This window comes from Xanthomonas hydrangeae, assembly GCF_032697525.1.
GTDB classification, from domain to species: Bacteria; Pseudomonadota; Gammaproteobacteria; order Xanthomonadales; family Xanthomonadaceae; genus Xanthomonas; species Xanthomonas hydrangeae.
Window position 1 is genome coordinate 2,934,399 of sequence record NZ_CP103836.1, and the last position, 57,671, is coordinate 2,992,069.

Genomic DNA, 57,671 nt, shown 5'->3' on the forward strand with positions numbered 1-57,671 from the left:
GCCGTATGCGCAACGCGACCGCGCCGAGCTCGAAGCCTTTGCGCGCGACGAACTTGGCCTGGACGAACTGCAGGCCTGGGACCTGGCCTACGTCAGCGAAAAGCTCAAGCAGGCGCGCTACAGCTTCTCCGAGCAGGAAGTGAAACAGTATTTCACCGAGCCGAAAGTGCTGGCCGGCCTGTTCGATGTGATCCACAGCCTGTATGGACTCACCGTCAAGCCCGATAGCGCGCCGGTCTGGCATGAGGATGTGCGTTTCTATCGGTTGCAAGATGCGCAGGGCGAGCTGGTCGGGCAGTTCTATCTGGATCTGTACGCACGCGAAGGCAAGCGCGGCGGTGCATGGATGGACGATTGCCGCAATCGCCGCGACACCGCCAACGGCGTGCAGACCCCGCTGGTGTATCTGGTGTGCAACTTCGGCCGCGGCAGTGGCGATACGCCGGCCACGTTCCGACATGGCGAAGTCACCACGCTGTTCCATGAAATGGGCCACGGCCTGCACCAGTTGCTCACGCGTATCGGCGAGCTGGGTGTGGCCGGCATCAACGGCGTGGAATGGGACGCGGTGGAACTGCCGAGTCAGTTCATGGAGAACTTCTGCTGGGAATGGGAGCGCGTGCAGGCGATGACCGCGCATGTGCGCACCGGCGAACCGCTGCCACGCAATCTGTTCGATCGGCTATTGGCCGCACGCAATTTCCAGAGCGGCATGTTCACCGTGCGGCAGCTGGAATTTGCGTTGTTCGACATGCAGCTGCATAGCAGCTTCGACCCGGTGCAGGACAGCGTGCTGCACCTGATCGAGCGCGTGCGCGACGAAGTGGCGGTCAATCGCCCGCCGGCATGGAATCGCTTCCCGCACCAGTTCAGCCATATCTTCGCCGGTGGCTACGCGGCTGGATACTACAGCTACAAATGGGCCGAAGTGCTCAGTGCAGACGCCTACGCCGCCTTCGAAGAAGCGCCCGAACAGGTCGCCGACACTGGAGCACGTTTCCGGCATGAAGTGCTGTCGCGTGGCGGCAGCCGCAGCGCGGCCGACAACTTCCGCGCCTTTCGTGGACGTGCGCCGAGCATCGATGCATTGCTGCGGCATAACGGCATGGCGGGCTGATCGCAGGCGTTTACGTTGTGTCGCCAAAGCGTCGTCAGCTGCGCACCGCATCCGGCTGCGGTGCATCGGCGCGCGCAAAAGGCTGGCGGAAACACTGCATCGGACATCGTGTGTCCTTGAGTTCGAGCGGGTCCCATCGTGCTGAAGGACCAGGCACCCGCTCGCTCAGGTGCCTTCTACATCCTCAGGATTCTGCAAGTCGCGGCACTGTGCATGGCGTTCGCCCACCTGGGCCAGTGCGCCAGGAAATCCCAGGGCATAGGCATCCAGGTCGATCCAGGCAGGGTTGAGCGTCTCCACCAACTGCCGCCGCCAGGCATGCGGCCAGGCGCGAAGTTGCGTGGCGCGGGCCTTGGCAGCTGCCAGATCGGTGCAGGCCTCGAACCACACCAGCAGCAGCGGCATCACGCGCTCCCTGGGCAAGCTGGCTTCCTGCTTCGCGATGATGCGCCGGCGGGTGTCGCTGATTGCGCCCAGACCACTTGCCACGTCGATGTAAAACGCCTCCCGCCGCGCATGCGCCAGCAGGTAAACCACCGATGGGCCATGAAACAAGCTATCCCAGTCGGCATGCTCAAGCGCCGCGAATTCCGATCTCACCGGAGAGCGCGTGTCAGCCATCTTCGCTACCTCCCTACGCTATGCGCCACCGGCCAGCCCGAGTGCGTCGATCAAGATACTGGCATGGTGTTCGCAGGTTACCAAAGAGAACGCGATCATGTGACGAGTGCAGTTTGTAGGTAGGGACACGATCGATGTGCCGGTCGCTTGTGATCAAACCACGTCGAACTGGTGGCCGCCACGGGCAGGGCAAGCTGGCGGCCACTCATCGGAGGCCATGCCGCGCGACAAGCGTCAATCAGTAGCGACACACCGTTCGCTGCGCTCGAATGCCGATGCCGAACAGGTCACGCCATCCTGTTCTGCATCCGCCACGCCATCAATCGTCACACCCGGCCGAACACCAATGCGCCATTGGTGCCGCCAAAACCGAAGCTATTGGACATCACGGTGTTCAATGTGGCCTCCTGGGTCTGTCGCAGGATCGGAAAGCCTTCCGCGCGCGGGTCGAGCTCGTCGATATGCGCCGAGCCGGCCATGAAACCATCGCGCAGCATCAGCAGGCTGTAGATCGCCTCGTGCACGCTGGCCGCGCCCAACGAATGGCCGGACAGCGCCTTGGTCGAGGACAGCGGTGGCACGTTGTCGCCGAACACCTCGCGCACCGCGCCCAGTTCGGTGACATCGCCCAGTGGGGTGGAGGTGCCGTGGGTGTTGAGATAATCGATCGGCTGGCTGAGGCCTTGCATGGCCATGTGCATGCAGCGCACCGCGCCTTCGCCGCTGGGTGCGACCATGTCCGCGCCATCGGAGGTCACGCCATAACCGAGCAGTTCGGCATGGATGCGTGCGCCGCGTGCGATGGCGTGGTCGTAGTCTTCCAGCACCAGCATGCCGCCGCCGCTACCGATGACGAAGCCATCGCGCTGCGCATCGTACGGGCGCGAGGCGACCGCAGGGCGATCGTTGAAGCCGGTCGACAACGCGCCCATCGCATCGAACATCACGCTCATGGTCCAGTGCAATTCTTCGCCGCCGCCGGCGAACATTACATCCTGCGCGCCATGCCGGATCAGATCCGCAGCCGCGCCGATGCAATGCGCCGAGGTCGCACACGCGGCAGACAGCGAGTAGCTCAGGCCGCGAATCTTGAACGCGGTGGCCAACGATGCAGACACTGCGGAACACATCGTGCGCGGCACCATGTACGGGCCGACCTTGCGCACGCCACGGTTGCGCAGCAGATCGGCGGTTTCCACCTGCCATTGGCTGGATCCGCCACCGGAGCCGGCAATCACGCCTGTACGCAGTGCGCTGACCTGTTCGGCATCCAGTCCGGCATCGGCGATCGCATCGCGCATCGCCAGATACGCGTACGCCGAGGCATCGCCCATGAAGCGCTTGAGCTTGCGGTCGATCAGGCTGTCCAGATCCAGCGCCACCGCGCCGCCCACCTGGCTGCGCAGGCCTGCTTCGGCGTGATCGGGCAATGCGGTGATGCCAGAGCGGCTCTCGCGCAGTGCAGTGGAGACGGTGTCCAGATCATTGCCCAGACACGAATTGATGCCCATTCCGGTGACGACGACACGGCGCATCAGAAATTCTCCGTTGAAGTGAACATGCCTACGCGCAGGTCTTTGGCAGTGTAGATCTCGCGCCCGTCCACCAGCATGCGCGCATCGGTCTGCGCCATCACCAGCTTGCGGTTGATCACGCGGCTGATATCGATCTCGTACGTTACCAATGTGGCGCTTGGCAGCACCTGGCCGGTGAACTTGACCTCTCCGCAACCCAGCGCGCGGCCGCGACCCGGCGCGCCGATCCAGGTGAGGAAGAAGCCGGTCAGCTGCCACATCGCATCCAGGCCCAGGCAGCCGGGCATCACCGGGTCGCCGATGAAGTGGCAGCCGAAGAACCACAGGTCCGGGCGGACATCGAGTTCTGCGCGGATCACGCCCTTGCCGTGTGCGCCGCCGGTATCGTTGATCTCGGTGATGCGGTCGAACATCAGCATCGGGTCGTTGGGCAGGCGGGCACTGTCGGGGCCGAACAATTCCCCACGCGCGCTGGCCAGCAATTGGTCACGCGAGTACGCACTTTGACGAGTCATGACGAACGTTTCCTGCAAGAAGCGATAAGGCGAGGCCGGCAAGCGTGCATGAGGGCGCGCGGTTCAATCAAACGTTTTATCCGTACGCATGCGTGCTGTGTTCAACCGGTTGCGCAGTGCGGCAAGCGGTCTGTGCAGGCTGGATCAAGGCGTGAGACGCGGCTGATTTATCATGTGTATTCAGCACTTGGAGAGACGCCAGCTTGATGCGCAAGATCGTGCATGTGGACATGGATGCGTTCTACGCGTCCGTGGAGCAACGTGACGATCCATCGCTGCGCGGCAAGCCGGTGGTGGTGGCGTGGCGCGGTGCGCGCTCGGTGGTGTGCGCAGCCTCCTACGAGGCGCGTACCTTCGGTATTCGTTCGGCCATGCCGGCGATGCGTGCCGAACGTCTATGTCCGGATGCGGTGTTCGTGCCGCCGGATTTTGCGCGCTACAAGGCGGTGTCGCGGCAGGTGCGCGAGATCTTCCATCGGCATACCGATCTGGTCGAGCCGCTATCGCTGGACGAAGCCTATCTGGATGTCACGCAAGCCAAGACCGGCATGCAACTGGCCACCGAAATCGCGCAACTGATCCGCACCCAGATCCGCGAGGAAACCCAGCTCACTGCATCGGCGGGCATCGCGCCGAACAAATTCCTGGCCAAGATCGCTTCGGACTGGCGCAAGCCCGATGGACAGTTCGTCATCGCGCCCAGTCGTGTGGATGCGTTCCTGCTGCCGCTGCCGGTCAACCGCATTCCTGGCGTGGGCAAGGTGATGGATGGCAAGCTGGCGGCGTTGGGCATCGTCACCGTGGCCGATTTGCGACTGCGACCGCTAGAGGAGTTGCAGGCGCATTTCGGCAGCTTCGGGCAGAGCCTGTATCGCCGCGCGCGTGGTATCGACGAGCGCCCGGTCGAACCGGATCAGGAGGTGCAATCGGTCTCCTCGGAAGACACCTTCAGCGAAGATATCGCGCTGGAGGCGCTGGAGGCGCTGGATCCGCATATCCTGCGCCTGGCCGAAAAAACCTGGCTCGCCACGCGGCGCACCGAGCGTATCGGGCGCACCGTGGTGCTGAAATTGAAGACCTCGAACTTTCGCATTCTGACCCGCTCGTACACGCCGGAGCTGCCACCGGCCTCGCTGGAGGCACTGGCAGAGATTGCATTGGCGCTGACCCGGCGCGTGGAGTTGCCCGCCGACACGCGCTATCGCCTGGTCGGTGTAGGACTGAGTGGTTTCAGCGATGCGGAAGAGGGTGCTGTGCAGGGCGAGTTGTTCGGCGATGTGCCGCAGGCGCAGTGAGTGCGATGCGCGGTGCCTGCAGTGCTGCGGCGTTGGCGTGCTGCATGCATCAATGACTGCATCGACGCATGCATCCACACTCCCCATCGCGCCACAGTGACACGCTGTGAATCCTGTACTTCGTACACTGCGCCTCGCTCCCTCCACACAAGGCAGTCCGCATGTATCCGTATCCACTGGTGATTTTCGACCTGGATGGCACGCTGGTGGACAGCGCACCGAATATCGCCGAAGCACTCAACGCCACCTTGCAGGAGCTTGGGCTGCAGCAGTTCAGCGAAGCGACGATCCGCAGCTGGATCGGCGAAGGCGTGCACGTGCTGCTCGCCACCGCGTTGCGCGAAGCCGGCGGCACGCACGATGCCGATACCGAAATGCCGGTGATGATGCGTCACTACGAAGCCTGCCTGCTGCACAACCCACAGGTGTATCCCGGCGTTGCCGAGGCACTTGCAGGCTTGCGTGAGGCCGGCGTCACGCTGGCGTTGTGTACCAACAAGCCGTCGCGCTTTATCGCGCCGCTGTTGGAGCATCTGGGCATCGCGGCGCATTTCAGCGCGCTGCTCGGCGGCGATTCGCTACCGCAGCGCAAGCCCGACCCGGCGCCGCTGCTGCACCTGGCCAGGCAGTTCCGGCACACCCCGCAGCAGTGCCTGATGGTGGGCGATTCGGCCACCGATGCAGCCGCCGCAACTGCCGCTGCAATGCCGTTGGCGATGGTGCGTTACGGCTATCTGCGCGGCTTCGATGTACAGACATCCGGCGCGGTGGCCATTGTCGATGACATGCGCGAACTGCTTGCGTTGAAGTAGCGCGCAGCAGCGTCGCCGCAGATCTGCGATTTGAGAATGAATCGCATCTGTGTAGAATGTGCGGACAATCTTGACTGCGTTGTAGCGCCTTGCACGTACCCAGTGCACGTTGCACGCATCACCCCCACCGTGTCACCTCAAGCCGTCGCCAGAGGTCTATCTCCTGTCGAGAGGTTTGAGAATGTCCGCATCACGCCGGTCATGGATGTCTGTGCCTGCACACCATCCCGTGCTGTCCAACCGTCAGCTGGTGCTGGCCATTGCGCTCGGTTGTAGCAGCTACATTTGCAGCGCATCTGCTGAAGACGCCGCAGCCGATCCGCAATCGCTGGACACCGTGCACGTCACTGCCGCACAGATCGCCCGGCAAGCATTGGGTTCGTCGGTGATCACGGCCGAAGACATCGAGCGGCGCCCACCGGTCAACGATCTCTCACAGCTGCTGCGCACCATGCCGGGCGTCAATCTCACCGGCAACAGTGCTTCTGGCCAGTACGGCAACAACCGCCAGATCGATCTGCGCGGTATGGGCCCGGAAAACACGCTGATTCTGGTCGATGGCAAGCCGGTGGGATCGCGCGATGCGGTGCGCATGGGCCGCAGCGGCGAGCGCAATACGCGTGGCGACACCAACTGGGTGCCGGCCGAAGCGGTGGAGCGCATCGAAGTGCTGCGTGGCCCGGCTGCGGCACGCTATGGCTCGGGTGCCTCCGGTGGTGTGGTCAACATCATCACCAGGAAGCCCACCGGCGATCTGACCGGCTCGATGACGGTGTTCGGCCTGGTGCCGCAGCACAGTGCCGAAGGTGGCGGCCAGCGCGCGGGATTCCAGCTCAGCGGCCCGCTGTCCGATACGTTCTCGTTCCGTCTCTACGGCAACCTCAACAAAACCGACCCGGATGCGCTGGATCTCAATCGCCGCTTCGCTAGCAACGCTGCCGCAGTGCCGCCGGCCGGGCGCGAGGGCGTGCGCAACAAGGACATCAACGGCTTGCTGCGTTGGGATCCGATGGAAGGCCAGGTCATCGAACTCGATGCCGGCTTCAGCCGCCAGGGCAATCTGTACGCAGGCGATCGCGCGGTCAGCGCCGACGGTCTGGCCGGCGCGGATCTGGGCGCCTTGTTCGGCAGCGAAACCAATACCATGATCCGCCGTACCGCATCGCTGACCCATCGCGGCACCTGGGCGCTGGGCACCTCGCGCCTCACCGCTGCCTATGAAGGCACCGACAACACCCGTCTCAACGAAGGCCTGGCCGGCGGGCCGGAAGGCTCCATCGCCGCCGGTCTGCTCAACTCCACCGCCACGCTCGATAACCTCAACATCGATGGCGAATTCAACATGCCGCTGCAGGCCTGGGCCGAGCAGGTGCTGACGCTGGGCTTCGAGCGCCGCCAGAGCCGCCTCAGCGATGCCTATTCGATGTCGCAGGCCGTCACCGCCGGCGGTGGCTTCCCCGGCCTTGCCGCAGGCGCACGCAGCCCGCGCAGCGAAGCCACGCTCAGCGCGGTGTATCTGGAAGACAACATCTATGCCACCGAGCGGCTGACGCTCACGCCGGGCCTGCGACTGGATCACCACAGCCAGTTCGGCAACAACCTCAGCCCCAGCCTCAACGTGCAGTACAAACTCACCGACGACTGGCTGCTCAAGGGCGGCATCGCGCGCGCGTTCAAGGCGCCAAACCTGTACCAGTCCAACGCCAATTATCTGTATTACACGCGCGGCAATGGCTGCCCAGTGCTGTTCCCCAATCTCGGCTCGGGCTGCTATATCCAGGGCAACGACAACCTCGATCCGGAGACCAGCATCAACAAGGAGATCGGCATCGAGTGGGCACCGCAGAGCGGTCACCATGCCTCGCTGACCTATTTCCACAACGCCTATGACGACAAGATCGTTGCCGGCATGGTGCCGGTTGGCGTCACTGTCGACAGGCGTGGGCAGGTGTTCCAGTGGACCAACGCATCGGAAGCGATCGTGCAGGGCGTGGAAGGCAATCTCACGTTGCCGCTGCTGGGCGAGCAGGGCCGCGTGCTGAAGTGGAATACCAACGTGACCTACATGATCGAGAACAAGAACACCGCCACCGATCAGCCGCTGTCGGTGATCCCCGAATACACGGTCAACACCACGCTGGATTGGCAACCGACCCAGGCCTTGTCGCTGCTGCTCACCGGCACCTTCTACGGCAAGCAGGAATCGGCCACCCAATCGAGCACCAGCGGCGGCGCCATCGCCCCCGACGCGCGCGACCCCTACGATCTGTGGGGCATCAGTGCGCGTTACCGCATCACCCGCAAGATCAGCGTGGGAATGGGCGTGGACAACCTGTTCGACACGCGCCTGTTCCGCGAAGGCACCAACAACACCGGCGGTGCGGCGGGTGCGGCCACCTACAACGAGCCGGGGCGCGCGTATTGGGCGAGCTTGAGTTTCGGCTTCTAAATGGCGATGTAGCGCCGCGTACAAACGTGCGCGGCGCATGAAGGGAGCGTGCAGTAATGCGACATCATCGTTGGCGGCTTGCGTGCGCCGGTGTGCTGATGTGGATCGTCGGCATGACGCCGCTGTTCGCACAGCCGGATCTGACCCGCACGCTCGGCAGCACCGTCGCCGATCGTCCCAGCGCCTCCTATGTCTTCAGCGAATTGCGTCTGGACTCGGCCGATGCTCAACGCCATTACCGCGTACGAATTGCCACACCCAGGGCAGCGCCGCCCGCTGCGGGATATCCGGTGGTGTATCTGCTGGATGGCAATGCGGCATTGATGGAACTGGATGAGCGCCTGCTCGACAGCCTGTCCACGCACGGCGCTGCACCGGTGCTGGTGTTCATCGCCGACGACAGTGCGCTGCGCATCGATGCGGTGGGGCGCAGTCTGGATTACACGCCTGCGCGTTTTACCGATGGCCGTGTGGAAACCGATCCGCTGAATCCGCAGCGCAGGACCGGCGGCGCGGCCGCATTCGCGCAACTGATCGCCACACGCATTCGCCCGCAGGTGGAAGCGCGCGTGTCGTTGGATCGTCAGCGGCAAACGCTATGGGGCCATTCGTATGGCGGGCTGTTCGTGCTGCAGATGTTGTTGACACAGCCGCAGCTGTTTCAACACTACGTCGCGGTCGATCCATCGCTGTGGTGGGGCGATGGGTTTATCGTCCAGCAGGCGCGGCGCGTGGTGGATCAGGCACAAGCAGCTTCTGCAGACATGCAGCCATCGAAGCGTCGTTTGACGCTGATGGCAGGTGAGGGCAGGCCACCGGGACAAGATGCAGCACCAGATCGCCCCGGGCGGCCGCGTGCAGACCCACACGCTGCACAGAATCTCGTCACGCTGTTGTCGTCGTTACCCGGCCTCACCACCGAATACCAACCGCTACCCGGCCTTAGCCATGGTCAGACGCTGGGTGCATCGCTTGCGCCAACCTTACGGGATGCAGCGACGCGTTGATGATTCCATCGAATAATCGATCGAAGATCGATCGCTCGAGAAATCAACAATCACGCCGCTGCCGCTCGCATCACCATCGCCACGTGCACACAGCTACTGCAACGCGGCACAGACGCTCAATCGTCGTGCGTCTGGCCTGTTACCGCATCGTCATCGGCAGCCTCATGCATGTCGCCATGCGTAGCGTCGTTATCGGCGCGCGCGTAATGCACGGTTTCCACCGGCCCACCCACCGCGCGTCCACGCACCGGTAGCAACGCGCTGGCCGCTTCGTACTCGGCCAGCAAGGCATGCCGACGCGCTTCGGGCACCTCCTGCCAATGGCAGTCGGTCAACGCGCCCTCCAGCGAATACAGCAGATTGAGGCTGGGCTTGAAGCCGGCGCGGCGCACTTTGACGAACGCGCCCACCGCGCCCACCGCCTGCAGATCCTCCTGCGTGCGCAGGCCGACCTGACGCAGCCACGCTGCACTCTTCGGGCCGATATTGCGCAGCCGTTCGGTGGTCACGTCAGCGCGCCGACAAAGACCTGCGCAATGGCTTCCAGGCCGCGCTGATCGTCGGCATCGAAGCGATCCAGCTCCGGGCTGTCCAGATCCAGCACGCCGATCAGCGCATCGCCCTTGACCAGCGGGATCACCAGCTCCGAGCGCGAGGCCGAATCGCAGGCGATATGCCCTGGGAAGGCATCCACATCGGCAATGCGCTGGCTCTGCCGGGTGCTGGCGGCCGCGCCGCACACGCCCTTGTCCAGCGGGATGCGCACGCAGGCCGGCAAGCCCTGAAACGGCCCCACCACCAGCTCGCGGCCGTCGTAAAAATAGAAGCCGGCCCAGTTGAGCGACGGCAACGCGTTGAAGATCAGCGCAGCCAGGTTGGCGGCGTTGGCGATCCGATCCGGCTCGCCATGCACCAGTGCCTGGGCCTGGGCGGTGAGCTGGGCGTATTGTTCCGGCTTGCTGCCGGTCAGCGAAGAAGTTGCGAACATGGCCGAAGTCTAGCAGCGGCCATCCGCAGGGTCGTTGCGACTCAGCGTTCCGTTCGGATCCGCACGCTATGCTGCGCGCCCTCACTGCAACCGCGGCGTGGCCGCAGGAACCAAACGCATGCAGCTTTCGGCGTTCTATGTCACCGGCACCGACACCGGCATCGGCAAGACCATGGGCAGCACCGCGTTGCTGCACGCATTGCGCGCACGCGGGCACACCGCCGTGGGCCTGAAGCCCGTCGCCAGCGGCTGCGAGCAAACCGCGCACGGCTGGCGCAACGCGGACGCCCTGGCGCTGCAGGCCGCCAGCGACCCGCAACCCGACTACGCCACCCTCAATCCCTATGCCTTGCCGGCCCCACTGGCGCCGGAGCTGGCTGCGGCCGATGTCGGCGTGACCCTGTCGCTGGAGCCGATCGCCCGCGCCTTCGCGCAATTGCGCACGCAGGCCGAGGTGGTGGTGGTCGAAGGCGTCGGCGGCTGGGCCGCGCCGCTGAGCGCCGATCTGGACCAGGCCGATCTGGTCCGCGCGCTCAAGCTGCCCGTCGTGCTGGTGGTCGGCGTGCGGCTGGGCTGCATCAATCACGCGCGCCTGACTGCCGCCGCCATCGCCGCCGATGGGCTGGACTGCATCGGCTGGATCGCCAACGAAATCGATCCGCAGATGGAGCGCATCGAAGAGAACATCGGCATGCTGCGCCAGCGCCTGACGATGCCGTACTGGGGCCGGATCGCATGGCGGCCGGGTGTCGACGCTGCAACCCAGGCCAAGTGGCTGCAGCTGCCGCAGTGAGGTGGGGCAATCAGGCGGGTAGCTATCTCAGGATGGCGAGAGAGAACGCGCCATCACAAGAAATTCGTTTCGTTTATTTCGGATATCCAGCATTTCGTTTATGCTGGACTCCGTTTCCATTGCACCAGCGTGCTCACATGTCGAACATTGCTCCGTCCAAGATGGTCCTGCCTGTCGAGCGCGAGGTCGCCGCTGCAGTGCAAGGCCAACGCGCCTTGGCGGCCTACCTTGCCACCAGCTTCGAAACCCAGCGCATCCAGATCTTCGACGACCAGAACCAGGCCCATCAGGTGGAATTGCCCACCTCCGCACTGCGCCTGCTGATGGATGTCCTGGCCGAGCTCGCCGATGGCAATGCGGTGCAGGTGGTGCCCATCCACGCCGAGTTGACCACCCAGGAAGCTGCCGATCTGCTGAACGTTTCCCGGCCGCATATGGTCAAGTTGATGGAAGAGGGCGCGCTGGCGTTCCACCGCACCGGCAGACATCGCCGCGTACGTTTTGCCGACCTGATGCAGTTCAAGCGCGAACGTGAGCGCGCCAGTGAGCAGGCCATGCAGGAACTGGCCACGCAGGCCCAGGAGCTGGCGCTGGGATATCAGTGAGGCATTCGCCATTCACTGCAGTCTACGATGCGTGCGTGCTGTATCCGGCGCCGCTCCGGGACTTGTTGATGTGGCTGGGACTATCGGGCAGGTTCCGTGCGCGCTGGAGCGTGCAAATCCACCAGGAATGGAAGCGCAGTTTGTTGCTCAACCGTCGCGACCTGACAGCAGAGCAGGTGGACCGTACCTCGGCACTCATGGACCGAGCCATTCCGGATTGCCTGGTAAGTGGCTACGAACCGTTGATTGAGGCGCTGCATCTGCCCGATCCAAACGATCGCCACGTGCTGGCTGCTGCGATCCGCTGCAGCGCCAGCGTGATCGTCACCTTCAATCTGAAAGATTTCCCGTCCGCCACGCTCGCTCCCTTTGGGATCGAGGCGCAACACCCGGACGAGTTCATTGAGAATCTGTTCGATCTGGACCAGGCGGCCGTTGTCTCTGCCGCTCAACGCCAGCGTGCACAGCTGACCAATCCAGGGATGGAAGTGGAGCGCTATCTGGAGGTGTTGCTACGGCAAGGACTCGTCCAGACCGTTAAAGCGTTGACCATTTACCGCACGGTTCTCTGACAGCCAGGTGGGCATCGCAAAGCGACATCGGCACGAAAAAAAAAAAAGCGTCGAGAGGCCACGACTCTGTCTTGGTGACTGCATGGTCCGATGACTTGGGCTAGCCAGCGATCAGAAAATAAAAAAGCCCGACAGAGGGAGGGATCTGTCGGGCCGGATTGCATGGGGGGAGGGACCCATGCAAAGACGCTGAATTTTGGTGGCCGTTACTTGCGCCGGTTCTTGCCTGTTGCGCCGGCCTGTTCGCTGCCGGTGTCGAACTTCTGCTTTGCAAACTGTCCAAGCTCGCTGGATATCTTCAATCCCATCCCGACCACTTCCTGATTGGCCGAAGCCAGGCGTTCCAGGTTGTCGCGGGCCAGTTGCAGGCCTTTTGGCCAGAGCGTCTGGTAGGCACCCAGGTCGCGTGCCTGCGCAAACTCACCGAAAAACGTGGTGGTTGCGTTGACGTTCTGCTCCAGCGTGTCCAATGCCAACTGGTTGGCACGTGCTGCGACAGAGGCGAACTGACTGGTAAAGCCGTTTTCGAACTGCGCCGACATTGCGAACCCCTTGGGGAATGCTGTGACCGTTTGTTGCGTTGCAGCATACGTGGATATTGCTGCGATGCAACACGTTTGCTGAAAATTTCCAAAACGGCTTCAAAAGGCTTTTGGGATCAACAAGTTATCCGGGCCGCAGAAACGGCAAAGCCGCCCAGCAGGCGGCCTTGCGTCACACGATTGCGCCAGGCAATCAGCCGCGATAACGGCAGCCGGAGGTGCAGGTTTCGTGCACCACGATCTCGCTCAGTGCCGGCAGCGCCGGCTTGAGCTGGTCCCAGATCCAGATCGCCAGACGCTCGCTGGTCGGGTTCTCCAATCCCTCGATGTCGTTGAGGTAGTGGTGGTCCAGGCGGTCGTAGATCGGCTTGAAGGCGGCCTTGATGTCGCCGAAATCCATGATCCAGCCGGTCTCGGCACCCGGCTCGCCGCTGACATGCAGTTCGATCCGAAACGAATGCCCGTGCAGGCGGGCGCATTTGTGCCCGGTCGGCACATTGGGAAGCCGATGCGCGGCTTCGAGCGTAAAGACTTTGAAGATATCCATGCGCGCCATTGTAAGTGCGCCAGTGCTTTTCGGACTGCCAATCGCAGCGAGACAGCCTATCTGCGAGCTCTTGAAGACAAACAGCAGCGCGCGTTGTTCTCGATGTGCTCAATCGCCATACGCAGCGCACGACGTCCGACGCGCCTCTTACCGCGTCTGGCTGCCAGCGTGTGTCACAGCGCGTCATATCCCTATGCAGTTATGTAATTTTTGTTAATCAATCGCGCATGGCCCACTGCAAAACCCCCATTCATGGATGCCGTGCGTGAAGCGCCCTACGCCTTACCTGCTGTCCCTTGCCGTTCTCTCGGCGCTGATTCCCCTCGCTCATGCCGACGACGCGACACCCGACACGGGCAAGACCCTGGCCACCGTCAGCGTCACCGGTTCCAACATCAAGCGCACCGACAGCGAAGGCCCGAACCCGGTGCAGGTGATCGACCGCCAGCAGCTGGAGCAGTCCGGCAAGGTCACCGTGGCCGACGCACTGCGCTCGATCTCGGCCAACACCGGCAATGCCACCAACGAAACCACCAACAACGGGTGGGCCTCCGGCTCGGCGGGCATCGGCCTGCGCGGGCTGTCGCAGAAGAACACGCTGGTGCTGCTCAACGGACGCCGGCTGGCCAATTACGGCTTTCCTGCCAATGGCCTGGGCGACACCTTCGTCAACCTCAACGCGTTGCCGCTGGTGGCGGTGGAACGCATCGAAGTGCTCAAGGACGGCGCCTCTGCCGTGTACGGCTCCGATGCGGTGGCTGGCGTGGTCAACATCATCACCCGGCAGGATTTCCAGGGCGCCGAGCTCGGCATCAGCGGCGGCACCTCCGATCAGGGCGGCATGGACACACAGCGCGCCAAGTTCATCGGCGGCATCGGCGATCTGGACCGCGACGGCTACAACATTCTTTTCAGTTTCGATGCCTACAACCGCGACCGGCTGGATCAGGACCAGCGCGAACTGACCCGCTCTGGCATCTATACCGATCTGCCGGGCGGGCGCTGGAACGGCTGGTCGGCCAAGGGCGCGCGCTATCTGGTCGGCGGCCGCTCGGTGCCGATGCTGGATGCGCAAGGCAATTGCCCCACCGGCACGGTGCTCACCGCCAGCGCGCCGATCGACGGCCTGGCCGGCGAGACCTGCGGCTTCAACCAGGCCCCGTTCACCACGCTGATCCCCTCGACCAAGCGCTATCAGGCCTATACCAACGCCACGTTCCGGCTCAGCGACACCGTCGAAGCGTTTGGCGAGGCGCTCTATAGCGAGGTCAAGGGCGTGTCGATCTTCGGCTCCAGCCCGTACTTCACCCTGGAAGGCGGCCGCTTCGCCTTGAACGCCAGCACCGGTCTGGCCGAGCCGGTGTCCAATTTGTTGCCGGCCTCCAGTCCGTATAACCCGTACGGCACCGCGGTGCCGATCGAATACACCTTCTTCGACCTTGGCCAGACGGTCAAAACCAATCGCTCGCAGTCCTACCGGTTTCTCGGCGGCGTGCGCGGTAAGACCGAACACTGGGATTGGGAAGCGGCGGCGTTCGCCGCGCGCAGCACCGAGCACGAAACCGTGTCCGGTGGCTTCGCCAATCGCTTTACCCTGGCGCAGGCGCTGGCCGACGGCAGCTACAACCTGCTCAACCCGTCCGCCACGCCGCAATCGGTGATCGACGGCATTAACCTCAGCACGCTGCGCCCGGCCCAATCGACGCTGCGCGGCGTCGATGCCAAAGTGTCCGGCAACCTGTTCGAGCTGCCGGCCGGCAGCGTCGGATTCGCCGCCGGTGCCGAGTGGCGTCAGGAAGAATTGGTCTCGCGTAATCCGCTACAGATCGATCAAGGCCTGCAGATCCGCCCGGCGATTGCCGCAGTGGATGGTGAGCGCAAGGTGTCGGCGCTGTATGCCGAAGTCAACCTGCCGCTGCTGCAATCGCTGGAACTGCAACTGGCAGGGCGCGGCGATCATTACAGCGATTTCGGCAATGCGTTTTCGCCCAAGGCCAGTTTGCGCTGGCAACCGCTCGATACGTTGCTGGTGCGCGCGGCCGCCTCGCGCGGCTTTCGCGCACCTTCGCTGTCGGAGAATGCAGCCAGCACCAATATCTCCTACGGTTCGGTGGTCGACCCGTTCGATCCGGACGTGCCGGGCTCGCGCCAGAACCCGACCTTCTTTACCGTCGGCAATACCGAGCTCAATCCGGAGCGCACGCGCAGCTATAACCTTGGCGTGGTGCTGTCGCCGTGGGCCGACACCAGCCTGAGCGTGGACTGGTACAAGATCGAACTGGAAAATCTGGTCGGCACCGGCAACAACGCCACCATCGTGCAGAACAACGACCCGGCCGATGTCATCCGCAACGAACGCGGCACGCTGGTGGCGGTGTACAACCGCTATCAAAACCTCAGCGAGCTGACGACCTCCGGTCTCGATGTCGAATTACGCCAGCGCTGGCGCACCGAAGCGGCCGGCAACTTTGGCCTCAATACCGCCTACACCCACGTGCGCGATTACCGTCGCCCCACCGTGGTCGGTGGCCCGTTGCAGGATTACGCCGGCAGCAATCTCGGCCCGTCGTTGCCGCGCAACAAGGCGACCACCACGCTGGACTGGAATCTGGACACGGTGAGTGCGGCGCTGACCTGGTACTACACCGGCGGCTACGACCAGAAGGCCAGCGCGGCGGCCAATGCCGTGCAATCGCGTGTGGGCGACTACAACCAGTTCGATCTCTATCTGGGCTACACCGGCATCGACAAGCTCACGCTCTACGCCAAGATCGAGAATCTGGCCGACAAGCAGCCGCCGGTCGATGCCTCGTTCCCGGGCATTCGCGCGCCATACGACTTCACCCAGTACGACCTGCGTGGGCGCTATTTCACTGTGGGCCTGGATTACCGATTCTGATCGGCATACGCACGGCCCTTGTGCGCGACGTGGGAGTGCCGGTCATGCCCCATCGCGCGCAAGCGGACTCCTGCACACTGCGGCAGCTAGGTTCGCGACCGCAGCCGTGCAATGGTGGCTCTGCCTGCCACCGCTCTGAACGACTGCAATCGCCATTGGCCCTGGACACTTTCAAGGAATCACGATGACCTCTTCGCAGCACGCCTGGCTACTCGCGTTGGCCTTCGTCGCGCCTCCCCTGGTCGCGCAACCTGCCGCACCACCCGCCGCGCTACCGGGTTACGACGCCGCTGCCGCACAGGCGCAACGCGCGCTGGAAGCACGTTTCGATAGCGGCTTGCAGGACGCCGATTATCGCGGCTGGTTGAAGCAATGGTCGTCGGCGCCCAATCACGTTGGCTCGCCGCATAACCTGGAGAACGCCCGCGATCTGCAAAGGCGCCTGCGCGGCTACGGGTGGGATGCGCGCATCGAAACCTTCGAGGTGTTGTGGCCTTCGCCCAAGACCTCGCAGCTGGAACTGCTCGGTCCCAAACCCTATGTCGCGCGTCTGAAGGAGCCGCCGCTGCCTGGCGACAGCACCTCCACCCAAACCGACAACGTACTGCCGCCCTACGTCATCTACGGCGGCAATGGCGATGTCACCGGCGATCTGGTCTACGTCAATTACGGCATCGCCGAAGACTACGAAGTGCTCGCTCGCAACGGCGTGGACGTGCGCGGCAAGATCGTCATTGCGCGCTACGGCAAGGGTTGGCGCGGGCTCAAGCCGCGGCTGGCACAGGAGCATGGTGCGATCGGCGCGATCATCTATTCCGATCCGCGCGACGACGGTTATTTTCAGGATCAGGCCTATCCGGATGGCCCGGCGCGTAACCAGTGGAGCGTACAGCGCGGCTCGGTCGCCAATTTCGCGATCTATCCCGGCGACCCGCTCACCCCGGGCGTCGGTGCCAGCAAAGGCGCCAAACGCCTGAAGATCGACCAGGCCGGCAGCGTGTTGAAGATTCCCACCTTGCCGATCAGCTGGGGCGACGCGCAGCCCTTGCTGGCCGCCCTGGGCGGGCCGGTGGCGCCGGAGGACTGGCGCGGCGCGCTGCCGATCACCTACCGCATCGGCGGCGGCGACACCGCGCGCGTGCACCTCAAGGTCGACGCGGACTGGGGTAGCCAGACCATCTACAACGTCATCGCCACCCTGCGTGGCAGCGAGTATCCGGATCAGTGGGTGGTGCGCGGCAATCACCGCGACGGCTGGGTGTTCGGTGCGGCCGATCCTTTGTCGGGCACCACCGCATTGCTGGCCGAAGCCAAGGCAATCGGTGAGCTGGCCAAGCAGGGGCAGCGCCCCAAGCGCACGCTCGTGTATGCCAGTTGGGACGGCGAAGAGGCCGGCCTGCTCGGCTCCACAGAGTGGGCCGAACAGCACGCCGACGAATTGCGCCGCAAGGCGGTGCTGTACGTCAACACCGACGGCAATGGGCGCGGCTTTCTCAATGCCGGCGGCAGCCATGCGCTGCAACGCCTGGTCAACGGGGTGGCGGCGGATCTGCGCGACCCCGACAGCGGCGTGAGCGTGCTCGAACGGCAACGTGCACGTGCGCGCATCGATGCCCTGGCGCCGACCGCCAAGCCGGCGCAAAAAGACATCGCCAAGCAGGTCGCGGCCGGTGGCGATGTGCCGCTCAAGGCGCTGGGCTCGGGCAGCGACTACAGCCCGTTCCTGCAGCATCTTGGGCTGGCGACGCTGGATCTGGGCTATGGCGGGCAGGGCGGCGGTAGCGGCGTCTATCACTCGCTATACGACTCCTACGATTATTTCGCGCGCTATATCGATCCGGATTTCAGCTATCTGCCGCTGTTGTCGCAGACCGTAGGCCGCACCGTGTTGCGCGTGGCAAATGCACCGGTGTTGCCGCAGCGTTTCGGCGACTTTGCCGATGCGGTGGCCGGATACGCGCAGGAGCTCAAGCAGCAGGCCGACAGCGATCGCACTGCCGCACGCACGCAGGCTGAGTTGTTGCAGGCGGGTGCCTACGCTGCGGTCGACAATCCCAACCGCCCGCAGCGCGCCCCCGAGTCGAAAGCCGCGGTGCCGCAGATCGACTTCGCCGCGCTGGATCAGGCCATTACCCGCCTGCAAACCAGCGCCAAGCGCTACGACGATGCGCTGGCATCGCGCGGCGGCAGCCTGGATGCAGGCGTGCGCGGCAAGCTCAATGCCTCGCTGCAGCGCATCGACCAGACCCTGCTGGCCGAAGGCGGTTTGCCGGGCCGGCCGTGGTACCGGAACCTGATCTACGCACCGGGCCTGGCCACCGGTTACGAGGTCAAGACCTTGCCGGGCATTCGCGAAGCGCTGGAAGACCGGCGTTGGGACGATCTGAGCAAATACATCGTGCAGACCGCCGCAGTGCTGGATCGGTATCGCGAGGCGATCGATCGCAATACGGCATTGATCGAAGGCTGATCAGCGCGCGCGTGGCTGGCAGGTGTCATCCGTGTGGAAGCAGCTGCGTCGCACACCGTTGGCATGCGCCTGTAGCGACATGTCTACCTTGCCCAGCTTGCGCCCACAAAAAAGCCGCCCCGAAGGGCGGCTTTTTCTTTCAGTTCACCGCATGCCTAAGCGCCGGTCACACCGGTGCACAGGATTCAGCGCGTGCCGCTCGGACGCTGACCACCACGGCCACCATCGCGACGGCCTGCGCCGGCACCGGCAGCAACACCGGCCTGACGCGGACCGCTGCTGCGCTGGCCACCCGGCTTCTTCGGGCCGGCATGCGCATGCGCCTGACGCGGCGCATCGCCATGCGGACGACGGGCATGGCTCTTGCGCGGGGCGCGATCGCCACCCGGCTGCTCGGCGCGGCCCGGGGCGCTGTTGCCCCAACGGATCGGGGTCTGCGGCTCGTAGCCCGGCACGTCGCGGATTTCCACGTCGCGGCCCAGCATGCGCACGATCTGACGCAGCAGCTTGGCCTCGTCCTGCGCCACCAGCGAGATCGCCTCGCCGGTGGAGCCGTTACGGCCGGTGCGACCGATGCGGTGCACGTAATCCTCGGCCACCATCGGCAGGTCGTAGTTGATGACCTTCGGCAGCTCGTTGATGTCGATGCCGCGCGCGGCGATATCGGTGGCCACCAGCACGGTCACGCGGCCGGCCTTGAAGTCGCTCAGCGCACGCATGCGCTGGCCCTGGCTCTTGTTGCCGTGGATCGCCGCGGTCTTGATGCCGGACTTCTCCAGGAACAGTGCCAGCTTGTCGCTGCCGTGCTTGGTGCGCGCAAAGACCAGGGTCTGCTCGCGGCTGTCCTGCGCCAACAGATGCAGCAGCAGGTCGCGCTTGCGCGCGCCATCGACCGGGTGCACGCGGTGGGTGATGCTCTCGGCCACGGTGTTGCTCGGGGTGACCTGGATCTGCATCGGGTTGCGCATGAACTCCAGCGCCAGCTGCTTGATGTTCTCTTCGAACGTGGCCGAGAACAGCAGGGTCTGACGGTCCTGGCGCGGCAGCTTGGTCAGGATGCGCTTGATCGACGGCAAGAAGCCCATGTCGAGCATGCGATCGGCTTCGTCCAGGATCAGCACTTCGATGCCGGACAGGTCCACGCTGCGACGCTCGATATGGTCGATCAGCCGGCCCGGGCAGGCGATCAGCAGGTCCACGCCACGACGCAGGGTATCGAGCTGGTTGCCCATGCCGACGCCGCCGTAGATCACCGCGCTGGGAATGCGCAGGTACTTGCTGTAGCCGCGCAGGCTGTCGTGCACCTGGGTGGCCAGCTCGCGGGTGGGGGTCAGGATCAGCGCGCGCGGCTTGCGCGGGCCGTTGACCGGCTGCGGCGTGGTGCCCAGGTGCTGCAGCAGCGGCAGGCCGAAGGCGGCAGTCTTGCCGGTACCGGTCTGCGCGCCGGCCAGCAGGTCGTGACCTGCCAGCACCAGCGGGATCGCCTGCTGCTGGATCGCGGTGGGGGTTTCGTAGCCCTGCTCGGCCAACGCGCGCAGCAGGAAGGGCGCAAGGCCCAGGGATTCAAAAGACATCAGGAAGCTCCAAGTAAAGCGCCGCCACCAGACAGAGCCCGGAGCGCAGACGCATTGCAGATGCAAAAAAGTGAGGCTCGGAGCGTTCCCGTGAACCGCGCTGCGAGATGGTGGAACAACCCAATCAAAGAGCGATGGGTTTGTCGGCACCACGAAAGGCGTCGGGTGGGGCGGGCGAGCGGATCGATCGATCCTGGCCTCGCCGGCTGTCCCTAAGGGAAACGGACGGCCGCATGCAGACCCGGCAAGTGTACGCGCGTTTGGCGCGCTGCACAAAAGGCGAGTTCATCGGTTGGGCTACGGGTCAGTTGTTTCAGTTGCAACCACTGTTGCGGCAGGCCGTACAATCGGCCGATCAGCCACAGCACAGGATGGTCATGAAGCTAGGTTCCCTGAAGGAAGGCGGCCGCGACGGCAGCCTGATCGTGGTCTCGCGCGATCTGCGCACGGCGGTGCGCGCCACCGGTATCGCGCCCACGCTGCAGCGCGCGCTGGAGGACTGGAGCAATGTCGCGCCGCGCCTGAATGCCTTGTCGGCCTCGCTCAACGAGAGCAGCGCCGATGGCGTGTTCGACCTGGATCTGCAGGCGCTGGCCGCACCGCTGCCGCGCGCCTACGAGTTCGTCGATGGCAGCGCCTACCTGCCGCACGTGGAGCGTGTGCGTCGTGCGCGCAATGCCGAGGTGCCGGAGAGCTTCTACACCGACCCGCTGATGTATCAGGCCACCAGCGCAGGGTTCTACGGCCCGCGCGACGCCATCAAGGTGATCAGCGAAGACCACGGCATCGATCTGGAAGCCGAACTGGTGGTGATCACCGACGATGTACCGATGGGTGCCTCGCCCGAGCAGGCCGCTGCGCACATCCAGCTGGTCGGCCTTGTCAACGACGTGTCGCTGCGCAATCTGATCCCGGCCGAGCTCGCCAAGGGCTTCGGTTTCGTGCAATCCAAGCCGCGCTCGGCGTTGTCGCCGGTGTTCGTCACCGTGGATGAATTGGACGACGCATGGCGCGACAACAAGGTGCATCTGCCGCTGGTCACCCACGTCAACGGTACCTGGTTCGGTGCGCCGGAAGCCGGCAACGACATGCAGTTCGACTTCGCTCAGTTGATCGCCCACGCCGCCAGGACGCGGCCGCTTTCGGCCGGCACCATCGTCGGCTCCGGCACCATCGCCAACCAGGACACCACGCTGGGCGCCTCGTGTTTTGCCGAACAGCGCGTGGTGGAAACCTTGCGCGACGGCAAGCCGAGCACGCCGTTCATGTCCTTCGGTGATGTGGTGCGGATCGAAATGTTCGATGCCGATGGCACCAGCATCTTCGGGGCGATCGAACAGCGCATCGAACGTCAGCCGCTGCCATGACACCGGCAAAGGCGTCTGCGAAGGTCGCTACGAACAACTGCACGCAGGGCAGGGCATGAGCGCGCCACTGGAATTGTTTTCGTACTGGCGCTCCAGCGCCGCGTATCGCGTGCGCATTGGCCTGCAGTTGAAGGCGCTGGCCTACATCGCGCATCCGGTGCACCTGGTGCGCGATGCCGGCGAGCAGCACGCGCCGGCGTATGCGCAGCTCAATCCGCAGGAACTGGTGCCCACCTTGCGGCATGGCGCGGTGGTGATTCCGCAGTCGCTGGCGATCCTGGAATATCTGGAAGATGCGTTCCCGGACAGTGCGCGGTTGCTCCCCGCCACGCCGGCCGAGCGCGCCCGCGTGCGTGCATTGGCGCAGGTCATCGCCTGCGATGTGCATCCGCTCAACAATCTGCGCGTCACCCAGTTTTTCGAACGCGAGTGGCAGCTGGCTGCCGCACAACGCCAGGCGTGGACGCAGCACTGGATGCAGCGCGGCTTTGCGGCACTGGAAGCGGAGTTGGGCAATGACCTGCACACCGGCACGTTCTGCCACGGCGACACGCCTGGTCTGGCCGATTGCGTGCTGATTCCGCAGCTCTACAACGCGCGCCGTTTCGCCGTCGATCTGACGGCGTATCCAACCCTGCAACGCATCGAACAGGCCTGCCTGGCACTGCCGGCGTTCGATGCGGCGCGGCCGGAAACGCAGCCTGACGCGGCAGTGTAGACGCGGGGAGTTGCCGGCCGTATCTGCCCTTCGGGCAGCCTCCCGCAATGGGGGGCGCGCAGAGCGATCGACGCGCGTGCGGCCGCTGATGCTCACGCCGGTCTACTGCAGGGTGCTGATCTGCGGCTTGGCTGCAGGGCCCTTGCCCGCCCACCCTCGCGGGACACGCCGCGAGTACGTCCATGTAGGCTCTTACGCGGCATCCATGCCGCGTAAGGTCCCGCGACGGTGGGCGGGCAAGGACCATCGGAGATGGTCGGTGTTTATGGCTTTCAACAAAGCAACCAGCAGACTTTCTGGTGCGGTGTCCTCACCGATTGCGGGACCATGTGGCGGCATGGATGCCGCCACTGAGCCTCCATGGACGGATTCACGGCGTGTCCCGCGAGCGGTGAGGGCGCCGCGCCCGCGACCGACTAGGCTTTTTGCTCTGGACTTTTGACTGCATCCAACAAGATGCGACCAACAAAACCACTGCGCTCACCGCCAGGCGGCCGCACGCTAAATTTTGTTGGTCGCTCTAAACAAACCCGTGGCTGATCTTGGGCGCTGCGGCCGTTTCGTAATCCGCATACGGGTCGTGTTCGCCGGAGCCGCCTTCGGACAGGCGGAACTTCAGCGCCAGGCCATCGCGCGAGTCGGCGGCGCGCAGCGCTTCCTCCTGCTCGATTTCGCCGGATTTGACCATGCGGAACAGGCATTGGTCGAAGGTCTGCATGCCTTCTTCCAGCGATTCTTCCATCGCCGCCTTGACCTCGTGCACCTGGCCGCGTCGCAGCAGGTCGCGAATCATCGGGGTGTTGAGCAAGACTTCGGTGGCGGGGCGGCGGCGTCCGTCCTGGCCCTTGACCAGGCGTTGCGACACCACCGCACGCAAGTTCAGCGCCAGATTCATCAGCACGTTCTTGTGCGCGCTTTCCGGGAAGAAATTGAGAATGCGCTCGATGGTCTGATCGGCATTGTTGGAATGCAGCGTCGCCAGACACAGGTGACCGGTTTCGGCAAACGCAATCGCCGCCTCCATGGTTTCGGCATCCAGGATTTCGCCGATCAGGATCACGTCCGGCGCCTCGCGCATCGCGTTCTTCAGCGCGCTCTGGAAGGTGTGGGTGTCCAGACCGACTTCGCGCTGGTTCACGATCGACATCTTGTGCTTGTGCAGGTATTCGATCGGGTCCTCGATGGTGAGGATGTGCCCGGTGGTGGTGCTGTTGCGGTGGTCGATCATCGAGGCCAGTGAGGTCGACTTGCCGGAGCCGGTCGAGCCGACCAGCAGCACCAGGCCGCGCGGCGTCATGATGACGTCCTTGAGCACCTGCGGCAGGTTGAGTTCTTCGATGCTCGGGATCCGGCTGCGGATGGCGCGGATCACCATGCCTGCTTCGCCACGCTGCTTGAACACGTTCACACGGAAGCGTCCGGCGTCGGGCAGCGAGATGGCCATGTTGAGTTCCAGGTCGCGCTCGAACTGCGGCACCTGGCCCTCGTCCATCAACGAGTAGGCGATTTTCTTGACCATCCCCGGCGGCAACCCCGTATTGCCGAGCGGGTAGAGCTTGCCTTCGATCTTGATGTACACCGGCGCGCCGGTGGTCAAAAACATGTCCGAGGCATTCTTTTCGGTCATCAGCTTCAGGAAGTAGCCGATATCCATGCGCAATGGTTCCCCAACAAACAGCAGCGTCTCGTTGCAAGTCCGCCGCAGGCTTCCGACAATGGCCGTGCTCGAGACTTCTCGCTACGGCTCCCCTAATGACGGCTAGCTTCGCATACTTGCGGCGATCCCTGTATGGCATCGCCTGTTTCATGGTTCTTTCCTCTCCCGCCGCCGCCCAGGTGGCACCGGAGCTCACCGCCGCCGAACAGGCCGTGCAACGCGCCACCCAGGCCGATGCCGACCAATACGCCCCCGATCTGGTCAATCTGGCCCGACAGGAATTGATGCAGGCCCAGCAGGCGCAACTGGACAAGCGTCAGCGCAAGCAGGTGCCGCAGATCGCCTTGCGCGCTGCTGCCGATGCCGATCTGGCCAAGGCACGCAGCGAAGAAGCGGTGGTCACCGCCCAGCTGGAACAGCGCCGCAAGGAAGTGGCGCAGTTGCAGAACAGCCTCAACACCGGGGAGGGTGGCCGATGAAACTGCGTCCTCTTCTCTATATCGGTGTAATGAGCCTGGCCACACTGCCGTCGCTGGCAATGGCCGCCAAGGACGACCCGCAGGCCGACGCGCTCAACCGGCGCCTGGCCGCGCTGCAGAACGACCCGCAGACCAATGAACTGGCCCGCTTCGAGCGGCTGCAGGCGCAGCAGAGCGTGGCGGCGCTGGCCGAAGCCAAGCGGCGCGACCGCGACGAGCTGGTGTTTCTGGCCGACCGCCGGGTCGAAATCGCCGAACGCACCGCCCGCACCGCACTGGCACGGCGCGAGCTGGACCGGCTGGAAGGCACCCGCAACGACCTGCTGATCGAAGCCAGCCGCCGGGATGCTTCACGCGCCCGGCAGGAGGCCGAGCGTCTGCGCGTGCAGGCGCAGATCCAGGCCGAAGAGGCTGAGCGCATGCGGCAGGCGGCCGAGCAGGAGACCCTGGCCCGCCAGGACGCCGAGCTGGCGCTGACCAGCGTGGCCGGCAAGCAGACCGCCAAGCTCAATGCGGCCCAGCAAAAGGCCGTGCAACTGGCGCACGAAGAAGCCGAACTGGTGTCCGGGGCCAAGTTGCCGTCCGCCAGGTTCGAACCCCGCGGTGAAGTGTTTTCGTTGGGCAGCGGCGCGTTCGGCGGCAAGACCGCGCTGTCTGGCGATGCTGTAGGGCAGGCCAAGGCGCTGGCCGAATATCTGAACATCGGCAAGAAGGGTCGGGTGAGCATCGTCGGTTTCGACAGCGATGCAGCCACGGCCAAGCAGCGGGCCGAAGCGGTGCGCGATGCGCTGGTCGCCGCCGGAGTGGCCAGTGCACGCTTGCAGGTCAGCGGGACCAAGGCTGCAGCCAGCAAGACGCGCGCTGCCGAGGTGGTTGTCTCGCCGTAATGCAAGTGGTTGGAAGTTAAGGTCTTTTAACCCGGGCATGACGCCCGGTTGAACCGCGGTCACTGATTGACACAGGGAACGGCAAAAGCAGCCGTTCTGGCCTTGAACCCCCTCCGCGACCGGCGTAGGGTCGTACTCCCGGGCAGCACTCCGCTGCCTGGAAGTACGGAGGGCCGGGCCAGTGACGCAAGGGCACGCAACAACGCAATTCGGTGGGAAGGTTGTTGGTTCCGCCAGTGCGCTTGCCATTGTGATCCGCGAGTCTTCCATCCCCAAGCTGCGCCCCGTGCCGTCCCTGGCCGGGGCGTTCTTGTTTTAAGTGAAGGAGGTAACGCCATGTTCGAAGGGCAACCGCAGACCGAAATCGACGCATTGGTCAAGTCCGATCCCGAGTTCAAGCAGCTGTACCAACGCCACAAGCTCTTGAACAAGAAATGCATGGATGCCGAACTCGGGGTGCTCCCGATCGACGACGTGACCTTGGGCCAGATGAAACGCGAGAAATTGCAGGCCAAAGAAAAGCTCACCCGGATGTACGACCAGCTCACGCACTGATCCTTCCCCACATCCAGAACAAGTTCACCGCCGCGGGCGGTGGCAGCCTCCTCGTCGGCTCGCCACCGTCCGCGTCTTTATGTGTGCGGCCGTTGGAGCAGCGGCTGAGCTCGCTCGTTCATAGGCGAGCGCGATCGTTTCCAGTCTGAATGAGCATTCCCTAGCCGTTCGTCGGATAATGGGCGGCCTAGCCCACGCGGCGCAGCGACGATATCCCGATGGCGATCCACTCCTCCGTACTCGAACTGATCGGCAACACGCCGATCGTCAAGGCACAGCACCTGGACACCGGCGTCTGCGATCTGTTCTTCAAGCTGGAGGCGGCCAACCCCGGGGGATCGATCAAGGACCGTATCGGCCTGTCGATGATCGAAGCAGCCGAACAGCGCGGTGATCTGACCCCTGGCGCCACGCTGGTCGAAGGCACGGCCGGCAACACCGGCCTGGGCCTGGCGCTGGTGGCGCAACAGAAGGGCTACAAGTTGATCCTGGTGGTGCCGGACAAGATGAGCCGCGAGAAGATCTTCAACCTCAAGGCCATGGGTGCCCAGGTGGTGCTGACGCGTTCCGACGTGGCCAAGGGCCATCCCGAGTATTACCAGGACCTGGCCGCCAAGATCGCCGCCGAGACGCCCGGCGCCTACTTCATCAACCAGTTCGGCAACCCGGACAACCCGGCCGCGCACGAATTCGGCACCGGCCCGGAAATCCTGGCGCAGATGGACGGCAATCTGGACGCGATCGTGTTCGGCTGCGGCAGCTCCGGCACCATGACCGGCCTGTCGCGCGCGTTTTCCACTGCTTCGCCGCACACCGAGCTGGTGCTGGCCGACCCGGTGGGTTCGATCCTGACCCAGTACATCGAAGAGGGCACCGTCAGCGAGAAATCCGGCAGCTGGCTGGTCGAAGGCATCGGCGAGGACTTTCTGCCGGATATTTCCGATTTCTCGCGGGTCAAGAAGGCCTATTCGATCACCGACGCGGAAAGCTTCCACACTGCGCGCGAATTGCTGGCCAAGGAGGGCATCCTCGGCGGCTCGTCCACCGGCACCTTGCTGGCCGCCGCGCTGAAGTACTGCCGCGAGCAGACCACGCCAAAGCGCGTGCTGGTATTCGTCTGCGATACCGGCAACAAGTACCTGTCCAAGATGTACAACGACTACTGGATGCTGGACAACGGTTTTCTGGAGCGCCCGCAGCACGGCGATCTGCGCGACCTGATCCTGCGCCCTTACAACAAGCGCGACACCGTGGTGGTGGGCCCGAAAGACCTGCTGACCACCGCCTATCAGCGCATGAAGCTGTATGACGTCTCGCAACTGCCGGTGATCGATGACGGCGAGCTGGTCGGCATCGTCGACGAAAGCGACGTGCTGCTGCATGTGTACGGCGACGAGGCGCGCTTCCGCGACCCGATCTCCACCGCCATGGTCAGCAAGCTCGATCGCCTGGATGTCGCCTCCCCGATCGAAGCGCTGCTGCCGGTGTTCGACCGCGGCCAGGTCGCCATCGTCATGGACGGCAACCAGTTCCTGGGCCTGATCACCCGTATCGACCTGCTCAACTACCTGCGCCGCCGCGTGCAGTGATCGCGCAAGCCCGCGCGTGTCAATGAGACGCGCGGCATTGGCCGTTCAGACCTGCTTGTTACAATTCGCCACTTTTTCCGGGAACCTCCATGTCCAACCGCACCGCAACCAGCCACGATGGCGCGCGCGAACTTTCGCTTGCCACGCTGGCGATCCATGGAGGGCAGTCGCCGGATCCCAGCACCGGCGCGGTGATGCCGCCGATCTATGCGACGTCCACGTATGCGCAGTCCAGCCCCGGCGAGCATCAGGGCTTCGAATACTCGCGCACCCACAACCCCACGCGCTTTGCCTATGAGCGCTGCGTCGCGTCGCTGGAAGGCGGCGCGCGCGCGTTCGCGTTCGCCTCCGGCATGGCCGCCACCTCCACGGTGATGGAGTTGCTGGATGCCGGCAGCCACGTGGTGGCGATGGACGACCTGTATGGCGGCACCTTCCGCCTGTTCGAGCGCGTGCGCCGCCGCACCGCCGGCCTGGACTTCAGCTTCGTCGACCTGACTGACCCGGCCGCCTTCGAAGCCGCGATCCGCCCCGACACCAAGATGGTATGGATCGAAACCCCGACCAACCCGATGCTCAAGCTGGTCGACATTGCCGCCATTGCTGCCATCGCGCGCAAGCACGGCCTGCTGATCGTGGTCGACAATACCTTCGCCTCGCCGATCCTGCAGCGCCCGCTCAGCCTGGGCGCCGACATCGTCGTGCACTCGGCCACCAAGTACCTCAACGGCCACTCGGACATGGTCGGCGGCATCGCGGTGGTCGGCGACAACACCGAGCTGGCCGAGCAACTGGCGTTCCTGCAGAACTCCATCGGCGGCGTGCAAGGGCCGTTCGACAGCTTCCTCGCCCTGCGCGGCCTCAAGACCCTGCCGCTGCGCATGCGCGCGCATTGCGAGAACGCTCTGGCGCTGGCGCAATGGCTGGAAACCCATCCCGCGATTGCAAAAGTGATCTATCCCGGCCTGGCCTCGCACCCGCAGCACGCACTGGCCAAGACGCAGATGACCGGTTTCGGCGGCATCGTCTCGATCGTCCTCAAGGGCGGCTTCGACGCGGCCAGGCGGTTTTGCGAACGCACTGAACTCTTCACCCTGGCCGAATCGCTCGGTGGCGTGGAGAGTCTGGTGAATCATCCTGCGGTTATGACGCATGCCTCCATCCCCGTGGCCCGCCGCGAACAGCTTGGGATCAGCGATGCGCTGGTGCGGCTGAGCGTGGGGGTTGAGGATTTGGGGGATTTGCAAAATGACCTTGACGCTGCGTTGCGTAGGTAATCATGTACGACAGTGCTACTAAATTCCCGGCATTCTCACCACTTGGGCCTTTTCAGGCCTGGGTGCGTCACCGCACCCTCACTCTGGAGCTGACTCGACGCGATGTTCTAGGTCGCTACAAGGGCGCAAGTTTTGGACTGCTATGGTCGCTGATCAGTCCGTTCTTGATGCTGCTGATCTATACCATCGCATTCGGCTATGTGCTGAAGTCACGTTGGCCAGGCACCAGTGACAATATCGCCGACTTCGCGATGCTACTGTTCATGGGCCTGATCGTTCATGGCTTCTTTGCCGAATGTCTCAGTCGTTCGCCAATGATGATCGTCGGAAATCCGAATTTGGTTAAGCGCATCGTATTTCCCCTGGATATCTTGCCGTGGACTGTGATGTTGTCGGCGCTATTCCATGCCTTCACCAATGCGCTCGTGTTCGCGTTATTGAATTTCCTGCTGCGAGGCGAGTTGCATCCCACAATGCTGCTGCTGCCGCTGGTATTTTTACCCTTGGCGATCGGTATGCTCGGAGTCGGCTGGTTATTGTCATCGCTTAGTGTGTATTTGCGCGATATCAACCAGGTGACGGGTGTGCTGGCAACTGCTGTGCTGTTTTTGTCTTCCGCAATCATTCCTGTGGATACATTGCCGCAAAAGTATCAGCTGATCTTTCACCTCAATCCGCTGACCTTCATTATTGACGAAGCCAGGGCGGTGGGCTTTTGGGGGCGCATGCCGGATTGGCAGGGATTGGCGACCTACCTGCTTGGTGCGCTTGTCTTTGCCTATTTAGGCTACGCGGTGTTCCAGAAAACCCGTCGGGGGTTCGCTGATGTCCTCTGACATTATCTCCGGCGATATGCCGCGTGATCTGGTGATCGACGCGCGCAACGTTGGCAAGTGCTACCATGTCTACGAAAGGCCATCGCATCGGCTCCTGCAGGGTCTTGTCGGAGGAAGTCGTCGTTATTACCAAGAATTCTGGGCGCTGCGTGGCGTCGACCTTGCCGTCCACAAGGGGCAAACCGTTGGTATCATCGGCCGTAACGGTTCAGGTAAGTCGACATTTTTACAAATGCTTGCCGGTACGTTGGCTCCGACCGAAGGCAGTATTCATGTCGAAGGACGTGTCGCTGCACTGCTCGAATTGGGTAGTGGCTTTAACCCTGAATTCACCGGACGTGAGAATGTCTATCTCAATGCCGCGATTCTTGGCCTGACCAAGGCCGAAGTCGATGCGAGGCTGGACAGTATCCTTGCTTTCGCTGATATCGGGCAGTTCATCGACCAGCCTATTCGCAATTATTCAAGCGGCATGGTTGTGCGTCTGGCTTTCGCGGTGCAGGCTCAGGTGCAGCCGCAGCTGCTTATCGTTGATGAAGCGCTTTCCGTTGGTGATGCAAAGTTTCAAGCCAAATGCTTCGCTCGGTTGCAGCAGCTCAAAGACGATGGGGCTTCCATCCTTCTGGTCAGTCACTCGGCCGATCAGATTGTCCAACATTGCGATTTTGCAATGCTGCTTGAAGGTGGGCGCAAGCTGCAAAGCGGCAAGCCGAAGCACGTAGTAAACAGCTATTACAACTTGCTGTTCGGTACTGGCGAAGCGCAGGAAGCCGGCGATTCTGTCGCTCAGGATGGATTTGCAGAGGCCTCAGCGTTCGCAGGAACCAAGCAGAATGATCTGGTCGATCGCTACAATACAAGGCCAAACTACAATCCACACGAGTTTCGATGGGGCGATTGCGCCGCCAGGATCCTCGATTTTGAATTGCGCTCACCTCAGGCGGTCTATCCTGCGATTCTGGAATCCGGTACCGAGCTGCGTCTGGCAATAAGGATTTACTTCGTGCAGCAGGTGGTGAGGCCAATTCTCGGCATCACCGTCAAGACTGCAGAAGGCGTGTCAGTGTATGGAACCAATTCCGAATACAAGCCTCTACAGGGCCTGGCCGCAGTCATTACTGCAGGGTCTGTGCTTGATGTAACGGCTAGCTTTCGTTGCGTTCTGGCCGAAGGGGACTATTTCGTCTCATTAGGAATTGCGAGTCGAGATGAAAGTGATGCGGTGGTCCCGCACGATCGTCGGTACGACAGTATCCACTTCAAGGTCATGAAGTCGGATTTCTTTGGCATGTCCGATTTGGGGCTGGAAATGCAAGTGGTGCAGTCAGCCGAAAGCGACCTTGGCGAGACCTTTGTCGACGATGCCGCTGCGGAAAAAATAAGGTAATTCGATGAGTATGAATGAACTGCTTCGCACAGCGGGATATGTGTTGTCTGACGCAACGGGCGTCTGGGCGCGGAGCGCTTACGCCAGTATCGCATACAGCGATGGCGATGAATCGGAAACCGGCCTGGAAGCGATCATTCGGGGCGCCTCAGATGTCAGTATATTTTCTCCGGAGTTAGCGGAGGCATGTGTCGACTGGCCAAGTCGCTATCACTTGTCCACAGAGCGCGCAAATGTCCTTCGTCCTTTTGCACAGGTCCTGCAATCAAATACGCGCGTACTGGAGATCGGCGCTGGCTGCGGTGCAATTACCCGCTATCTCGGTGAAACTGGCGCACAGGTTCTCGCCCTCGAGGGGTCGGTGCGGCGTGCTGGCATCGCGCGCCTAAGGACCCGCGATCTGGCAAATGTGGATGTGATGGCGGAAAGATTCCAGGATTTTCGCACTCCCATAAAGTTTGATGTCATCACTTTGATAGGTGTTCTGGAATACGCCAGCGTTTTTACCGATGAGCAAGCGGCCGCACTGAGTATGCTGCGATCAGTGCGGCAGATGCTTGCGCCCGGCGGGCGGTTGGTGATCGCGATCGAGAACAAGCTGGGTCTCAAATATCTTGCTGGTGTGCCGGAAGATCATCTTGGGCAGCCTATGGTTGGCGTGGAGGACCGTTATACTGAAGGCGGTGCGCGCACCTTTGGTCGTCACGAAATCGAAGGCCTGCTTGCAGAAGCTGGATATTCTTCACGACATTTTATGGTGCCGGTCCCCGACTATAAGATGCCTGCCTCGGTACTTACTGAGCGTGGTGCAACATGTAACGCCTCGCAATTCGATGCAGGTAGCTTGATCGCGCAGGCGGTACGGCGAGACCCTCAGCTGACACCGACATCCTTCAATTTGCAACGAGCGTGGCCGGTAGTTGCAGAAAACCGGTTGGCGGTGGATCTTGCGAATTCTTTCTTGATCGAAGCTACGGCAGAGCCGGCGCCAGTGAGCAGTCAGGATGTTTTGGCGTTTCACTATAGTACCCAGCGGCAACGTCATTTTGCGCGGGAAACGCTCTTCATCGAGCGTGGAGATGGCCAAGTAGTTGTAAGGTCTTCGGCTTTGCATCCCGTTCGGGAGGCTGGGTCTGGGGCGTCGGTGCGTCTGCAGGTGCAGCCAGAGTCGGCTTACTATCATGGCGAGCTGGTAGCGAATGATATGAGGGCGGTGCTAGCTCTTGCAGGGTGGGAGCTGAATTCATTTGTAGAAGTCGTGAGCGGCTATCTTGTCGATTTGGCCAAAGTGCTGCGTGACGAAGGTCAGCCGGTCGCGTTCGATTCGTTTGACGCTGTCCTTCCGGACGATTATATAGATGCAACTCCGTCTAATCTCATTCGCACCCCCAATGATGGTGTGGTGTACATTGATCGCGAGTGGAGCGTCAACGCGCCGACGCTTGGTTGGTTATTGATACGTAGTCTGATGTTTGGGTTTGCGGGAGCATCGGTTGCTGTATCGCACGATGTGCAAGGTTTGTCATTACGTGCTTTTATCCTGACAGTGCTGGAGCGACTTGGCCTACACTGCTCTGAAAATGCGTTTGACGCCTGTATGCAGCGCGAGTTTGAATTCCAGATGGCTGTTACCGGCAAAAATCAGGTCCAAACCCTTGAGGACCTGCTGGCGACGCATTTGCTGTCAGCGCCTGCAGCGATGCCCGCAGTGGCAGCAGACGCAGATGAGCGTCTTTCCACAATCCAGCATATGTTGAATCTCGGTGCGCAGCACGGAGTCAACATGCATCTGCTGATCGAGTCGTTGCATCAAGCACTCGGGGAAGCTCAATCGCGCTCCGTTCCCGCATTGGAGCGCATCGACGCTCGGACTGCTCAACTCACTCTAGGACAGGAGGCACTCCATGATCGTCTCGTCGCCACGGATGGCCGGTTGAATGAGGCAGTTGCTTACTGGAGCGCGCAGCAGGCTGAAAATTCTGAGCGGCTTCGTTCGGCTCTTGATGCTTTGTTGGCCAACGATCCTTTGCGAGAGCTTAAAGAAAAAGTCGTCTCGTTTGAGCAGGCGCAGGCGTCGCTGTTAACAGAGCTCTCGCGGCGTCCATGGTGGAAACGTTGGTAAGCCAGATGGCAGACATCATGCCGCCTGCGTCGGTTTCAGTGTGGCGTTGCGTACCCATTGCCAATATTGCTTCCGCAGGTGAGCCCGACCTGTGGGAAGCCGTCGATGGCGATCCGCAGTTCCGCATTACGCCCTCGAATCTTCCCATCCAGTCAGGGTGGTATCGTTTGCGTGCATCATTTCGCGAGATTGAGGGTCGCCTGCGCGCACCGTGTTTCTATCCGGATTATGGCCAAGGCATCTCGGAGCAGACGCGTATCGATATCGGTGTGTTGATTGCGAGCGGTCAGTTAGACGCCCTGGTGCATTTTCCAGAGCCAGTTCATGCGCTTCGTTTTGATCCGTGTGAGGGTAGGGCGCGTTTTGTGCTTAGCGAGGTCCATGCGACAGCGGTAAGCGAGAAAGAAGCGCTCTGGCTGATGCAATTGGCATGCCTTTCTGCACTGAACGATGCAACACCGTCGAAGATGCTGGCAATCACAGACACGGTCCGGCACCATCTCAATATCGCCGGTCATGCCGAAGCACTTCTTCATCTGATACCGCACTATGCGTCGGTGAATCTGGCTGATCGGCATCTTTATGCCACCTGGACGATTCGTGCCGATCGCCAGATAAATGAGATGTTGGATCAGGCGCTGCCAGTGCGCGCTTCATCAGAAGCACAGCCCCCTTTTTCGTTTTTGCTGCCTGATGAGCCTGTAGAATTCGAAGCGTGCGTAGCCTCCCTGTTCGCTCAGCGTTTTGCAGACTTCGAATTGCTGCTCAGCAGCCATCAGGTAGATTCGCTGAGTCGAGTTGTTGAGCTCTATGATGACCAGCGCGTCCGCGTAATTGTTGCTCCCAACAATCTGCGGGAACGAATCGGGCAGGCTCGAGGCACTTTTCTATGTTTGCTCAGTGCCAACGACCGTCTTCACAATTGTGCGACCGGGATATTGGCTGCCGCATTCGCCAAGTGTCCAAACGCATTGGCGTTTTATTACGATGAAGATCTGATAGACCCTCATGGTGTTCGCAGTCAGCCTTTTTTTAAGCCTGCCTGGGACCCAGTCAGGTTTCTCGAGCAAGACTATCTAGGGCACTCGGTCGCGATTCGGCGCAATGCCTTTGGCCCGTTCTGCGATCTGGACCCGGCGCTGCCCTGGCTTAACGCTTGCATCAATGCAGTGGGTGACGCTGAATTAAGTAGAGTTGTCCATGTGCCGCATGTGTTGATGCATCACTGCGGGAAGCCAGGTGCTATCTCCTCACCGTTTGGTGCGCAAGGCGTTGCGGTGGATCACGCACGGCTTCTGAATTTGCGCTTTGCCGAGCGTGTCGGTGCGGAAGTTGTGCAGATCATGCCAGATCGACTACGAGCGTCGCATCCGTCGCCTGGCAGGCCAATGGTGGATATCATCATTCCCACCCGCGACCGTGTTGATTTGCTTTCGGTTTGTATCGACAGCCTTTTGAGCATGACACTGTACGAGAACTACCGGGTCACAGTCGTCGATAACGGCTCCGAGCTTGCAGAGTCTATCGCTTACTTTGGCGCAATCGTGGAAGACCCGAGAGTTCGCGTCCTGGCGTATAATCAGCCGTTCAACTATTCGGCCATTAATAACCATGCTGTAAGCCAATGCGATGGCGATATTGTTCTGTTGTTAAACAACGATATCGAAGTGGTAGATGGTTCATGGCTGGAGGAGATGGTTGGACTGGCAATGCGCCCGGATGTCGGAGCGGTGGGTGCAAAACTGTTTTACCCTGACATGACATTGCAGCATGCCGGTGTGGTGTTGGGCGTCGGTGGGGTCGCAGCGCATGCACTTGCCCATGCATCAGCGGACTTTGCAGGTCCCTATGGCCAGGCACTTCTGCTACAACAGTACTCGGCGGTCACTGCGGCTTGCCTTGCCATACGCCGTGATCTCTACCTCGCGGTGTCCGGTCTTGACGAGACGATTGCTGTTGCATTCAACGATGTCGATTTTTGTCTGCGTGTGCAGAGGGCAGGGTACCGGAATGTCTGGACGCCGCACGCTTCGCTCATCCACCACGAGTCAGCAAGTCGTGGCATTGAAGACGATCCGGTCAAGCAGGCGCGTTTTGCGAGCGAGGTAAAGACCATGTTGGAACGCTGGTTTGCAGTGCTGGATTCTGACCCCGCTTACAGTCCAAATTTGAGTTTGATCGGTGCTGCCGGTGTAGTCGATCCAGAGCGCCATGCGCCTGACGTCATTCGTCAGGCATAATTATTTCGTTAGCGCACAGCGCCCCGACCATCGCACGGAACGTAGATGCATTCAGAATTCAAACTTGAGCTGCAGCCCAAGCAGCAGGTCGTTGCCCTGGCAGGTAATGCCACCTTCGTCGGTGGTCGCCGTTGGCGTGCTTTCGGTAGCGATCCGGCTTTCGATTGTCATTGGGGCGAGGGCGAGACCCTTGCCGGCGGCTGGTACCTGCTCGAAGGTGACTTCTCCGTCAGTAGAGGTAAAATCTGTGCCCCGGTGGTCTATCCGGATTATGGAAGCGGTAGCCATGAGTACGAGCGAGTCAACCTGCCCTTAGCGGTGGACTCTGGTGCGACGGAACACGCTAGCTTGGTGCTGCGGATGGTTGCTCCTGTGAAGGGGCTTCGCTTCGATCCTTCTGTCGTGCCTACCGAGTTTGAATCTTCGCCTCTCAAGATGCGCAAGCTTGGGCGTAAAGAAGCATTGTCGCGATTGCTGTCAGCGGTTTGGCAGGCTCAGCCAGACGTGGCTCATAGGTTGCGAATCTGCACAAAGCTCGTCTTTAACTTGCTTGCCGGCGGCCTACCTCGGATGGCGGATCGACTCTACCTTGATTATTCGACGAGGTTTTCGGCAACCTTGTATTCGGATTATGAAGTCTGGCAAGAGTTTTACGACACTCTCGACGAGTCGCGTATACAGGCAGCAGATGCTCAATTAGCGTCGCTTTTATCGCGTCCTTTGGTTTCTTTGTTGTTACCAACCTACAACACTCCAGAGAAGTGGCTTCGTCTTTGCATTGAGAGCGTGCAGAAGCAACACTATCCTGATTGGGAGTTGTGCATCGCCGACGATGCATCGACCGACTCGCGCGTGCGCGAAGTCATTGAGGAATATGCACGTAGTGATGAGCGTATCAAGTACGTTTTTAGACAGGTCAACGGCCACATTTCGGAAGCATCCAATAGCGCTTTGTCGCTAGCGACAGGCCATTACAGTGCGTTGTTGGATCATGATGACGAATTGCATCCGTTTGCTTTGCTTGAATGTGTCGACGCGTTTCAAAAGAACCCCCAGTGGCGGATGCTGTTCACTGATGAGGATAAGATCGACGTTGAAGGCAAGCGCTCCGACCCTTATTTCAAATCTGACTGGAATCCAGATCTTTTCCTGTCGCAGAATTGCGTATGCCACCTGACTATTTATGAGACGAGCCTAGTCAACAGTATCGGTGGGTTCCGAAAGGGATTTGAGGGCGCCCAGGATTGGGATTTGACGTTGCGTGTCACCCAACATCTCAGCAATACTCAGATCGGTCACGTACCCAAGGTGCTCTACCACTGGCGCATGATCGAAGGCTCCACCGCAATGGCTCCGGGGGAGAAGTCCTACGCGCACCTTGCAGCAATGAGGGCGATCGAAGAGCATCTGCAACGTATCGATGGTGATGCTCGCGTCCATGAAATGCCAGGATACAGCGGGTACTTCAGGATTGAGTACCCCCTACCAGAACCTACGCCTCTGGTCAGCTTGCTGATTCCTACCCGCGATCGAATCGATCTGTTGAAGCAGTGCATTGACTCGATTATCGAGAAGACCGATTACGCTAACTTTGAGGTGATCGTCATCGATAATGACTCTCAAGAACAGGAATCGAAAGAATATTTTGCCAACGTGCAGTCGGATCCTCGCGTACGCGTGGTCCACTATCCTCAGCCTTTCAACTACTCGGCCATCAATAATTTTGGTGCGCAACATGCCCGCGGTAGCGTGCTTGGTCTGTTGAACAACGACATCGAAGTGATCAGCGGCAGCTGGCTTCACGAGATGGTTGGGCATGCGTTACGGCCAGAGATCGGTGTTGTCGGCGCGATGTTGTACTACCCGAACGATCGCATACAGCACGCCGGGGTGATCCTGGGAATCGGTGGTGTAGCTGGTCACTGCTATGTTGGGATGGAGCGCGGGTGGCCAGGTGACAAACATCGGGGTGGCCTGGCGCAGTCGCTTAGCGCCGTGACTGCTGCTTGCGCGATCGTGCGCAAGTCGGTATTCGAGCAGGTTAATGGGCTTGATGAAAGACTCGAAGTTGCATTTAATGACGTGGATTTCTGTTTGCGTGTGAGGCAGCAGGGCTATCGTAACCTGTGGACACCATTTGCCGAGCTCTATCACCATGAGTCCGCTTCACGTGGCTACGAAACAACACCTAGCAAGATTGCGCGCTTCAAACGAGAAGAGAGTTTCATGAAAGAGCGCTGGGGAGAGGTGTTGCGACAGGATCCTTACTACAACGTCAATTTGTCGCTTACGTCAGCACCTTTCACACTGTCCTATCCGCCTCGCTACATGGACGATGCGCCTACGACTATGTTGCAGGGATGAGCGTCGGTAAAGCCAGGATATTTACGATGAATGCGTGCAAGCTAGGATGGATGGCTGTGGTTGCTGCATGGGCTTTGGTAGGTTGTGGCAGCGAACCGCCGCCTGTGCCTGGTTATGGCATCGCGGATCGCGATTTACCAAAGATGGCTGCGTTCGATGGAGCACTCGCTGGGATACCAGTGGCAGGCAGATGTGCACTGGATGCGATCGATGGTAAACCTGCGGCACAGGCCCACATTAAAGCAGGTGAGGCAGCTTTGTTTGCCGGCTGGATGGCAACCGCCGATGATCAACTGCCTGTAGATGCGCTCCTGGTAATGCAATCAGGTTCGCTCATCTATGCATCTGCGGTAAACAGCGGAGGCAAGCGACCAGACGTGGCTGCTGCACTGAATAGCCCCAAGTTGGTCGATTCTGGTTACAACGTCGAAGTCTCATTGGCTTCAGTACGTCCTGGTACCTATCAGGCGTCGATCCTCTATGGAGGAAGCAGCCCAGAGCGCTGCCCACTCAATGTAGAAGTAAGTGTGATCGACCGCTAGTTCGGTTCGCTTCTGTCAGTGGCCTGGCTTCGTGGAAGCCAGGCCCAAAATATTTAGTGCAGGTCCTCGTTATTCACGGGCCTTTGGCAGGGCTGAATGTTCCGGGGTTACGGGGCCCCTGGCTACCGGATAGCGCCTGCAATAGATATGGGTCGTTCAATAGCAACTTCAAGCGCGGCGCATTCGGATAGGGCAGTTGGAAGTCGCCGACGTTCAAAGCATCTTCGTCACCACGAACGACGTAACGCAGTACATTTGCGCTCTGCGCTTTGTTGGCTTCGTAACGACCCCGCATTGCTTCCCAATCAATCCGTGAACGCTCAGCCCAGCCGCCAAAAATGACGATGCCAAACATCAATGCCGCAATGCGGAGGGTACGTCTGGCAATGATTGAAGAGCCCTTCAACTTGAAGAGGCTTATCGCAAACCATGTGTTGGCAAAAAGACCGGGAATCAATAGTTCTGTATAACGCGGCGAAAGATTATCAAGATCGTGGCCGCGTCCATAGGCGATCGCCAATCCCTGGGTCGCAGTCCATGCAAGCCAGCTGATCATCGTGATGTCGCCGGTTGTCGCTCGGCGGCGGTAGAGAATCCACGCGGCACCAATCGCACCCGGTGCCCAGAGTACCAGTGCGGGCCAACGCAGCCCCCGGACCGGCCAACTAAAGACGTGCCCGGTCGCATTAAGAAATTCGGCCAGCGATTGCGCATGCCGCATATGATGTTCTGCAATTATCGGCATCTTCAAATAAGAGAAAGCCGCAATTGCCAGAAGAATCACGCTAGCGATCAGTGATGGCCAGCGTCTCCCGGGAAGGACACAGGCCGCAATCACGTAGGTTCCAGCGGCCACGGCCGGGGTCAGCATCCCTGATGCCATTGTCAAAGCACTTAAGATGGAAAGCACGAACACCGCCGAGATGGCAATGATATTCTCGTGCATTGTCGCAGCCAGTGCTGTCGCAGCAAGGCCAAACAAAATCAGGAAATAGAACTGGCTCTGAAATCCGACCAGAAAGTTCTCCCATGCATAAGGCAGCACAGCAGCGCATAGTGCCACCGCTATCAGGATTGCCTTGGTATACCACTCTGATCCAATACGCATGCCATGCCAGACCAGAAGTGCAGGAATGAGTGCGTACACCGCCGCGCTTGCGCGCGCTTCGTAGATGTTGTTCCATTGGCCAGTAAATATGTAACTGCCAAGCGTGATCAATTTGGTCGGGAGAATTCGATGCTCATTATGCGCGGCTAGTAAATCTATCCAGTGGTAACTCCCATTCAACCAGGGCTTCAACAGCAGGTCACCTTCTGCATCCCATTGGTCCCAGAAGGGCATGCCGACCGCGAAGAAATGCACATACAGCAACCGTGCAATCAATGCGGTCAATAAAACAAGCAGGCTTGGGAGCCATTGCGACATCGATGCTCGCGCAGTAGCGCTGGTCGGCGTTGAGAATTGGTTCATGCAGCTCTCTCTTTGAACGTTAGCGCTTTATGTCCTGCATAGCTGGTGAAGACCGGTACGGCTACGCCGATCGCGTGAGCAATGGTTTCAGGATGAAAGCCCATTCCTGTTGCAGGAAATATCCAGCGTGCGAAGGCCAGGCTGCAAATGATTGTCTGCAATACCGCTGCAATATTTATCAACGTGAACCATGTCGCCTGATGCGCCAACGTGGTACTTGCGGTTTCAAAGACGAAAAGGCGATTTAGTACAAAAGCAGTGATCATTCCGATCAGATAGGCAACTACGATCGATGGCACATACGCCATGACGTGACCAAGCAAAATACGTGAGCCAAAGTTGGCAGCAGCGGCTGTACCACCTGCCAATAGGAATTTAAGGAATTTGACAGAGATCATGTGCGAAGAACTTCTTCCGCCAAGCGATCAGCGGCCTGGAGGCTTTCAGAGATCGAGCGATCCTCCGGATAGTAGTAAGCAGTGTCCGCCATAAAGAACCCCTTCAGTGGGGTGCGCATCGACGGTAGTTGCTCCTGAAATCCGGGAGGACAAATTGTCTGCGCGAACTCATAGCGGTGGCAGTGGCTGGCTAGTACCCAGTCGGAACAGAATGCGGGATTGATCTTGGGTAAGTACCCAAGTACTTCATCAATTAGCGCTGAGTTGCTCATGCCCCACTTGGGATGAGTCTTTGGCATATAGAACGGTGCGTACAACACCTTCTGCCCCGCTGGGGCTGTCGGATTGAGGTTGCTGTATTCAATCACGCCAGGGATGGCAATGCCTGGGTCGCTAATGTTCATCCAGAAATTTTCGCTGACGGGATGTTTCAACTTGAGAATCACGCACGCGACGGGAATATTTTCAACTGCGCGGATCTGCGCGCTGAATGCGGGAGGCAGGCCAGGCACCATGGCCGGAACGTACTGAATAGGTGCAGTGGAGACCACCGCATCGTAACTACGAAATTCCGCATTCGTACGCACGCCAGTGACACTGCCGTTATCGCTGGTGACTTCATCAATACCCTGCGAGAGCAGGATGCGGCCACCACGGGCGACGATGTCCTTTGCCATCTTGTCTAGTAGTACTGCGGAACCACCCTGCAGATAGCCCAGGCTTTCATGCATCAAACTCCGCCTTGACAATGCGATCCGCTTAATACGCGTGCCAATCCAACTGGCGGAGAGGTTGTCCTTGTACTCGAAGAACTTCAGTCCGAATGCATCCTTCCACATAACGTCATACGCTTTATCGCCTATCCATTTGCGGATCCATGAAGTCGCATTGACCTTATCGAGTTTGCTCCAATCCTGAATATTTTTCGTGTACATCACATGCAGCGCGTAACGCAGCTTGCTGATCGGGCCAAGGTGGGGGAAGCCAAGCAATGCGAATGGTGTCCCCCACTTGTAAAGATTGCCATTGTAAAAATACCCCATCTTGGTATCCGTCCAATGCAATTTGTCGGATATCCCATACCGCTCAAGCAGTGCGAACAGAGGATCGTCGGTCTTGCAGATGAAGTGGTAATAACGCTCAATCGGTAGACCGTCAAAATCGAAGGTGGCCGACATGCCGCCAATGCGGTCGTCGCGCTCGTAGATATCCACCTGATGTCCGGCATCAAGCAGGCGTACAGCCGCCATCAATCCCATGGGGCCAGCACCGACGATTGCATAATTCTTTTTTGAGGTCATGTCATTTGCTTCATTAGAGATTCGCGGGCGCCGGTCACGGGTGAATGGCGTAGGGTGTTGAGAGAGCAAGTTTAGCGCGCCATCGTGGCTGCTGCCGCATCCGGCAATCTCCTATGCTGACGAGATGAAGACTATCCTATGGTGAGCTTGTCAAGGGAGAAAGGCATCATCAAGCAATTTTCACGTATCCGGTACTCACCAGTTAGCCTCGATTTCCATTTTTTGTGCCCGGGGACATAGCACCACCGCGATCGCATTGGCTACTTGCAATGTAAGCAAGTTCCGGACACCGAATGCTGCTGTCAGCATCATTTGCTCCTGTCTTCAGAGGTATCACCAGAAGCTAGGCCGCAGGCCACTACCAGGCCAACGGTCAATACAAGGGTGGCCACGGTATAAATGACCAGGGAGGCGCCGTGGTGAGACACGTCGAAGGCGTATGTAAACGCGGCTATGCCGCTATTGAGTGCGGCAACTGCATACAGCACAGGAGGAACGTAGCGCGCCAAGACGAGCAACACGAGCAGCATGCTGCCAACGAAGCTGAAGTAGGCACCTTGATGGATTACGGTCTGTCCAGGTTCGTATATCGCTGCTATCCAAAACAGGAAGGACAATGCGGCAGACATCGCAAGGTCTGAGGGAAACCGGCCAATGCGTGATTGGGTACGTGTGGCGAACGCATATGCCAGGCAAGGCAGGAGTAATAATGGCGACGCAAACCACATCGAATATGCACCATAAAAAAAGCTGTTTTCGACAATGGTTGCAATTCTCGTAGGAGTGCGATTCTCAAGCAACATGAGCGCGTCGCCGAAGAAGGAAAAGCTTCCGTGCAGTATGCTGTTCAAATTCGAGACGCGACCTGCAATCCATTGACTGAAGGTGAGGTCAGCATACGCGGAGCGTAAGATGCTGAAGAACGACTCCTGCGTTACTGGAATATATCCAGCGAAATGCCATTTCAGTAGTCGGTCTCCGGGTGGATCGATGAAGTGTTGGTAGACAATCCAGGGCGCATAAAGCACGACAGAAAGGGCACCGGTTCTCAGTAGCAGGGGCAATGCCTCTCTACGTCTAAGTACTAGTACGGCTCCTGTGGAACCCACTAACGCAAATAGTGCTCCGCCATGCGACAGCATTGCCAATGCCGCTGCGACTCCCCCCATCCACCAGCGTGTATGTCTTGCTACACCGGAATAGCCGAACAAAGCGATGTGAAAGATTGCGCAGAATGTCGCCGCTAGCAATTTGGGCCAGACGAACAAGCCATTCAGCAGCACCAGAGGGGAGAGCGCGATTGAAAATAGCACTGCAACCCGTTGCGAGCGCCGCGGCAAGTCACTGACCAGGGCGAGCAATGGAACAAAAAGCAACGATTGCGCCCAAGTCGAGAGGGCTTGGTAGGTCAGCCCTCCCTTCGGTAGCCAGGAGTGCACAAACACCAAATACAAGCCGGACTGCAACGGTGGCCGATCGCTGCTCAGCCAGTCTCCGATCATGGGCACGTCCAGGCGTCCCTCGGAGATCATATCGGCGAAGATGAGCGGCAGCCAGGAATCCATCGGGAGACTGCGCCAGCGATTGGCCGGGGTTTGCCAATCCTGACCATCCCAGGAGAACGGATATAGCCCGATCCAGATGATCAGGCCTGTCAACAGGAGCGATGGCAGCAGCAGTCGGTTCAAAGTATGCAATTGAACAGTGAATGCATGCCTGTCTTTCATCAGTGGCCGCAGCGCGAGCATTGGCATGGCAAAAGCGACGTAGGCAATGATCGTGCCGAAGGTTGGAGATGCGACGTAACTGCCAATGACGCAGCAGCAAGCAGTGCCTAGTGTCAATATTGCGCAGAGTGAGCGCTCTGTCGGGTTCCAATTTGCTGGAAGAGCACAGCCTGCGAAGACGAGCCATAGATGCGCCGTCAAAATCGCTAGGGCTAATGGTAGTAAGTGAGTAAGTATCCCGGAGGCAATGTCGGTTGGAGGAGCGTTGCCCAAGCCCGCCCAGCCAAATGTGCCGGTTGCTTTGTCCACAAGTTTCAGGGAAAAGGCGTGTGAATGCAGGTCGGCTGGCACGTCTAACGTGATTTTTTTCCAGCTGTCCCCGATATTGGCGACCTTCAAAGGGATGGTGACGCTGCCATCGGTGGCGACCGCGAGAATCTGAATGCCATCAGTTTCGGGATAACCGGCCAACATTACGTCTATGCTTTGCGTGCCCTTCGGATATGAAGTGGTCGTGAGCTCGCCGATAGAGGCGTCGCCTTGCTCGCAATAAGTGATGCGCCCGTCAACTTCAGGAGCTTGTTTGAGATAGCTTGAGTGGCTGGGTGAGCATCCGCCCTCTTTCACTACCCTTGAAGTGGGGGGCTGCCCACATGCCACCAAGGCAATGCTGAGGACAGCAATAGCATTCCATTTGCGAAAGATGCGAAGCATTGAAAACTCTTCGATAAAGTGTAGGGGTGCCCTGAGCGGTGCTCAGGCAATCGAGATCGACTCCTGTGAACAGGTGGCGATACTTTTTTAAAGGCAGCACCGGGTCTAGTTCGGAAGAATCAGTGAAGTAATTCTAAACCGGAGTCTGCTGCGTATTCCGCTTAGTGCGCTAGGCTCTCTTGCTCAGGTAATCATAGGCGAGGTAGCAGCAAGCGAGTCCATGAAGCAAATCTGCCCGCTGGTGGTTGATGGGTGAGAAGCGATGAACCGCCTCGCGGACCCTGCATTCAAGATCATCCGTGCATGTCGCGTATCCGCCAGATATTTCTTTCTGATTTTCCCTTATTTCAGCACAAGCAATAGTCCCTCAGAGGAGCTCAGCCGCATGTGTCACTGTGCAGGAAAAGTCGACACGCATTGACTGCTTCGGCTGTATAGAGGCTTCACCATGATTCGGATCCTGCAAATGCAAGGTCACGCTCGCTCGGCTCGTATGGATCTCCCGGCTAATGTGAATCCCGTTGCATAGTCGGTCGGATTACCGCTGCAAGACGATATGGCTGTAGCGCGAGTCGGTGTAGCTTTCGCGTATGGCGTCTTCAAACGGTGTCTGCCGCACGCCGAACACTGCTTCAGTATTCACACCTTTGAAATCGTCGCCTGCACTGAGTGCCTTGAGCTGGTCGGCGGTGAACGGCGGCTTCGCGCTGAACAGCGAGTAGACCCGCAGCAGGAATCCGAAGAAACCGATTGGAATGTGCACGATCACGGTATGCAGGCGTTTGACCCGCTTGATCGTCTTGATGATGTCAACGTAATCCACGCGTGTGTCGCCAACGATATCGTAGACCTCGCCGTTGGGTTCGCGTTCGATGCATTTGGCGATGCAGCGGCAGAAGTCACGTTCGTATAGCGGCTGGCGCATGAACTTGCCATCGCCTGGGATCGGAAAGAAGGGCGTCTTGGCCATGAAGCGCGACAGCCAGCCAAGATGCTTTGGATCGAACCAGCCAAACATCAGCGTTGGCCGCAACACGCAATGACGCAAGCCGCTGCTCACCACCATTTCCTCCTGGGAGCGCTTGGTGTTGGTGTAATCATCCACAGCGATCGAATTCACCACCGATGAACTGATGTGGACCACGAAGGGCACGTTGGCCGCTTTGCAGGCGTCAAGCACATGCGAAGTGGCAACCAGGTTGTTGCGGGTGAAAAGCTCGGTGGTTTTGCCGGTGATCTGTGCATGCAATTGGGCGACGCAGGCCGCACCTTCGAACTCGCGGGCCCATTCGCCCAGTTCGGCCAGGTCCGCATGCACGACGCGCACGGCAGGATGCAGCACCCGCAGAATCTGCAGGTTGTGCGCGTGCTTGTCGATCGCCACCAGTTGGGTGTAGCCCTGTTGTTCGAGCTCGACGATCAGATTTTGGCCGACCAGCCCTGCGGCACCTGTGATGACAATTTTGGCGTGTTTGTCGGTCATGTCAGAGCTTGATCCTGCGAAAAACGAATTCGGGTATGTTTTTGATCACCAGCATGATGGCCCACCAAAAAGCTGGTAAGTAGGCCACAGCACGACGCTTGTCCACCGCACTGACGATTCCCTTGGCGATCTGATCCGGCTTTGCCCACAGGGCGCCCTTCTTGAAAGCTGCGGTCATTGGGGTGTCGACGAAGCCCGGCTTGATCGTGAGTACGTTGATGCCTTCCGGACGCAGGCGCTGGCCGAGCCCACTCAGATATGCAGTCACAGCCGCTTTTGCGCAGCCATATAGGTAGTTGCTGGCGCGACCACGGTCTCCTGCCACCGAAGAAATCACCGCAAGCGTTGCGCCCGAGACCAGCCGCGGCACGATCGCCGCGCATAGCGCGATAGTGGAGGTGCCGTTGGTTGCGAATTCGCGAAGCGACAGTTCTAACGATGCGTTGCACGCAGCTTGATCCGGCAGCGTGCCATGCGCAATCAACACCACATCGACGCCACCCAATGCGGCCCATGCAGCATCCAGGATATCGCCGTGATGTGCGCTGTCGTTGACATCCAGCACGCCGACGCTGCTCTTGGCGCCGCGTGTTGCGAGGTCTGCCGCGATCGTCTCCAGGCGGGTTACCTGTCGGCCGAGCAGATGGATCGCCGCGCCGCGCGCGGCGTAGCGTCGGGCCGTTGCTTCGGCGATGGCCGAGGTGGCACCGATGATGAGGACGCGTTGCATGTTTACTCCGTGACCCGGCGCCAGAAGCCGGAAGAAAAACGTGGATCGAGATAGCTGCTGAATTCGCGCCAGAGGCCGTAGGCGCGCTGGAACGAATGCGCGGCCATGCGTGCATCTTTGGCAGGGTACAGAGCGCCGCCTGCTTCGTCGACGATGCGGTCGAGTCGCTCGAGCAGGCGGAAGACGTCAGGGCCACTATTGGGAAAATCCAGTGCCAGCGTAGTGCCTGGTCTTGGAAATGACAGCATGCCGAGTGAGGGCGTGCTGCCGAACTCTTTCAGCACCGCAAGGAACGAGCCGCTACCGCTGCGGGCAATTTCGGCTAGCAGGGCATCGACCCCGTCTCGCGAGGTTGCTGGCGGCAGCACACACTGGTATTGCAGGAAGCCGGAAGGCCCGTACATGCGGTTCCAGTCGCGGATGCCGTCCAGCGGATAGAAGAACGGCAGCAGATGACTGACAAGGCGTTTGCGTGGTACAGGCTGGCGCCAGTAGTACAGCGCGTTGAAAGGCCGCAGGGATAATTTGTTCACCAACGAAATCGGCGGCGTGATCGGCATGGATAGTCCCGCGTCTGGTGATTTCGGTCGTTCCTGCGCAAGTCCGCTGCAGTGATCGGCACGCGTGAAGTGTCCACGTCCCCGCGAACGTCCGCTTGCCAGGCAATCGATCCAGGCAACGCTGTATTCGTGGCTTTCTGCAGACGCGGCAGATAAGGCAAAGAATTCGTCGAGCGAGCCGAAACGGATGTTCTCCGCCTCCAGGGTTGGGCTGCCGACGCGTCGTAGTTGAATCTCTGCCCAGGTGATCAGGCCGGTCAGGCCCAGGCCTCCCACCGTGGCTGCGAACCAGTGATCGTTGTCGGCTCGAGTGCAGAGCCGCCGCTCGCCATCGCTGCGCAGCAGCTCGAATGCGCGCACATGGTGACCGAAGGTACCAGTGCGATGGTGGTTCTTGCCATGCACGTCATTGGCGATTGCGCCAGCCACGGTGACATAGCGAGTGCCCGGCGTCACAGCCAAAAACCAGCCCTGTGGCAAGACCAGTTCGATGATTTCCGCCAGGGTGACGCCCGCTTCGCAACGCAGTACGCCATTGCTCGGATCAAAGGCGATGAAGCGATCGAGCCCGCGTGCGCACAGCAAGGTCCCATCCGGATTAAGGCAACTGTCGCCATAACTGCGTCCGTTGCCGCGGGGCAGGGCTTGGCCATCGAATGCCGGCAAGCGTGTGGCGCGATCGTTGACCGGTATCAGCGTCTGATGTGCCTTGGGATAGCGTCCCCAGGATTGCCCCGCTGTCATCAGATGGCGCTCAGAGCGAACAGCCCGCACAGCACGACAACGATCTGGCTTACACGGTCTGTGGCGGCAAACACGATCGGATCGTCGTGCATGTCTCCGCGGTGGGCAATGATCCAGACTCGGCTCACCCAATACAGCAGCACTGGACAAACCAACCACAGCAACTTGGGGTTGCGGTAAAGCTCCACACTCTCGGGGCTGTTGATGTACAACGCCATCACCATGACTGCGATGTAGCCGGCAGCAGCGCCCATCGATTGCAGCAGCGAAAGGTCCTCGACCGAATAGGCACGCCCACTGGCCTTGGTCTTGCCGCTGCTCAACATGGCGTGCAGTTCGGTGTAACGCTTGAGTAGGGCCAGAGACAGGAACATGAACATCGAAAAGGCCAGCAGCCAGAACGACAATTCGACGCCGATCGCCACGGCCCCACCGATGATGCGCACGGTGTAAAGCGCTGCGAGCAGTACTACGTCGATCATCACGACACGCTTCAAACGCAGCGAATACGCCAGTGTCATGACGTAGTAGGCCAGCAACACCAACGTGAATTCGACGCTGCAGGCTAAAGAAAGCAGCAGTCCGGCGATGGTCAGCGCAGGAGCGACGAGCAGACCCTGCAGAAGAGGAAGTCGACCTGCCGCAAACGGCCGCTTGCGCTTGCGCGGATGTTGACGGTCCGGCGTCAGGTCAAGTAAATCGTTGAGCACGTAGACGCCAGATGCGCATAGCCCGAACGCCACAAGCGCAATCGTGGCTTGCATTACCGAGTCCAGGTCCAGGAAGCGGTGAGCGGTAAGGAGTGGAACGAACACCAGCAGATTCTTCAACCATTGATGCAGTCGCAACGCTTTCAGCCATGCTCGGGCACGCGGCGGAGCAGGCCAATGCGCATGCACGTGCGTCCGCTCTGCGGCGGCTTTGGCGAGTGCAGTCCCGTTGTTGACGACCCAGGCGCCGCCAGCCTTTTCCCATACGTGCAGATCCACGCTACCGTTGCCGGCGTAATCGAAGTTCCCCTGCCCAAATGTGTCGACCAGCACATCGGCCTTGTTGCGACCAGACAGATTACGTTTGCCATCACTGGCGATCACTTGTTCGAACAGGCTCAGGTGGTCTGCGATAGGCTTCACCAGCAGTGCATCCGAGGCCGTGCAAAGCACGCGTGGGCGTTGCGTCGTGGTACGCAGCAGCTCCAGCACTTGGTGGTTGTAAGGCAAGGTCTCTGCAGGCAGGGAGACGCGGGAGGCAAGTTCGCGCTTCAGCGCAGCCTTGCCGCGCAACAGCCACAGGGGCAGCAAGAACACGTACAGCGGATTTCGCGCCAGCAGAGCTAGCACCGACTCGTAGAGGATGTCAGAGTTCAAAAGCGTGCCATCCAGATCCACGCACAAGGCGCGTCCCGAAACAACTGGACGAGTGGAGCTGCTGGTAGGGGCTGACATCGAGGGCCTGGCGATCCATTGCGGGGCCGCGATTATACCTAGTCGATCAACCTGCTTCTTCTCGCGAGGCAAATTCTGCTATCAACATGGCCAACGCGCCGACGAGAATGGCGTACCAGAGCGTGACCAGGCGGGCTGCGACGGCGACTGCAATTGCGTCCTGCGTAGAGATCCCGAGCCGATTGAGCATCAACACGATGGCCAGTTCGGTCGTGCCAACGCCACCGGGGACGAACGACAATGCGCCAATCAGCATCGCGAGCGGGTAAATACCGAGCGCGACAACAGGGTTCAGCTGCAAGCCCATTCCAATGCAAAGGCTTACGAAGACCGCAGATGTCAGTCCCCAGGCGATGGATCCGGCAAGCATGCTTTGTCCGAACGCGCGCAGATCCAGGCAGCTACGTAGCTCCAACGCTGCGGCAAGCCCAAAGCGTGTCAGGCCGCGCAGCCAGCGGCCGGGAAGGCGCTCGGCCAAACGAGCAAACTGATTGAGTAGCGCAGGCCATGCCGCCGCTCCGAACAGCACGCAGACAAATCCCAGCACTACTGCCGCCAAGGCGCCCAGGGTCGGGAACACCGATGCAGCCAGCAATGACAAAGACAGGATGACCAGCAGGTCGGATGCACGCTCGAAGACAAAGACACCAAGCGTGCGCTCGGGCGGAATGCCCATACGCGCAAAATAGCGGATCCGCATCAGTTCCCCGGCCTTGCCGGGCGTTGCGGTCAGCGCGAAGCCTGCCAGATAACCAGCCAAGCCGCGCAATACTGGTACCCGATGCCCTTTGCGGTGGAGTAGCCAATGCCAGCGCCAGTATCGTAACAGGTACGTAATGGAGACCGGCACAATTGCGAGCGACATCAACTGCCAGACCTCGCTCAGTCGCGAAAATGTGCCGTTTCCGTGATCCACCCATACCAGCACGGCGACGTACCCGGCACACAACACGAGTACGAAAGCAGCCAAATAATCCAGACGGTGCCGCAGCTTTGCGGCACCGTTGATGCTTGGAGGTAAAGGTAACGCCATTGCAGCCGATGGGCCTCAGCCCAGCGCTGCCTCCAGCTCCGGCAACAACGCAAACAGATCCCCCACCAACCCGATATCTGCAATCTCGAAGATCGGCGACTCCGGATCCTTGTTGATCGCCACGATCGTACCGGCGTCCTTGATGCCGGTCAGATGCTGGATCGCGCCACTGATGCCGATCGCCACGTACAGCTCGGGGGCGATGATCTTGCCGGTCTGGCCGACCTGTAGCTCGTTGGGCACGTAGCCGGCGTCCACTGCAGCGCGCGAGGCACCCACGGCGGCGCCGAGTTTGTCGGCCAGGCTGTAGATGTGCTGGAAATTCTCGGCCGAGCCGACGCCGCGGCCACCGGAGACCACGCGCTTGGCGCTCTGCAGGTCCGGGCGATCGGAGCTGCCTGCGGCCAGGCCGACGAAGCGGGTGTGGGTCGGCAGCGCGGCATCGACAGTGACTGCCTCGACCGTCGCACCGCCGCCGGCTGCCGCTTCCGGCCACGAGGCGCTGCGCACGGTTGCGACCACGATCTGGTCAGCCGGCGCTTTCACGGTGATGATCGCGTTGCCGGCGTAGATCGGGCGCTTGAAGGTATAGGCATCTTCGACGGACATCAGGTCGGAGATCTGATTCACGCCCAGCAGCGCGGCCACCACCGGCATCAGATCCTTGCCGAAGGTCGTGGAGGGGCCGAACACATGGCTGTAGCCCTGGCCGGCGAGCTGTGCGATCTGCGGCCCAAGCACCTGGGCGACGGCGTGTTCGTTGGCGGCGTTTGTCACCGTCAGTACGCGTGCGACGCCTGCCAACTGCGCGGCCTGGGCGGCAACCGCAGCCGGATCGGCCGCCAAGACGACGATGTCGATGGACTCGGCCGACACCGCCAGCGCGGCGCTTAGGGCCTTGGCGGTGGCCGCATTGAGCTGACCGTTGAGATGTTCGGCGACGACGAGGATCTTGGCCATTACAACAACCCCTTCTGCTTGAGTGCGGCCACCAGTTCGGCGGCGTCCTTGACCATCACGCCACGGCTGCGCTTGGACGGCGCGGCGTAGTGGGTGGTGCTGAGGCTGTCGTGCGCATCGACGCCCAGGTCGGCAAAGGCCAGCGTTTCCAGCGGCTTGCTCTTGGCCTTCATGATGTCGGGCAACTTGATGAAGCGCGGCTCGTTCAGGCGCAGGTCGGTGGTGATCACCGCCGGCAGATCCACTTCCAGCGTTTCCAGGCCGGCGTCGACTTCGCGGGTCACGGTGGCCTTGCCATCGGCCACGACCAGCTTGCCGGCGAAGGTCGCCTGCGGGCGGCCCCACAGCGTGGCGAGCATCTGGCCGGTCTGGTTGGCGTCGTCGTCAATCGCCTGCTTGCCCAGGATGACCAGGTCCGGCTGTTCCTTCTCGATCAGCTTGAGCAGGGTACGTGCAGCGGTCAGCGGCTGGATGGCGGAGTCGGTCACCACGTGGATGGCCCGGTTGGCGCCCATGGCCAAACCGTTGCGCAGATGCGCGGCGGCATCGGCCGGGGCCATGGTGGCGACGACCACCTCGGTGGCGATGCCGGCATCGCGCAAGCGCAACGCCTCTTCCAGGGCGATTTCGTCGAACGGGTTCGGCGAGAGCTTGACGCCGTCGGTGACCACGCCGGAGCCATCCGGCTTGACCTGAATGCGGACGTTGTAGTCCACCACGCGCTTGTAGGCGACGAGGATTTTCATCGTGTACGAGATCCTTCAGCTATTGCGGGAAGGCCCGGCCGCGGCGGCAGGCTCGGGAGTGCCGCCATTCTAACCGGGGAGGGCGCACCATGCGATGGCGTATGGATGCTGCGCTGCGGCAGTCGGACACAGCGATGTAGGCGATGCTTAAGCTCGGTCTTGCCCGGACCATATATCCTGTGTGGTTTGAAAATGCAGCGCGGGTGCGCGCGACCAGGAGGGGTAGACAGTGGCGACTTGGCTAGTAACCGGCGGGGCCGGATTTATCGGCGGAAATTTTGTTCTGGAGGCGGTCTCTCGTGGGATCCGCGTGGTCAATCTGGACGCGCTCACTTATGCGGGCAATCTGAACACGCTGGCGTCGCTGGAAGGCAACGCCGACCATGTTTTCGTCAAGGGCGACATCGGTGACGGCGCGCTTGTGACTCGCTTGCTGCAGGAACATCAGCCGGACGCGGTGCTGAACTTCGCGGCCGAAAGCCATGTCGATCGTTCGATCGAAGGCCCTGGCGCCTTCATCCAGACCAACGTGGTCGGCACTTTGGCCCTGCTTGAGGCAGTGCGCGACTATTGGAAAGCGTTGCCGGACACGCGCCGTGATGCCTTCCGCTTCCTGCATGTGTCCACCGACGAGGTCTATGGCACGCTGGGTGAGACCGGCAAGTTCACCGAAACCACGCCCTACGCCCCGAACTCGCCGTACTCGGCCTCCAAGGCAGCGTCGGATCACCTGGTGCGCGCGTTCCACCATACCTACGGGCTGCCGGTGCTGACCACCAACTGTTCGAACAACTACGGTCCGTACCACTTCCCCGAAAAACTCATTCCATTGGTCATTGCCAAGGCGCTGGCCGGTGAGCCGTTACCGGTGTACGGAGACGGCAGGCAGGTGCGCGACTGGCTGTTCGTCAGCGATCATTGCGAGGCGATACGCACCGTGCTGGTCAAGGGCCGGGTCGGCGAGACCTACAACGTGGGCGGCAATTCCGAGCGCCAGAACATCGAAGTCGTGCAGGCGATCTGCGCACTGTTGGATCAGCATCGTCCGCGCGAAGACGGCAAGCCCCGTGCAAGCCAGATCACCTATGTCACCGACCGCCCCGGGCACGACCGGCGGTATGCAATCGATGCGTCCAAGTTGAAGAACGAGTTGGGCTGGGAGCCGGCGTACACCTTCGAGCAAGGCATCGCGCAGACGGTGGAGTGGTACCTGACCAACCAGTCCTGGGTACAAGGCGTGCTGGATGGCAGTTATCGGCTTGAACGGATCGGCGCCGCGGCCTAACGCGAGCCCCTAGCAAGAGCCCGTGCACGCGTGCGTGTGCGGGCCTCAACAGGACATACCTGATGACACAACGTAAAGGCATCATTCTGGCGGGCGGCTCCGGCACGCGCCTGTACCCGATCACCAAGGGCGTCAGCAAGCAGCTGTTGCCGGTGTACGACAAGCCGATGATCTACTACCCGCTGAGCGTGCTGATGCTCGCGGGTATCCGCGACATTCTGATCATCAACACGCCGCACGAGCAGGCGCTGTTCCAGTCGCTGCTGGGCGATGGTTCCCAGTGGGGCGTCAACATCCAGTATGCCGTGCAGCCCAGCCCCGACGGTCTGGCGCAGGCCTATCTGATCGGTCGCGATTTCGTCGACGGCAAGCCGAGTTGCCTGGTGTTGGGCGACAATATTTTCCATGGACATGGCCTGACCGACACCTTGCGCCGCGCCGATGCGCGTGAGCAGGGTGCAACCGTCTTCGGTTACTGGGTCAACGATCCGGAGCGCTACGGCGTCGCCGAATTCGATCAGCAAGGCAAGGTCATCGACATTGCCGAAAAGCCGGAAAAGCCCCGTTCCAACTATGCGGTCACCGGCCTGTATTTCTATGACGGCAAGGCCAGCGACTACGCAGCTGCCCTGAAACCCTCGCCGCGCGGCGAGTTGGAGATCACTGATCTCAATCGCTGCTATCTCGATGCCGGCGACCTGCACCTGGAGCCCCTGGGGCGCGGGTATGCATGGCTGGATACCGGGACGCACCAGTCATTGCATGAAGCGGCCAATTTCATCGAGACCATCCAGATGCGCCAGGGTCTGCAGGTGTGCTGCCCGGAAGAAATCGCATTTGGTCAGGGCTGGATCGATGCCGAGCAGCTGGAGCGTCTGGCGGCGCCGTTGCTGAAGAATGACTATGGCAAGTATCTACATGAGTTGGCTGTAAGAGGAGTAGTGCCTTGAAAGTAATCGAAACGCGTCTACCGGGTTGCGTTGTCATCGAGCCGGCAGTGTTCGGCGATGAGCGCGGGTATTTCTTTGAAACATGGAATGCAGAGCGCTTTGGCCAACACGGCCTGCCGACGCAATTCGTGCAGAGCAACGTGTCCACCTCTGCCAAGGGCGTGCTGCGTGGTCTGCACTATCAGTGGCCGCGCCCGCAAGGTAAGTTGGTCAGCGTGCTCGAAGGCGAGGTGTATGACGTCGCTGTCGATGTGCGTCATGGTTCGCCGAATTTCGGTCAATGGGCTGCGGTGGTATTGAGCGCAGAGAACAAGAAGCAGTTCTGGATTCCGGAAGGCTTTGCGCATGGTTTTGCGGTGTTATCCGAGCGCGCCGTTTTCAGTTATCTGTGCACCGACGTGTACGTTAAGGAAGCCGACGCTGGCGTGCGTTGGGATGACGCGGCGATCGGTGTCGATTGGCCGATCAGCGACCCTTTGCTATCCGCCAAGGATGCCAATGCGCCGTTCCTGAGCGACGTGCCAGTTGATCGATTGCCGGTGTATACGCCGTGATCACTCTGGTGTTTGGTGCGAACGGGCAGGTAGGCACTGAACTGCTGCGCGCACTGGCGGCCGATGGCGCGGTGCAGGCGACGACACGCAGTGGCCAGTTGCCTGATGGCAGCGCTTGCGAGACGGCGGACTTCGACGCACCGGAAACTTTGCCAGCTTTGCTGGACCGGATTGGCCCGTCGCGTGTGGTCAACGCTGCAGCCTATACGGCAGTAGATCGCGCCGAGCAGGATCCCGATAGCGCCATGCGGGCGAATGCGCTATCGCCTGGCGTCATTGCTGCATGGTGTGCTGCCCGTAACGTGCCACTGGTGCACTACTCGACTGATTACGTCTTCGACGGCCAGGGCAGCGCACCCTATCTGGAGGATGCGCAGACCTCGCCGCTAGGCGTGTATGGCGAAACCAAGCTTGCTGGCGAGAATGCCATTCGTGACTCCGGCGCGCAGCATCTGATTCTGCGCACGGCATGGGTCTATGCGTCGCATGGTGCGAATTTCCTGCGCACGATGTTGCGTGTCGGCGCCGAGCGCGACGAGCTGCGCGTGGTGGCCGATCAGATCGGAACCCCGACGCCCGCCGCCCTGATTGCCGATGTCACCGCGCAGTTGCTGCGTCAACGCACACCCGACACCTCGGGCACCTGGCACCTCACTGCTGCAGGACAGACCAGCTGGCATGGCTTTGCCGAGGCGATCTTCGAAGAAGCCGTGAGCGCAGGTCTGCTGCCGCGTGCGCCGCGCGTGGTGCCGATCATCACCGCCGACTACCCGACGCCTGCGAAGCGGCCGGCGTATTCGCGGTTGTCGATCGAAAAACTGCAGCGTGATTTCGACGTCGTATTGCCGGAATGGCAGCTTGGCTTGCAGCGCGTGATTGCCGAAATCGCCGCTGCCAAACAGTAAATCGGCGACTCTGATCGGTGGCGATAGTTCCATCGACAAGTGCAAGCCGCAAAAACAAACAGCCGGGAATCCCCGGCTGTTTGCTTATGTGTTGCAGAAACCTGCAAGCGACCGATCAGGTGCGCCCGTAGGTGTCTTCGAAACGCACGATGTCGTCTTCGCCCAGATAGCTGCCGGACTGCACTTCGATCAGTTCCAGCGGCAATTTGCCTGGATTGCGCAGGCGATGGGTCACGCCAAGCGGAATATAGGTACTCTGGTTCTCGGTGAGCAGCAGCACCTCTTCGCCACGCGTGACTTCTGCGGTGCCGCTGACGACGATCCAGTGCTCGGCGCGGTGGTGATGCATCTGCAGACTGAGCACGGCACCGGGCTTGACGGTGATGCGCTTGACCTGGTGACGGTGACCCATGTCGATCGAATCGTAAGCACCCCAGGGACGATAGACCTTGCGATGCCAGGTCGCCTCGGAGCGACCGTCGGCCTTGATCCGGCCGACCACATCCTTTACTTCCTGGATGCGATCGCGGTGACCGACCAGAACAGCGTCTGGCGTCTCCACCACAACCACGTCCTCCAGACCGACCATGGCAATCAGGCGCGAGCCATACGCATAGGTGTTCTTGCAATCGAGCTGGATGACATCGCCATGATGCGCGTTGCCCTGGCCATCCTGCTCGGAGACGTCCAGCAGCGAGGACCATGAGCCAACGTCATTCCAGCCGGCATCCAGCGGCACCACGACTGCATCTGCGGTCTTTTCCATCACCGCATAGTCGATCGAATCCGACGGGCTGGACGCGAACGCGTCCTTGTCCAGACGAGTGAAGTCGGCGTCGCGCTTGCCGCCTTCCCAGGCCTTCTGGCAGGCATCGGCGATCGCGGGCTGGAACTTACGCAGCTCTTCCAGGTAGCGCGATGCGCGGAACAGGAACATGCCGCTGTTCCAGTAGTACTCGCCGCTGTCCAGGTAGCCTTGCGCGGTTGCCAGATCAGGCTTCTCGACGAAGCGCTCCACAGCGCTGACACCGGTGCCTGCGCCTGCCTTGATGTAGCCGTAGCCGATTTCAGGCGCGGTGGGCTTGATGCCGAAAGTGACCAGCTTGCCTTGCTCGGCCGCAGTGGCCGCCAAGGTGACCGCTGCCTGGAAAGCAACTTCATTCTGAATCACATGATCGGACGGCAGAACCAGCAGCAGCGGATCGCCGCCGTTACGGGTGGCTTCCAGTGCAGCCACAGCAATCGCCGGAGCAGTGTTGCGGCCCTTGGGCTCGAGCAGGATGGCCGACGGCTTCACGCCAAGCTGCTGCAACTGTTCGGCCGCCATGAAGCGGTGCTCTTCGTTGGCCACCACGATGGGCGCGTGCGCGGCCACCGGAGCCGAACGCAGCCAAGTGGCCTGCAGCATGCTGTGCTCGCCGACCAGCGGCAGGAACTGCTTCGGGTACGATTCGCGCGACAACGGCCACAGGCGCGTGCCGGAACCGCCGGACAGGATAATCGGAAGGACGTCGCTCATGAGCGGGGGAAACTCCAGTGCGTCAAGGTGGGGGGAGGGTGAATCAACCACGTAGCAGGTTGGAAATCTCTTGCGTGCGCGTTTCCAGCAGGGCGGCGTCGCCGCGCGTTTCCACGTTCAGGCGCAGCAGTGGTTCGGTGTTGGAACTACGCAGGTTGAAACGCCACTGGCCGAAGTCCGCGCTGATGCCATCGGTGTAATCCAGCTCGGGTGACAGCGACGCGTAATGCTCCATCACGCGCGCAACTGCGGCCTTGGCATCGTCCACCTTGAAGTTGATCTCGCCGCTGCAAGGGAACTTCTGCATGCGTGCTTCGACCAGATCTGCCAGCGAACGACCGGACTGCGACACCAGCTCGGCAATCAACAGCCACGGAATCATGCCGGAGTCGGCGTAGGCGAACTCGCGGAAATAATGGTGCGCGCTCATTTCGCCGCCGTAGACGGCGTTTTCGCTGCGCATCTTTTCCTTGATGAAGGCATGCCCGCTCTTGCACAGCACCGGAATGCCGCCGCTGTCTTCAACCATCTCGACCGTGTTCCAGGTCAGGCGCGGGTCGTGCACGACCTTGCCGCCCGGCTGCTTGGCAAGGATTGCCTGCGCCAGCAGGCCGACCAAGTAATAGCCTTCGATGAAGCGGCCGCTGTGGTCGAAGAAGAAGCAACGATCGAAGTCGCCATCCCATGCAATACCGAAATCGGCGCCGTGTTCCTGCACCGCCTTGGCGGTGGCAGCGCGGTTTTCCGGCAGCAACGGGTTGGGAATGCCGTTAGGAAAGTTGCCA

Annotated in this window: 49 protein-coding genes (2 of these 49 cut by a window edge); 27 read left to right on the plus strand and 22 right to left on the minus strand. The window is 60.8% G+C overall.

Going from position 1 to position 57,671, the window contains the following annotated elements; genetic code table 11:
• Nucleotides 1-1,117 carry the 3' portion of a M3 family metallopeptidase gene (locus NYR97_RS12420; protein WP_316693488.1) on the plus strand. The gene continues 908 nt to the left of window position 1, outside the view, so 1,117 of the gene's 2,025 nt are visible here — the last part of the coding sequence; its start codon lies off the left edge, out of view; the stop codon is at nucleotides 1,115-1,117.
• 165 nt (nucleotides 1,118-1,282) lie between these two features.
• Here NYR97_RS12420 and NYR97_RS12425 read toward each other — a convergent pair whose 3' ends face one another.
• The 3 genes from NYR97_RS12425 to fabA all read right to left on the minus strand — a co-directional run bounded on the left by NYR97_RS12425 (nucleotide 1,283) and on the right by fabA (nucleotide 3,788).
• Entirely contained in the window at nucleotides 1,283-1,738 is a 456-nt protein-coding gene (locus tag NYR97_RS12425) for a GIY-YIG nuclease family protein (protein WP_316693490.1), read from the minus strand.
• 326 nt (nucleotides 1,739-2,064) lie between these two features.
• Nucleotides 2,065-3,273, minus strand: a complete 1,209-nt coding sequence (fabB, locus tag NYR97_RS12430; protein WP_210762265.1) for a beta-ketoacyl-ACP synthase I — start codon at nucleotides 3,271-3,273, stop codon at nucleotides 2,065-2,067.
• A complete protein-coding gene (fabA, locus tag NYR97_RS12435; RefSeq protein WP_176341626.1) occupies nucleotides 3,273-3,788 on the minus strand; it encodes a 3-hydroxyacyl-[acyl-carrier-protein] dehydratase FabA in 516 nt (171 codons plus the stop codon). Before fabA ends, fabB begins: the two co-directional genes overlap by 1 nt.
• Nucleotides 3,789-3,994: 206 nt before the next feature.
• On the opposite strand from fabA, the gene dinB reads away from it, so the two are divergent.
• The 4 genes from dinB (at nucleotide 3,995) to NYR97_RS12455 (ending at nucleotide 9,351) form a co-directional block, all read left to right on the plus strand.
• Nucleotides 3,995-5,083: a DNA polymerase IV gene (dinB, locus tag NYR97_RS12440; protein ID WP_316693494.1), complete on the plus strand. Its 1,089-nt coding sequence runs from the start codon at nucleotides 3,995-3,997 to the stop codon at nucleotides 5,081-5,083.
• A gap of 161 nt (nucleotides 5,084-5,244) precedes the next feature.
• A complete protein-coding gene (locus tag NYR97_RS12445; RefSeq protein WP_316693497.1) occupies nucleotides 5,245-5,895 on the plus strand; it encodes a phosphoglycolate phosphatase in 651 nt (216 codons plus the stop codon).
• A gap of 205 nt (nucleotides 5,896-6,100) precedes the next feature.
• Nucleotides 6,101-8,344 carry a TonB-dependent siderophore receptor gene (locus NYR97_RS12450; protein ID WP_316693498.1) on the plus strand — a complete coding sequence of 748 codons (2,244 nt, stop codon included), beginning with the start codon at nucleotides 6,101-6,103 and terminating at the stop codon, nucleotides 8,342-8,344.
• Between the two features lie 98 nt (nucleotides 8,345-8,442).
• Nucleotides 8,443-9,351: an alpha/beta hydrolase gene (locus NYR97_RS12455; RefSeq protein ID WP_425613074.1), complete on the plus strand. Its 909-nt coding sequence runs from the start codon at nucleotides 8,443-8,445 to the stop codon at nucleotides 9,349-9,351.
• A gap of 116 nt (nucleotides 9,352-9,467) precedes the next feature.
• Here NYR97_RS12455 and NYR97_RS12460 read toward each other — a convergent pair whose 3' ends face one another.
• The gene (locus NYR97_RS12460; protein ID WP_316693502.1) at nucleotides 9,468-9,860 is read right to left on the minus strand and encodes a TfoX/Sxy family protein; all 393 of its coding nucleotides are present in this window, start codon (nucleotides 9,858-9,860) and stop codon (nucleotides 9,468-9,470) included.
• Nucleotides 9,857-10,339, minus strand: coding sequence for a GAF domain-containing protein (locus NYR97_RS12465; RefSeq protein ID WP_006450459.1), 483 nt, complete (start codon nucleotides 10,337-10,339; stop codon nucleotides 9,857-9,859). The genes NYR97_RS12460 and NYR97_RS12465 overlap by 4 nt, the downstream gene beginning before the upstream one ends.
• A gap of 118 nt (nucleotides 10,340-10,457) precedes the next feature.
• Here NYR97_RS12465 and bioD point away from each other — a divergent pair, with 118 nt between their 5' ends.
• The 3 genes from bioD (at nucleotide 10,458) to NYR97_RS12480 (ending at nucleotide 12,309) form a co-directional block, all read left to right on the plus strand.
• Entirely contained in the window at nucleotides 10,458-11,132 is a 675-nt protein-coding gene (bioD, locus tag NYR97_RS12470) for a dethiobiotin synthase (protein ID WP_316693508.1), read from the plus strand.
• Between the two features lie 137 nt (nucleotides 11,133-11,269).
• Nucleotides 11,270-11,737, plus strand: coding sequence for a helix-turn-helix domain-containing protein (locus NYR97_RS12475; protein ID WP_316693510.1), 468 nt, complete (start codon nucleotides 11,270-11,272; stop codon nucleotides 11,735-11,737).
• Nucleotides 11,734-12,309 (plus strand): VapC50 family PIN domain-containing toxin, encoded by a 576-nt coding sequence (locus NYR97_RS12480; RefSeq protein ID WP_316693511.1) that lies wholly within the window; start codon nucleotides 11,734-11,736, stop codon nucleotides 12,307-12,309. The genes NYR97_RS12475 and NYR97_RS12480 overlap by 4 nt, the downstream gene beginning before the upstream one ends.
• A 206-nt stretch (nucleotides 12,310-12,515) precedes the next feature.
• Here the strand turns inward: NYR97_RS12480 and NYR97_RS12485 are convergent, their stop codons facing one another.
• On the minus strand, nucleotides 12,516-12,851 hold the full coding sequence (locus tag NYR97_RS12485) for a phasin family protein (protein ID WP_316693513.1): 336 nt from the start codon (nucleotides 12,849-12,851) through the stop codon (nucleotides 12,516-12,518).
• Nucleotides 12,852-13,044: 193 nt separating this feature from the next.
• A complete protein-coding gene (gene queD / locus NYR97_RS12490) occupies nucleotides 13,045-13,398 on the minus strand; it encodes a 6-carboxytetrahydropterin synthase QueD (protein WP_316693514.1) in 354 nt (117 codons plus the stop codon).
• Nucleotides 13,399-13,663: 265 nt separating this feature from the next.
• Between queD and NYR97_RS12495 the strand changes: the two genes are divergently transcribed.
• Both NYR97_RS12495 and NYR97_RS12500 read left to right on the plus strand, forming a co-directional pair.
• Entirely contained in the window at nucleotides 13,664-16,297 is a 2,634-nt protein-coding gene (locus NYR97_RS12495) for a TonB-dependent receptor (protein ID WP_316693516.1), read from the plus strand.
• Nucleotides 16,298-16,481: 184 nt separating this feature from the next.
• Nucleotides 16,482-18,767, plus strand: coding sequence for a transferrin receptor-like dimerization domain-containing protein (locus NYR97_RS12500; protein ID WP_316693518.1), 2,286 nt, complete (start codon nucleotides 16,482-16,484; stop codon nucleotides 18,765-18,767).
• 185 nt (nucleotides 18,768-18,952) lie between these two features.
• On the opposite strand, the gene NYR97_RS12505 is transcribed toward NYR97_RS12500, so the two are convergent.
• A complete protein-coding gene (locus NYR97_RS12505; RefSeq protein WP_006450465.1) occupies nucleotides 18,953-20,341 on the minus strand; it encodes a DEAD/DEAH box helicase in 1,389 nt (462 codons plus the stop codon).
• Between the two features lie 308 nt (nucleotides 20,342-20,649).
• Between NYR97_RS12505 and NYR97_RS12510 the strand changes: the two genes are divergently transcribed.
• Complete coding sequence (locus NYR97_RS12510; RefSeq protein ID WP_316698207.1) at nucleotides 20,650-21,708, plus strand: fumarylacetoacetate hydrolase family protein; 1,059 nt, start codon at nucleotides 20,650-20,652, stop codon at nucleotides 21,706-21,708.
• Between the two features lie 55 nt (nucleotides 21,709-21,763).
• The gene (gene maiA / locus NYR97_RS12515; RefSeq protein ID WP_316693519.1) at nucleotides 21,764-22,426 is read left to right on the plus strand and encodes a maleylacetoacetate isomerase; all 663 of its coding nucleotides are present in this window, start codon (nucleotides 21,764-21,766) and stop codon (nucleotides 22,424-22,426) included.
• A gap of 520 nt (nucleotides 22,427-22,946) precedes the next feature.
• Here maiA and NYR97_RS12520 read toward each other — a convergent pair.
• Nucleotides 22,947-24,080, minus strand: coding sequence for a PilT/PilU family type 4a pilus ATPase (locus NYR97_RS12520; RefSeq protein ID WP_006449645.1), 1,134 nt, complete (start codon nucleotides 24,078-24,080; stop codon nucleotides 22,947-22,949).
• Nucleotides 24,081-24,178: 98 nt separating this feature from the next.
• On the opposite strand from NYR97_RS12520, the gene NYR97_RS12525 reads away from it, so the two are divergent.
• From NYR97_RS12525 to NYR97_RS12575, 11 genes are all read left to right on the plus strand, one after another.
• Complete coding sequence (locus tag NYR97_RS12525) at nucleotides 24,179-24,562, plus strand: DUF4398 domain-containing protein (protein WP_006449646.1); 384 nt, start codon at nucleotides 24,179-24,181, stop codon at nucleotides 24,560-24,562.
• A complete protein-coding gene (locus tag NYR97_RS12530) occupies nucleotides 24,559-25,449 on the plus strand; it encodes a hypothetical protein (protein ID WP_316693527.1) in 891 nt (296 codons plus the stop codon). The genes NYR97_RS12525 and NYR97_RS12530 overlap by 4 nt, the downstream gene beginning before the upstream one ends.
• Before the next feature lie 336 nt (nucleotides 25,450-25,785).
• Nucleotides 25,786-26,004 carry an HP1242/YdcH family protein gene (locus NYR97_RS12535; RefSeq protein ID WP_002814034.1) on the plus strand — a complete coding sequence of 73 codons (219 nt, stop codon included), beginning with the start codon at nucleotides 25,786-25,788 and terminating at the stop codon, nucleotides 26,002-26,004.
• A 218-nt stretch (nucleotides 26,005-26,222) separates the two neighbouring features.
• Nucleotides 26,223-27,593: a pyridoxal-phosphate dependent enzyme gene (locus tag NYR97_RS12540; protein ID WP_316693531.1), complete on the plus strand. Its 1,371-nt coding sequence runs from the start codon at nucleotides 26,223-26,225 to the stop codon at nucleotides 27,591-27,593.
• Between the two features lie 89 nt (nucleotides 27,594-27,682).
• Complete coding sequence (locus tag NYR97_RS12545) at nucleotides 27,683-28,870, plus strand: cystathionine gamma-synthase (RefSeq protein ID WP_316693533.1); 1,188 nt, start codon at nucleotides 27,683-27,685, stop codon at nucleotides 28,868-28,870.
• A gap of 2 nt (nucleotides 28,871-28,872) precedes the next feature.
• Nucleotides 28,873-29,706 carry an ABC transporter permease gene (locus NYR97_RS12550; protein ID WP_205392510.1) on the plus strand — a complete coding sequence of 278 codons (834 nt, stop codon included), beginning with the start codon at nucleotides 28,873-28,875 and terminating at the stop codon, nucleotides 29,704-29,706.
• A complete protein-coding gene (locus NYR97_RS12555; RefSeq protein WP_205392509.1) occupies nucleotides 29,696-31,093 on the plus strand; it encodes an ABC transporter ATP-binding protein in 1,398 nt (465 codons plus the stop codon). Before NYR97_RS12550 ends, NYR97_RS12555 begins: the two co-directional genes overlap by 11 nt.
• Nucleotides 31,094-31,103: 10 nt before the next feature.
• Nucleotides 31,104-33,215: a class I SAM-dependent methyltransferase gene (locus NYR97_RS12560; RefSeq protein WP_316693539.1), complete on the plus strand. Its 2,112-nt coding sequence runs from the start codon at nucleotides 31,104-31,106 to the stop codon at nucleotides 33,213-33,215.
• Nucleotides 33,216-33,220: 5 nt separating this feature from the next.
• On the plus strand, nucleotides 33,221-35,455 hold the full coding sequence (locus tag NYR97_RS12565; protein ID WP_316693540.1) for a glycosyltransferase family 2 protein: 2,235 nt from the start codon (nucleotides 33,221-33,223) through the stop codon (nucleotides 35,453-35,455).
• A gap of 45 nt (nucleotides 35,456-35,500) precedes the next feature.
• Nucleotides 35,501-37,819 carry a glycosyltransferase family 2 protein gene (locus tag NYR97_RS12570; RefSeq protein WP_316693543.1) on the plus strand — a complete coding sequence of 773 codons (2,319 nt, stop codon included), beginning with the start codon at nucleotides 35,501-35,503 and terminating at the stop codon, nucleotides 37,817-37,819.
• 26 nt (nucleotides 37,820-37,845) lie between these two features.
• On the plus strand, nucleotides 37,846-38,361 hold the full coding sequence (locus tag NYR97_RS12575) for a hypothetical protein (protein ID WP_316693545.1): 516 nt from the start codon (nucleotides 37,846-37,848) through the stop codon (nucleotides 38,359-38,361).
• A gap of 73 nt (nucleotides 38,362-38,434) precedes the next feature.
• Here NYR97_RS12575 and NYR97_RS12580 read toward each other — a convergent pair whose 3' ends face one another.
• The 11 genes from NYR97_RS12580 to NYR97_RS12630 all read right to left on the minus strand — a co-directional run bounded on the left by NYR97_RS12580 (nucleotide 38,435) and on the right by NYR97_RS12630 (nucleotide 51,673).
• Entirely contained in the window at nucleotides 38,435-39,832 is a 1,398-nt protein-coding gene (locus NYR97_RS12580; RefSeq protein WP_316693547.1) for a hypothetical protein, read from the minus strand.
• Nucleotides 39,829-40,230: a GtrA family protein gene (locus NYR97_RS12585; protein ID WP_205392504.1), complete on the minus strand. Its 402-nt coding sequence runs from the start codon at nucleotides 40,228-40,230 to the stop codon at nucleotides 39,829-39,831. Before NYR97_RS12585 ends, NYR97_RS12580 begins: the two co-directional genes overlap by 4 nt.
• Nucleotides 40,227-41,531 carry an NAD(P)/FAD-dependent oxidoreductase gene (locus NYR97_RS12590; RefSeq protein WP_316693550.1) on the minus strand — a complete coding sequence of 435 codons (1,305 nt, stop codon included), beginning with the start codon at nucleotides 41,529-41,531 and terminating at the stop codon, nucleotides 40,227-40,229. The genes NYR97_RS12585 and NYR97_RS12590 overlap by 4 nt, the downstream gene beginning before the upstream one ends.
• 308 nt (nucleotides 41,532-41,839) lie before the next feature.
• The gene (locus NYR97_RS12595) at nucleotides 41,840-43,972 is read right to left on the minus strand and encodes a hypothetical protein (RefSeq protein ID WP_316693552.1); all 2,133 of its coding nucleotides are present in this window, start codon (nucleotides 43,970-43,972) and stop codon (nucleotides 41,840-41,842) included.
• Between the two features lie 538 nt (nucleotides 43,973-44,510).
• A complete protein-coding gene (locus tag NYR97_RS12600) occupies nucleotides 44,511-45,455 on the minus strand; it encodes an NAD-dependent epimerase/dehydratase family protein (RefSeq protein WP_316693554.1) in 945 nt (314 codons plus the stop codon).
• Between the two features lies 1 nt (nucleotide 45,456).
• Entirely contained in the window at nucleotides 45,457-46,185 is a 729-nt protein-coding gene (locus tag NYR97_RS12605; protein WP_205392501.1) for an SDR family oxidoreductase, read from the minus strand.
• A gap of 2 nt (nucleotides 46,186-46,187) precedes the next feature.
• A complete protein-coding gene (locus tag NYR97_RS12610) occupies nucleotides 46,188-47,489 on the minus strand; it encodes an FAD-binding oxidoreductase (RefSeq protein ID WP_316693556.1) in 1,302 nt (433 codons plus the stop codon).
• Nucleotides 47,489-48,877 (minus strand): UbiA family prenyltransferase, encoded by a 1,389-nt coding sequence (locus NYR97_RS12615; protein ID WP_316693558.1) that lies wholly within the window; start codon nucleotides 48,875-48,877, stop codon nucleotides 47,489-47,491. The genes NYR97_RS12610 and NYR97_RS12615 overlap by 1 nt, the downstream gene beginning before the upstream one ends.
• A gap of 103 nt (nucleotides 48,878-48,980) precedes the next feature.
• Nucleotides 48,981-49,967 carry a lysylphosphatidylglycerol synthase transmembrane domain-containing protein gene (locus tag NYR97_RS12620; RefSeq protein ID WP_210762249.1) on the minus strand — a complete coding sequence of 329 codons (987 nt, stop codon included), beginning with the start codon at nucleotides 49,965-49,967 and terminating at the stop codon, nucleotides 48,981-48,983.
• Between the two features lie 15 nt (nucleotides 49,968-49,982).
• Nucleotides 49,983-50,927: an electron transfer flavoprotein subunit alpha/FixB family protein gene (locus NYR97_RS12625; protein ID WP_210762248.1), complete on the minus strand. Its 945-nt coding sequence runs from the start codon at nucleotides 50,925-50,927 to the stop codon at nucleotides 49,983-49,985.
• The gene (locus NYR97_RS12630) at nucleotides 50,927-51,673 is read right to left on the minus strand and encodes an electron transfer flavoprotein subunit beta/FixA family protein (RefSeq protein ID WP_316693564.1); all 747 of its coding nucleotides are present in this window, start codon (nucleotides 51,671-51,673) and stop codon (nucleotides 50,927-50,929) included. Before NYR97_RS12630 ends, NYR97_RS12625 begins: the two co-directional genes overlap by 1 nt.
• 229 nt (nucleotides 51,674-51,902) lie before the next feature.
• Here NYR97_RS12630 and rfbB point away from each other — a divergent pair, with 229 nt between their 5' ends.
• From rfbB to rfbD, 4 genes are all read left to right on the plus strand, one after another.
• Entirely contained in the window at nucleotides 51,903-52,958 is a 1,056-nt protein-coding gene (gene rfbB, locus NYR97_RS12635; RefSeq protein WP_316693565.1) for a dTDP-glucose 4,6-dehydratase, read from the plus strand.
• 62 nt (nucleotides 52,959-53,020) lie between these two features.
• Nucleotides 53,021-53,908 carry a glucose-1-phosphate thymidylyltransferase RfbA gene (rfbA, locus tag NYR97_RS12640; protein WP_205392494.1) on the plus strand — a complete coding sequence of 296 codons (888 nt, stop codon included), beginning with the start codon at nucleotides 53,021-53,023 and terminating at the stop codon, nucleotides 53,906-53,908.
• Complete coding sequence (gene rfbC / locus NYR97_RS12645) at nucleotides 53,905-54,462, plus strand: dTDP-4-dehydrorhamnose 3,5-epimerase (RefSeq protein ID WP_205392493.1); 558 nt, start codon at nucleotides 53,905-53,907, stop codon at nucleotides 54,460-54,462. Before rfbA ends, rfbC begins: the two co-directional genes overlap by 4 nt.
• Nucleotides 54,459-55,367, plus strand: a complete 909-nt coding sequence (gene rfbD / locus NYR97_RS12650; protein WP_316693569.1) for a dTDP-4-dehydrorhamnose reductase — start codon at nucleotides 54,459-54,461, stop codon at nucleotides 55,365-55,367. The genes rfbC and rfbD overlap by 4 nt, the downstream gene beginning before the upstream one ends.
• Before the next feature lie 115 nt (nucleotides 55,368-55,482).
• Here the strand turns inward: rfbD and NYR97_RS12655 are convergent, their stop codons facing one another.
• Nucleotides 55,483-56,886, minus strand: a complete 1,404-nt coding sequence (locus tag NYR97_RS12655; protein WP_316693571.1) for a mannose-1-phosphate guanylyltransferase/mannose-6-phosphate isomerase — start codon at nucleotides 56,884-56,886, stop codon at nucleotides 55,483-55,485.
• Nucleotides 56,887-56,929: 43 nt separating this feature from the next.
• Nucleotides 56,930-57,671, minus strand: partial view of a phosphohexomutase domain-containing protein gene (locus NYR97_RS12660; protein ID WP_255086796.1) — the 3' portion only. 605 nt of this gene lie beyond the right edge of the window; only the last 742 of its 1,347 coding nucleotides appear in the window; its start codon lies beyond the right edge, outside the window; the stop codon is at nucleotides 56,930-56,932.

Excerpts from the sequence above, each read along its gene's own strand:
- NYR97_RS12520 (WP_006449645.1), bottom strand. The coding sequence starts at position 24,080 with ATGGATATCGGCTACTTCCTGAAGCTGATGACCGAAAAGAATGCCTCG.
- NYR97_RS12525 (WP_006449646.1), top strand. The coding sequence starts at position 24,179 with ATGACGGCTAGCTTCGCATACTTGCGGCGATCCCTGTATGGCATCGCC.
- NYR97_RS12630 (WP_316693564.1), bottom strand. The coding sequence starts at position 51,673 with ATGAAAATCCTCGTCGCCTACAAGCGCGTGGTGGACTACAACGTCCGC.
- NYR97_RS12540 (WP_316693531.1), top strand. The coding sequence starts at position 26,223 with ATGGCGATCCACTCCTCCGTACTCGAACTGATCGGCAACACGCCGATC.
- NYR97_RS12560 (WP_316693539.1), top strand. The coding sequence starts at position 31,104 with ATGAATGAACTGCTTCGCACAGCGGGATATGTGTTGTCTGACGCAACG.
- fabA (WP_176341626.1), bottom strand. The coding sequence starts at position 3,788 with ATGACTCGTCAAAGTGCGTACTCGCGTGACCAATTGCTGGCCAGCGCG.
- NYR97_RS12500 (WP_316693518.1), top strand. The coding sequence starts at position 16,482 with ATGACCTCTTCGCAGCACGCCTGGCTACTCGCGTTGGCCTTCGTCGCG.
- NYR97_RS12605 (WP_205392501.1), bottom strand. The coding sequence starts at position 46,185 with ATGCAACGCGTCCTCATCATCGGTGCCACCTCGGCCATCGCCGAAGCA.
- NYR97_RS12450 (WP_316693498.1), top strand. The coding sequence starts at position 6,101 with ATGTCTGTGCCTGCACACCATCCCGTGCTGTCCAACCGTCAGCTGGTG.
- NYR97_RS12505 (WP_006450465.1), bottom strand. The coding sequence starts at position 20,341 with ATGTCTTTTGAATCCCTGGGCCTTGCGCCCTTCCTGCTGCGCGCGTTG.
- NYR97_RS12590 (WP_316693550.1), bottom strand. The coding sequence starts at position 41,531 with ATGACCTCAAAAAAGAATTATGCAATCGTCGGTGCTGGCCCCATGGGA.
- NYR97_RS12550 (WP_205392510.1), top strand. The coding sequence starts at position 28,873 with ATGTACGACAGTGCTACTAAATTCCCGGCATTCTCACCACTTGGGCCT.
- NYR97_RS12445 (WP_316693497.1), top strand. The coding sequence starts at position 5,245 with ATGTATCCGTATCCACTGGTGATTTTCGACCTGGATGGCACGCTGGTG.
- NYR97_RS12580 (WP_316693547.1), bottom strand. The coding sequence starts at position 39,832 with ATGAACCAATTCTCAACGCCGACCAGCGCTACTGCGCGAGCATCGATG.
- NYR97_RS12575 (WP_316693545.1), top strand. The coding sequence starts at position 37,846 with ATGAATGCGTGCAAGCTAGGATGGATGGCTGTGGTTGCTGCATGGGCT.
- NYR97_RS12610 (WP_316693556.1), bottom strand. The coding sequence starts at position 47,489 with ATGACAGCGGGGCAATCCTGGGGACGCTATCCCAAGGCACATCAGACG.
- NYR97_RS12655 (WP_316693571.1), bottom strand. The coding sequence starts at position 56,886 with ATGAGCGACGTCCTTCCGATTATCCTGTCCGGCGGTTCCGGCACGCGC.
- NYR97_RS12625 (WP_210762248.1), bottom strand. The coding sequence starts at position 50,927 with ATGGCCAAGATCCTCGTCGTCGCCGAACATCTCAACGGTCAGCTCAAT.
- NYR97_RS12535 (WP_002814034.1), top strand. The coding sequence starts at position 25,786 with ATGTTCGAAGGGCAACCGCAGACCGAAATCGACGCATTGGTCAAGTCC.
- rfbA (WP_205392494.1), top strand. The coding sequence starts at position 53,021 with ATGACACAACGTAAAGGCATCATTCTGGCGGGCGGCTCCGGCACGCGC.
- NYR97_RS12555 (WP_205392509.1), top strand. The coding sequence starts at position 29,696 with ATGTCCTCTGACATTATCTCCGGCGATATGCCGCGTGATCTGGTGATC.
- NYR97_RS12455 (WP_425613074.1), top strand. The coding sequence starts at position 8,443 with ATGTGGATCGTCGGCATGACGCCGCTGTTCGCACAGCCGGATCTGACC.
- NYR97_RS12595 (WP_316693552.1), bottom strand. The coding sequence starts at position 43,972 with ATGCTTCGCATCTTTCGCAAATGGAATGCTATTGCTGTCCTCAGCATT.
- NYR97_RS12465 (WP_006450459.1), bottom strand. The coding sequence starts at position 10,339 with ATGTTCGCAACTTCTTCGCTGACCGGCAGCAAGCCGGAACAATACGCC.
- NYR97_RS12485 (WP_316693513.1), bottom strand. The coding sequence starts at position 12,851 with ATGTCGGCGCAGTTCGAAAACGGCTTTACCAGTCAGTTCGCCTCTGTC.
- NYR97_RS12545 (WP_316693533.1), top strand. The coding sequence starts at position 27,683 with ATGTCCAACCGCACCGCAACCAGCCACGATGGCGCGCGCGAACTTTCG.
- maiA (WP_316693519.1), top strand. The coding sequence starts at position 21,764 with ATGAGCGCGCCACTGGAATTGTTTTCGTACTGGCGCTCCAGCGCCGCG.
- dinB (WP_316693494.1), top strand. The coding sequence starts at position 3,995 with ATGCGCAAGATCGTGCATGTGGACATGGATGCGTTCTACGCGTCCGTG.
- NYR97_RS12600 (WP_316693554.1), bottom strand. The coding sequence starts at position 45,455 with ATGACCGACAAACACGCCAAAATTGTCATCACAGGTGCCGCAGGGCTG.
- NYR97_RS12425 (WP_316693490.1), bottom strand. The coding sequence starts at position 1,738 with ATGGCTGACACGCGCTCTCCGGTGAGATCGGAATTCGCGGCGCTTGAG.
- fabB (WP_210762265.1), bottom strand. The coding sequence starts at position 3,273 with ATGCGCCGTGTCGTCGTCACCGGAATGGGCATCAATTCGTGTCTGGGC.
- NYR97_RS12475 (WP_316693510.1), top strand. The coding sequence starts at position 11,270 with ATGTCGAACATTGCTCCGTCCAAGATGGTCCTGCCTGTCGAGCGCGAG.
- NYR97_RS12530 (WP_316693527.1), top strand. The coding sequence starts at position 24,559 with ATGAAACTGCGTCCTCTTCTCTATATCGGTGTAATGAGCCTGGCCACA.
- bioD (WP_316693508.1), top strand. The coding sequence starts at position 10,458 with ATGCAGCTTTCGGCGTTCTATGTCACCGGCACCGACACCGGCATCGGC.
- NYR97_RS12570 (WP_316693543.1), top strand. The coding sequence starts at position 35,501 with ATGCATTCAGAATTCAAACTTGAGCTGCAGCCCAAGCAGCAGGTCGTT.
- NYR97_RS12585 (WP_205392504.1), bottom strand. The coding sequence starts at position 40,230 with ATGATCTCTGTCAAATTCCTTAAATTCCTATTGGCAGGTGGTACAGCC.
- NYR97_RS12620 (WP_210762249.1), bottom strand. The coding sequence starts at position 49,967 with ATGGCGTTACCTTTACCTCCAAGCATCAACGGTGCCGCAAAGCTGCGG.
- queD (WP_316693514.1), bottom strand. The coding sequence starts at position 13,398 with ATGGATATCTTCAAAGTCTTTACGCTCGAAGCCGCGCATCGGCTTCCC.
- NYR97_RS12565 (WP_316693540.1), top strand. The coding sequence starts at position 33,221 with ATGGCAGACATCATGCCGCCTGCGTCGGTTTCAGTGTGGCGTTGCGTA.